Source organism: Actinomadura miaoliensis (assembly GCF_039536785.1).
Classification (GTDB): domain Bacteria; phylum Actinomycetota; class Actinomycetes; order Streptosporangiales; family Streptosporangiaceae; genus Spirillospora; species Spirillospora miaoliensis.
On record NZ_BAAAZG010000008.1, the window covers coordinates 21,985 to 79,655 of the forward strand.

49 protein-coding genes and 3 riboswitches are annotated in these 57,671 nt (G+C 73.9%); of the genes, 9 read left to right on the top strand and 40 right to left on the bottom strand.

Going from position 1 to position 57,671, the window contains the following annotated elements; genetic code table 11:
• Positions 1-120: 120 nt before the first annotated feature.
• On the top strand, positions 121-1,116 hold the full coding sequence (locus ABD811_RS09335) for a LacI family DNA-binding transcriptional regulator (protein ID WP_344943921.1): 996 nt from the start codon (positions 121-123) through the stop codon (positions 1,114-1,116).
• A gap of 16 nt (positions 1,117-1,132) precedes the next feature.
• On the opposite strand, the gene ABD811_RS09340 is transcribed toward ABD811_RS09335, so the two are convergent.
• The 18 genes from ABD811_RS09340 to gcvP form a co-directional block, all read right to left on the bottom strand.
• On the bottom strand, positions 1,133-1,891 hold the full coding sequence (locus ABD811_RS09340) for an HAD family hydrolase (RefSeq protein WP_344943924.1): 759 nt from the start codon (positions 1,889-1,891) through the stop codon (positions 1,133-1,135).
• Positions 1,888-2,820 (bottom strand): phosphotriesterase family protein, encoded by a 933-nt coding sequence (locus ABD811_RS09345; protein ID WP_344943927.1) that lies wholly within the window; start codon positions 2,818-2,820, stop codon positions 1,888-1,890. Before ABD811_RS09345 ends, ABD811_RS09340 begins: the two co-directional genes overlap by 4 nt.
• Positions 2,817-3,755 (bottom strand): shikimate dehydrogenase family protein, encoded by a 939-nt coding sequence (locus ABD811_RS09350; protein ID WP_344943930.1) that lies wholly within the window; start codon positions 3,753-3,755, stop codon positions 2,817-2,819. Before ABD811_RS09350 ends, ABD811_RS09345 begins: the two co-directional genes overlap by 4 nt.
• Complete coding sequence (locus ABD811_RS09355) at positions 3,752-4,381, bottom strand: bifunctional 4-hydroxy-2-oxoglutarate aldolase/2-dehydro-3-deoxy-phosphogluconate aldolase (protein ID WP_344943933.1); 630 nt, start codon at positions 4,379-4,381, stop codon at positions 3,752-3,754. Before ABD811_RS09355 ends, ABD811_RS09350 begins: the two co-directional genes overlap by 4 nt.
• Positions 4,382-4,420: 39 nt before the next feature.
• Positions 4,421-5,389, bottom strand: a complete 969-nt coding sequence (locus tag ABD811_RS09360; RefSeq protein WP_344943936.1) for an NAD(P)-dependent oxidoreductase — start codon at positions 5,387-5,389, stop codon at positions 4,421-4,423.
• Positions 5,386-6,876: a xylulokinase gene (xylB, locus tag ABD811_RS09365; RefSeq protein ID WP_344943938.1), complete on the bottom strand. Its 1,491-nt coding sequence runs from the start codon at positions 6,874-6,876 to the stop codon at positions 5,386-5,388. Before xylB ends, ABD811_RS09360 begins: the two co-directional genes overlap by 4 nt.
• A complete protein-coding gene (locus ABD811_RS09370; protein ID WP_344943941.1) occupies positions 6,873-7,994 on the bottom strand; it encodes an ABC transporter permease in 1,122 nt (373 codons plus the stop codon). The genes xylB and ABD811_RS09370 overlap by 4 nt, the downstream gene beginning before the upstream one ends.
• Entirely contained in the window at positions 7,991-9,592 is a 1,602-nt protein-coding gene (locus tag ABD811_RS09375) for a sugar ABC transporter ATP-binding protein (RefSeq protein ID WP_344943944.1), read from the bottom strand. Before ABD811_RS09375 ends, ABD811_RS09370 begins: the two co-directional genes overlap by 4 nt.
• Positions 9,589-10,629 carry an ABC transporter substrate-binding protein gene (locus ABD811_RS09380; RefSeq protein WP_344943946.1) on the bottom strand — a complete coding sequence of 347 codons (1,041 nt, stop codon included), beginning with the start codon at positions 10,627-10,629 and terminating at the stop codon, positions 9,589-9,591. The genes ABD811_RS09375 and ABD811_RS09380 overlap by 4 nt, the downstream gene beginning before the upstream one ends.
• A 98-nt stretch (positions 10,630-10,727) precedes the next feature.
• Entirely contained in the window at positions 10,728-11,285 is a 558-nt protein-coding gene (locus ABD811_RS09385) for a glucose-6-phosphate isomerase family protein (RefSeq protein WP_344943949.1), read from the bottom strand.
• Positions 11,286-11,387: 102 nt separating this feature from the next.
• A complete protein-coding gene (locus tag ABD811_RS09390) occupies positions 11,388-12,197 on the bottom strand; it encodes a GntR family transcriptional regulator (protein ID WP_344943952.1) in 810 nt (269 codons plus the stop codon).
• A gap of 137 nt (positions 12,198-12,334) precedes the next feature.
• Positions 12,335-13,018 carry an alpha/beta fold hydrolase gene (locus ABD811_RS09395; RefSeq protein ID WP_344943955.1) on the bottom strand — a complete coding sequence of 228 codons (684 nt, stop codon included), beginning with the start codon at positions 13,016-13,018 and terminating at the stop codon, positions 12,335-12,337.
• The gene (locus ABD811_RS09400) at positions 13,015-13,290 is read right to left on the bottom strand and encodes a zinc-binding dehydrogenase (protein WP_344943958.1); all 276 of its coding nucleotides are present in this window, start codon (positions 13,288-13,290) and stop codon (positions 13,015-13,017) included. The genes ABD811_RS09395 and ABD811_RS09400 overlap by 4 nt, the downstream gene beginning before the upstream one ends.
• Before the next feature lie 55 nt (positions 13,291-13,345).
• On the bottom strand, positions 13,346-13,975 hold the full coding sequence (locus ABD811_RS09405) for a TetR/AcrR family transcriptional regulator (protein WP_344943961.1): 630 nt from the start codon (positions 13,973-13,975) through the stop codon (positions 13,346-13,348).
• A 110-nt stretch (positions 13,976-14,085) separates the two neighbouring features.
• Entirely contained in the window at positions 14,086-15,540 is a 1,455-nt protein-coding gene (locus ABD811_RS09410; protein WP_344943964.1) for a M28 family peptidase, read from the bottom strand.
• Positions 15,541-15,943: 403 nt separating this feature from the next.
• On the bottom strand, positions 15,944-17,404 hold the full coding sequence (locus ABD811_RS09415) for an SMI1/KNR4 family protein (RefSeq protein WP_344943967.1): 1,461 nt from the start codon (positions 17,402-17,404) through the stop codon (positions 15,944-15,946).
• A 382-nt stretch (positions 17,405-17,786) separates the two neighbouring features.
• Complete coding sequence (locus ABD811_RS09420; RefSeq protein WP_344943970.1) at positions 17,787-18,947, bottom strand: tetratricopeptide repeat protein; 1,161 nt, start codon at positions 18,945-18,947, stop codon at positions 17,787-17,789.
• Between the two features lie 125 nt (positions 18,948-19,072).
• The gene (gene gcvP / locus ABD811_RS09425) at positions 19,073-21,952 is read right to left on the bottom strand and encodes an aminomethyl-transferring glycine dehydrogenase (RefSeq protein WP_344943972.1); all 2,880 of its coding nucleotides are present in this window, start codon (positions 21,950-21,952) and stop codon (positions 19,073-19,075) included.
• Positions 21,953-22,022: 70 nt separating this feature from the next.
• A riboswitch (glycine riboswitch) is annotated at positions 22,023-22,130 on the bottom strand.
• A riboswitch (glycine riboswitch) is annotated at positions 22,131-22,227 on the bottom strand. It abuts the riboswitch before it with no gap.
• 272 nt (positions 22,228-22,499) lie between these two features.
• Between gcvP and ABD811_RS09430 the strand changes: the two genes are divergently transcribed.
• Positions 22,500-24,992 (top strand): flippase-like domain-containing protein, encoded by a 2,493-nt coding sequence (locus ABD811_RS09430; RefSeq protein WP_344943975.1) that lies wholly within the window; start codon positions 22,500-22,502, stop codon positions 24,990-24,992.
• A 52-nt stretch (positions 24,993-25,044) separates the two neighbouring features.
• Here the strand turns inward: ABD811_RS09430 and ABD811_RS09435 are convergent, their stop codons facing one another.
• The 10 genes from ABD811_RS09435 to clsA form a co-directional block, all read right to left on the bottom strand.
• A complete protein-coding gene (locus ABD811_RS09435) occupies positions 25,045-25,644 on the bottom strand; it encodes a MerR family transcriptional regulator (RefSeq protein ID WP_344943977.1) in 600 nt (199 codons plus the stop codon).
• 1,460 nt (positions 25,645-27,104) lie between these two features.
• Entirely contained in the window at positions 27,105-27,575 is a 471-nt protein-coding gene (locus ABD811_RS09440; protein WP_285494683.1) for a bifunctional nuclease family protein, read from the bottom strand.
• A 142-nt stretch (positions 27,576-27,717) separates the two neighbouring features.
• Positions 27,718-28,440: a transcriptional regulator FtsR gene (gene ftsR / locus ABD811_RS09445; RefSeq protein ID WP_344943983.1), complete on the bottom strand. Its 723-nt coding sequence runs from the start codon at positions 28,438-28,440 to the stop codon at positions 27,718-27,720.
• Between the two features lie 121 nt (positions 28,441-28,561).
• Positions 28,562-29,101, bottom strand: a complete 540-nt coding sequence (locus ABD811_RS09450; RefSeq protein ID WP_344943986.1) for a double zinc ribbon and FHA domain-containing protein — start codon at positions 29,099-29,101, stop codon at positions 28,562-28,564.
• Positions 29,102-29,387: 286 nt separating this feature from the next.
• Positions 29,388-30,158 (bottom strand): DUF881 domain-containing protein, encoded by a 771-nt coding sequence (locus ABD811_RS09455; RefSeq protein ID WP_344943988.1) that lies wholly within the window; start codon positions 30,156-30,158, stop codon positions 29,388-29,390.
• Entirely contained in the window at positions 30,155-30,487 is a 333-nt protein-coding gene (locus ABD811_RS09460; protein WP_344943991.1) for a small basic family protein, read from the bottom strand. Before ABD811_RS09460 ends, ABD811_RS09455 begins: the two co-directional genes overlap by 4 nt.
• Positions 30,488-30,518: 31 nt before the next feature.
• A complete protein-coding gene (locus tag ABD811_RS09465; RefSeq protein ID WP_344943994.1) occupies positions 30,519-31,388 on the bottom strand; it encodes a DUF881 domain-containing protein in 870 nt (289 codons plus the stop codon).
• A 146-nt stretch (positions 31,389-31,534) separates the two neighbouring features.
• Entirely contained in the window at positions 31,535-32,185 is a 651-nt protein-coding gene (locus tag ABD811_RS09470) for a LysE family translocator (RefSeq protein WP_344943997.1), read from the bottom strand.
• Positions 32,186-32,295: 110 nt separating this feature from the next.
• Entirely contained in the window at positions 32,296-34,794 is a 2,499-nt protein-coding gene (locus ABD811_RS09475) for a sugar phosphate nucleotidyltransferase (RefSeq protein ID WP_344943999.1), read from the bottom strand.
• Positions 34,791-35,612, bottom strand: coding sequence for a cardiolipin synthase ClsA (gene clsA / locus ABD811_RS09480; RefSeq protein WP_344944078.1), 822 nt, complete (start codon positions 35,610-35,612; stop codon positions 34,791-34,793). The genes ABD811_RS09475 and clsA overlap by 4 nt, the downstream gene beginning before the upstream one ends.
• Before the next feature lie 208 nt (positions 35,613-35,820).
• Between clsA and ABD811_RS09485 the strand changes: the two genes are divergently transcribed.
• The 5 genes from ABD811_RS09485 to ABD811_RS09505 all read left to right on the top strand — a co-directional run bounded on the left by ABD811_RS09485 (position 35,821) and on the right by ABD811_RS09505 (position 41,201).
• A complete protein-coding gene (locus ABD811_RS09485) occupies positions 35,821-36,366 on the top strand; it encodes an NUDIX hydrolase (RefSeq protein WP_344944002.1) in 546 nt (181 codons plus the stop codon).
• Positions 36,367-36,373: 7 nt separating this feature from the next.
• A riboswitch (TPP riboswitch) is annotated at positions 36,374-36,485 on the top strand.
• A complete protein-coding gene (gene thiC / locus ABD811_RS09490; RefSeq protein ID WP_344944005.1) occupies positions 36,483-38,234 on the top strand; it encodes a phosphomethylpyrimidine synthase ThiC in 1,752 nt (583 codons plus the stop codon). It overlaps the preceding riboswitch by 3 nt.
• A gap of 143 nt (positions 38,235-38,377) precedes the next feature.
• Positions 38,378-39,484 (top strand): FUSC family protein, encoded by a 1,107-nt coding sequence (locus tag ABD811_RS09495; protein WP_344944008.1) that lies wholly within the window; start codon positions 38,378-38,380, stop codon positions 39,482-39,484.
• Between the two features lie 195 nt (positions 39,485-39,679).
• A complete protein-coding gene (locus ABD811_RS09500) occupies positions 39,680-40,666 on the top strand; it encodes an SDR family oxidoreductase (protein ID WP_344944011.1) in 987 nt (328 codons plus the stop codon).
• A gap of 16 nt (positions 40,667-40,682) precedes the next feature.
• On the top strand, positions 40,683-41,201 hold the full coding sequence (locus tag ABD811_RS09505; protein ID WP_344944014.1) for an inorganic diphosphatase: 519 nt from the start codon (positions 40,683-40,685) through the stop codon (positions 41,199-41,201).
• A gap of 174 nt (positions 41,202-41,375) precedes the next feature.
• Here the strand turns inward: ABD811_RS09505 and ABD811_RS09510 are convergent, their stop codons facing one another.
• The 5 genes from ABD811_RS09510 to nuoH form a co-directional block, all read right to left on the bottom strand.
• Positions 41,376-42,341, bottom strand: coding sequence for a PDR/VanB family oxidoreductase (locus ABD811_RS09510; RefSeq protein WP_344944017.1), 966 nt, complete (start codon positions 42,339-42,341; stop codon positions 41,376-41,378).
• 130 nt (positions 42,342-42,471) lie between these two features.
• On the bottom strand, positions 42,472-43,062 hold the full coding sequence (locus tag ABD811_RS09515; RefSeq protein WP_344944020.1) for a TIGR03086 family metal-binding protein: 591 nt from the start codon (positions 43,060-43,062) through the stop codon (positions 42,472-42,474).
• A gap of 114 nt (positions 43,063-43,176) precedes the next feature.
• Complete coding sequence (locus ABD811_RS09520; RefSeq protein ID WP_344944023.1) at positions 43,177-44,511, bottom strand: cation:proton antiporter; 1,335 nt, start codon at positions 44,509-44,511, stop codon at positions 43,177-43,179.
• 7 nt (positions 44,512-44,518) lie between these two features.
• A complete protein-coding gene (locus tag ABD811_RS09525) occupies positions 44,519-45,001 on the bottom strand; it encodes a cation:proton antiporter regulatory subunit (protein ID WP_344944026.1) in 483 nt (160 codons plus the stop codon).
• 201 nt (positions 45,002-45,202) lie between these two features.
• Entirely contained in the window at positions 45,203-46,474 is a 1,272-nt protein-coding gene (gene nuoH, locus ABD811_RS09530) for an NADH-quinone oxidoreductase subunit NuoH (protein WP_344944028.1), read from the bottom strand.
• Between the two features lie 126 nt (positions 46,475-46,600).
• Between nuoH and ABD811_RS09535 the strand changes: the two genes are divergently transcribed.
• Positions 46,601-49,408, top strand: a complete 2,808-nt coding sequence (locus ABD811_RS09535; RefSeq protein WP_344944031.1) for an AfsR/SARP family transcriptional regulator — start codon at positions 46,601-46,603, stop codon at positions 49,406-49,408.
• Here the strand turns inward: ABD811_RS09535 and ABD811_RS09540 are convergent.
• The 6 genes from ABD811_RS09540 to ABD811_RS09565 all read right to left on the bottom strand — a co-directional run bounded on the left by ABD811_RS09540 (position 49,384) and on the right by ABD811_RS09565 (position 55,251).
• On the bottom strand, positions 49,384-49,887 hold the full coding sequence (locus ABD811_RS09540; protein WP_344944034.1) for an anthrone oxygenase family protein: 504 nt from the start codon (positions 49,885-49,887) through the stop codon (positions 49,384-49,386). The two genes, ABD811_RS09535 and ABD811_RS09540, sit on opposite strands and share 25 nt — an antisense overlap.
• 130 nt (positions 49,888-50,017) lie before the next feature.
• A complete protein-coding gene (locus tag ABD811_RS09545) occupies positions 50,018-51,010 on the bottom strand; it encodes an ABC transporter substrate-binding protein (protein WP_344944036.1) in 993 nt (330 codons plus the stop codon).
• Positions 51,007-51,882: an ABC transporter permease gene (locus ABD811_RS09550; RefSeq protein WP_344944039.1), complete on the bottom strand. Its 876-nt coding sequence runs from the start codon at positions 51,880-51,882 to the stop codon at positions 51,007-51,009. Before ABD811_RS09550 ends, ABD811_RS09545 begins: the two co-directional genes overlap by 4 nt.
• Positions 51,866-52,678, bottom strand: coding sequence for an ABC transporter ATP-binding protein (locus ABD811_RS09555; protein WP_344944042.1), 813 nt, complete (start codon positions 52,676-52,678; stop codon positions 51,866-51,868). Before ABD811_RS09555 ends, ABD811_RS09550 begins: the two co-directional genes overlap by 17 nt.
• Before the next feature lie 102 nt (positions 52,679-52,780).
• On the bottom strand, positions 52,781-53,998 hold the full coding sequence (locus tag ABD811_RS09560; RefSeq protein WP_344944044.1) for a threonine synthase: 1,218 nt from the start codon (positions 53,996-53,998) through the stop codon (positions 52,781-52,783).
• Entirely contained in the window at positions 53,995-55,251 is a 1,257-nt protein-coding gene (locus ABD811_RS09565) for an amidohydrolase (RefSeq protein WP_344944047.1), read from the bottom strand. The genes ABD811_RS09560 and ABD811_RS09565 overlap by 4 nt, the downstream gene beginning before the upstream one ends.
• Before the next feature lie 142 nt (positions 55,252-55,393).
• Between ABD811_RS09565 and ABD811_RS09570 the strand changes: the two genes are divergently transcribed.
• Positions 55,394-56,335 carry an AraC family transcriptional regulator gene (locus tag ABD811_RS09570; RefSeq protein ID WP_344944050.1) on the top strand — a complete coding sequence of 314 codons (942 nt, stop codon included), beginning with the start codon at positions 55,394-55,396 and terminating at the stop codon, positions 56,333-56,335.
• Here ABD811_RS09570 and ABD811_RS09575 read toward each other — a convergent pair.
• Positions 56,320-57,642, bottom strand: coding sequence for a hypothetical protein (locus ABD811_RS09575; protein WP_344944053.1), 1,323 nt, complete (start codon positions 57,640-57,642; stop codon positions 56,320-56,322). The genes ABD811_RS09570 and ABD811_RS09575 overlap by 16 nt on opposite strands.
• Positions 57,643-57,671: the final 29 nt, after the last annotated feature.

A 57,671-nucleotide genomic window follows, 5' to 3' on the forward strand; every position in this document is an offset into this window, starting at 1 on the left:
GCCCCCCCGCCGACGGACGGGCGCGCACCCGGCCACTACGCTGGCGCCGTGGGGGCCGGTTCGGTGCGGGATGGGCCGCGTCCGTCCCCCCGGGGAGGGCGGCATGGGCGGGGGCACGGCATGAGACGGCCGACGCTTGAGGCGGTGGCGGCGCGGGCGGGCGTGTCCCGCGCCACGGTGTCGCGGGTGGTCAACGGGTCGGCCACGGTCACGCCGGAGATCCGCGCCGCCGTGCTGCGGGCGATCGACCAGCTCGGGTACGTGCCCAACCCCGCCGCGCGCAGCCTGGTGACGCGGCGGACCGGCTCGATCGGGCTGGTGGTCTCCGAACCGCCCGCGCGCGTGTTCTCCGACGACCCGTTCTTCGCGGTCGTCGCGCGGGCCGTCAGCCAGGAGCTGGAGGGCGCCGACAAGCAGGTCGTGCTGCTGCCCGCGTCCTCCCCCGCCGGGCACGCCCGCGTCGAGCGCTACGTCGCCGGCGGGCACGTCGACGGGGTGATCCTGCTGTCCATGCACGGCTCGGACCCGCTGCCCGCCGCGCTGGCGCGCACCGACGTGCCGGTGGTGTCGCACGGCCGTCCCATCGCCACGGTGCCGCTGCCGTACTGCGACTGCGACAACGTCGGCGGAGCGCGGTCGGCCGTGCTCCACCTGCTGGAGCGGGGGCGGCGCCGCATCGCCGCCATCACCGGTCCGCCCGACATGAGCGCCGCGCTGGACCGCATGACCGGCTACCGGGAGATCCTGTCGGGCACCGACCGCCGCTCGCTGGCCGCCATCGGCGACTTCACCCGCGAGTCCGGGGCGGCGGCCATGCGGCAGCTGCTGGAGGACGACCCGGGCCTGGACGCGGTGTTCGCCGCCAGCGACCTCATGGCGATCGGCGCCATGCACGCGCTGCGCCAGGCGGGCCGCCGCGTCCCCGACGACGTCGCCGTGGTCGGGTTCGACGACATCGAGGCGGCCCGCTTCACCGATCCGCCGCTGACGACCGTGCGTCAGCCGGTCGCCGAGGTCGCCAGGGCGGTGGTGCGCAGGCTGCTGGCGCCGGAGGACGAGCGCGACGCCGAGCCGCTGATCCTGCCCACCGAGCTGGTCGTCCGCGACTCCACCTGACCGGTCCGCGGGCGCGTCACCGCGGCGCCGGGGAGCCGAGCAGCCAGCGGCGCAGCGCCGGCAGGTCCGGCAGCACGCGGTCGGCGTCGGCCAGGTGCGGACGGCCGGGCGCGGCGATGCCGGTGACCGGGCAGCCCGCCGCGCGCGCGGCGGCCACGCCGGTCGGCGAGTCCTCCACGGCGAGCATCCGCGCGGGCGGGAGGCGGACGCGGCGCGCCACCTCCAGGTAGGAGTGGGGGGCGGGTTTGGGCTCGGCGACCTGGTCGGCGGCGACCGTCGTGCGCACCAGGTCCAGGACGCCGATGGACGCCAGCAGCGGGCGCAGCACCTCGGCGGGCGAGTTGGACACGACCGCGACCGGCCAGTGCCGCGCCAGTTCCGCGACCGTCTCGACGGCGCCGGGCAGGGCGGCGGGCGCGCGGGCGACGCGCGCCGCCGCCTCGCGCAGCAGCTCCTCGCGCAGGGCCGCGTGGTCGACGGGCCCGGGCATGACGGTGGCCAGCAGTTCCACGGTCGCGGCGAGGCCGAGGCCGTGGGTGGCGTCGCGCAGCGCGTCGGTCATGCGCCCGCCGTGGCGTTCGACGACGGCGCGTTCGGCGTCGGCCCACGGCTCGTCGGTGTCGGCGAGCACGCCGTCGCAGTCGAACGCGATCCCGGCGAACGCGTGCCCGTCCGGCCGCGGGCCCTTCGGCTCCCCGTCGTCCAGCCCGGAATCGTCCAGCCCGGAATCGTTCGGCCGGGGTTCGTCCAGCCCGGGGTCGTTCAGCGCGGTCATGGCGTCCACTCCAGGAGCCGGGCCGGGTTGTCCACCAGGACGCGCCGGACGAGGTCGGGCCCCGCGGCGCGTTCCAGGCGCGGCACGAAGCGGGCGGGCAGGTACTCCAGGCCGGGCATGCCGCCGTAGGCGAGGTAGCGGGTGCGGCGGGCGACGTCGCCGCCGAGCAGGAGCCGGTCGGCGCCGCCGAGTTCGGCCGTGCGCAGCAGGCAGTCCAGGATCGTCGAGTCGGGCCAGGACTTGTGCCGCGCCATGCCGTCGTAGCCGAGGTACGCGCCCGCGGCGGCGAGTTCGGCGTGCAGGCCGGGATCGGGGTTGCGGTCGACGTGGGCGAGGACGACGCGGTGCGCGGGCACCCCGCCGTCGCCGAGTTCGCCGAGCACCTCGAACGCCGCGCTGCCGTGCTCCAGGTGCACCATCACCGGGGCGCCGGTGGCGCGGTGCGCCTGCGCCACGCCGTCCAGCACACGCCGTTCGAACTCCCCGATCGACCAGTAGCCGATCCCGGCCTTGAGCAGCCCGGCCTTGGGCGCGTGCGGGCGTGGCGTCGTCAACGCGGCGTCGTCGCGGACGCCCTCGGTCAGTTCGGCGGTGAACAGCCGGCCGAGCGTCGCGGCGTCCATGCCCAGCAGCGGGTGGTCGTCGCGGTAGTGCGCGCGGCGGTGCGCGCCGGTGGTGAGCACGACGCGCAGCCCGGTCGAGCGGGAGATCCGCGCGACGGCCTCGGCGTCGCGGCCGAGGCCGGCCGGTGTCGCATCGACCATCGCGTCGATCCCGGCGGCGCGCAGCCGCGCCGCCTCCCGGCCGCTGCGCTCCTCGTCGTCGAGCTCGTCGCCCGGCAGCAGCGGGCTGATCTGGAACAGGTGCTCGTGGTAGTCGGTGCGGCCGAGGTCGGCGGCGGCGATGTCGCCCAGCGCGGTCCTGATCACCGCGCCTCCGCGGCGACGCGGGACAGCTCGTCCACCAGCGCCGGGGTCAGCGTCACGTCGAACACCTCGGCGACGACCTGCGACCAGCCGTGCACGAAGTACCGCCAGCCGTCCTCGACCCGCAGCCCGGCGCGTTCGCTCTGCTCGCGCGCGGCCCGCAGGAAGTCCAGCTCGCCGCGGTAGTTCAGCTCCCACACCACGGCCCCGCGGGGGAAGGCGGCGTCCGGGCCGAGCGGCGAGCCGGGCCGGTCCTTGCCCAGGCCGGTGGCGTTGACGACCAGGCTGCCCGGCGGCATGGCGGCCAGCAGGTCGTCGGCGGGGCCCTCGGCGCGGCGGGTCACCAGGCGGGAGCCGCCGCCGGCGGACACGACGTCGCGCAGCGCGTCCAGCCGCCCGGCGTCCACGTCGGTGCAGACGATCTCGGCGGGGGCGTCGGCGCGGTGCGCCAGGTACCAGGCGATGGCGGTGCCCGCCCCGCCCGCGCCGAGCAGCAGCACGTGGCCGCCCGTCCGCGCGAAGTGGTCCGGCGCCAGGAACTCCTCCAGGGCGAGCCCGGCGGTGATCGGGTCCTTGGCGTGACCGATCAGCCGCCCGTCGCGCTTGGAGATCGAGGAGATCTCGCCGCACAGCGCGGCGAACTCGTCGACCTCGTCGAACAGGTCGGCGGCGGCCCGGTACAAGGCGATCTTGTGGGTGGTGACCAGGGCGCCGCGGCGGCGCGGGTCGTCGCGGATGGCGGTGACGGCCTCCCGGTAGCGGGCGGGGTCGTCGTCCAGCGCGATGTCCCGGCCGACCAGGCGCGCGCCGTCCAGGCCGAGCACCCGCGCCCACGCCGGGAACACCCGCATGATCGACGACTGGCCGGTGCTGACGCCGACGAACTCCATGACGGGCCCGTCCGCGCGGGCCGGCGCGTCCTCGCTCGGCGCGGTCATGCCCGGGCCTCCCGGAGGGCGGCGGCGAACGCGCGCGCCCGCTTGGTGATCTCGGCCCGGTCGCCGGAGGCGATCGCGGACGAGGGGGCCAGCTCTCCCCCGGCGCCCACGGCCAGCGCGCCGGCGGCGAGCCAGTCGGCCACGTTGCCGGCGGCGACGCCGCCGGTCGGCATGAGCGGCACGTCCGGGAACGGCCCGCGCAGCGCCCTGAGGTAGCCGGGGCCGCCCAGCGAGGCCGGGAAGATCTTCACCGCGTGGGCGCCGAGCGCGACGGCGCGCATCAGCTCGCTGGGCGTGAGGGCGCCGAGCAGGGTCGTCAGGCCGGTGTCGAGCATGGCGCGGGCGAGCTCGTCGTCCGTGCCGGGGCTGACGAGGAACCGCGCGCCGGCGTCGGCGGCCGCGCGGGCCTGCTCGGCGGTGCGGACCGTCCCGGCGCCGACGAGCGCCTCGGGGTGGGCGCGCCGCGCCTTGTCGATCACCGCGGCCGCGTCCGGCGTGCTGTAGGTGATCTCGATGCCGGTGATGCCGCCCTCCACCAGCGCCGACACGCATTCCAGCGCCGAGTCGGGGGTGGGCGCGCGCAGCACGGCGATCACACCGGTCGCGCGGAGATCGTCGATGGACATGCTTTCCTTTCCGGGATGACGGAGGTTGGGTACGGGGGGTCAGGCGGGGACGGGCACCACGTGGGCGGGGGTGCGTCCGGCGAGCGCGTCGAGGACGGCGTCGGTGGCGCCCTGGCCCATGCGGTCGACGGCCTCGACGGTCTGGGCGCCGATGTGCGGGGTGACGACCACGCGGTCGGCCAGGTCGGGCGCCAGCAGCGGGCCGCCCGCCCGGGAGTCGCCGTGCCGTCCCTCGCCCGCCAGCGTGTCGGCGGCGTAGGCGGCCAGGCGCCCGTCGCGCAGGGCCTCGGCGACCGCGGCCTCGTCCACCAGGTCGGCGCGGGCGGTGTTCACCAGCACCGCGCCGGGGCGGACCCGCGCCAGCCACGCGGCGTCGACGAGCGTGGTCCCGCCGGGCGCGTGCAGGGACACCGCGTCGCATCGTTCGGCCAGCTCGGCGACGCTTCCGGCCGGGCGCACGCCGTCCGCTCCGTCCGGGGACACGAACGGGTCGTAGGCCAGGACATCGGCGCCGAAACCGTGCACGCGCCGGGCGACGCCGCGTCCGATGCGGCCGAGCCCGACCACGCCGACGGTCAGCGCGCCCAGTTCCCGGCCGCGCCGCGTGCGCCAGTCGCCGCCGCGCACGTCCCGGTCGCCGGCGACGACGCCGCGCAGCGCCGCCAGCAGCAGCGCCACGGCCAGGTCGGCGACGGCCTCGCTGTTGGCGCCCGGCGTGTTGGTGACGGTGACGCCGCGGGCGGCGGCGGCCCGCAGGTCCACGTTGTCGACGCCGACGCCGTAGCGGGCGACGACGCGCAGCCCGGGGGCCGCCGCCAGGTGCTCGTCGGTGATCGGCGCGGTCCCGGCGATCCAGGCGGCCGCGTCCGCCAGGACGGGACGCAGCGCGTCCAGGTCGTGCTCCGTGGAGCCGCGCACCACGCGCAGGCCGGCGGCGGCCAGCCGCCGCTCGCAGTCCGCCCGTCCCCGGCCGAAGGACCGGGACGTGACCAGGACGGTGCCGTTCATCCGTTCTCCCGTTCGAACCACGATTCGAGCCGCTGGTAGGCGTCGAGGAAGGAGGCGTGGCGGCGCTGGTACTCGGCGTGCCGCGCCGGGTCGGGCGTGAACTCGGCGGTGATCTCCGACAGGTCCCGCGCCACCTCGAAGCCGGGCACCAGCCCGACGCCGACCGCCGCGGTGACGGCGGCGCCCAGGCTGTTGGCCTCCTCGCCGATGCGGCGCCGCCGCACGGTGGCGCCCCAGGTGTCGGCGAGGACCTGCAGCCACAGGTCGCTGGACGCGCCGCCGCCGATGGCGTCAACCCGGTCCACCGGGTGGCCGGCCTCGCGGAACGCCTGCACGCACGTGTGGAGGTTGAACGCCACGCCCTCCAGCACGGCCCGCGTCATCTCCGCCTGGCCGTGGTGGCGGGCCAGGCCGAGGAACACGCCCCGGGCCGAGGCGTTCCAGTACGGCGAACGCTCCCCGAGCAGGTGCGGCAGGAAGTACAGCCCGGTGGTGTCGGCGTCGGCGGCGGCGCGGGTCAGGTCGTCGAACCTGCCCTCGCCGCGGTCCGGGCGCAGCAGGTCGGCGACCCACTCCAGCGAGGCGCCGCCGGTCTGCATGGTGGCGGTCGGCACGTACCGGCCGGGCACCACGTGGTCGAACGTCATCGTCCGCATCGCCGGGTCGAGCAGCGGCTCGGCCGCCGACAGCGACACCCACGACGACGACCCGAGGTAGGTGTAGGCGCCGTCCTCGGGGCCGATGACGCCCGCGCCGAGCGCCGCCAGCGGCCCGTCGCCGCCGCCGAGCACCACCGGGGTGCCGGGCCGCAGTCCGACCGCCTCGGCGGACGCGGCCGACAGCTCTCCCACCACGGTCGTCGCCGGGACGATCTCCGGGAACAGCGCGGGGTCGAGCCCGGCGGCGCCCAGCATCCGCTCCGACCAGCGGCCCGCCCGCTGGTCGTAGGCGTTGGTGCTGGACGCGTCGGACGGGTCGGTGACCAGCCGTCCGGTCAGCCGCTGGACGACGTAGTCCTTGGCCAGGCACACGTGCGCGACCCGGGCGAACGTCTCCGGCTCGTGCTCGCGCACCCACAGGATCTTCGTCAGCGAGTAGGTGGGGTGGATCTGGTGGCCCAGCAGCCGGTAGGCGGTCTCGGCGCCGATCTCGGCGGCCAGCCGCGCCGCCTGGGCGGAGCTGCGGTGGTCGGCCCAGATCAGCGCGGGGCGCACCGGGCGGTACGCCGCGTCCAGCAGCACCGCGCCCATCATCTGGCCGCTGAACGACACGGCGCGCACCGCGGCCGGGTCGGTGCCGGTGTCGGCCAGCAGCCGGCGGGTGGCGGTGGCGACCGCCCGTTCCCAGTCGGCCGGGTCCTGCTCGGCCACGCCGCCCGCGGCGAACCGGGTGCCGTACCGGACGGTGGCGGCGGCCACGAGGCGGCCGTCGTCGTGGTGCAGCGACGCCTTGTCGCCGGTGGTGCCGAGGTCGTGCGCGATGATCATGTCTGCCTCCCCGCGCCCGCGGCCTCCCGGTCGCCGTCCTCGGCGGGCTCCCGCGCCGCGTCGCCGGTCCCGGAGGCGCCGGCGTCGCGCGAGCGGGGGCCGCGCAGGTTGCGCAGGTGCTCGGCGGCGACGGCGGCCAGGATCAGCACGCCGGTCAGGATCTGCAGCCAGAACGGGTCGATGCCGAGCAACGTGCCGCCGTTGTCCAGCAGGCCGACAACCAGCGCGCCGACCAGCGCGCCCAGCGCCGTGCCGCGCGCCCCGAACAGGCTGGCCCCGCCGATGACGCAGGCCGCGATGGCCTGCAGTTCGTACCCGGTGCCGGCGGTCGGCACGCCGTTGCCCAGCCGGGACGCCAGCAGCAGCCCGGCCAGCGCCGCCAGCGTGCCGCACAGCGTGTAGGCGGTGATCTGCACGGCGCGCACCGGCACGCCGGTGAGCCGGGCGGACTCGGCGTTGGACCCGATCGCGTACACGTACCGGCCCCAGACGGTGCGGCGCAGGAACAGCCCCACGATCACCGTGATGATCAGCATCAGCCAGGTCAGGTTGGCGATCCCGAACACGGTGCCGCCGGCGAGCTCGGAGAAGCCGTCCGGCAGCGGCTGGACGGTGCGTCCGCCGGTGAGCAGCAGGGTCGCGCCGCGCGCGATGCCCATCATGCCGAGCGTGACGATGAACGGGGGCAGCCGCACCACCGCCACCAGCACACCGTTGATCATTCCGGCGAGCGCGCCGACGGCCAGGGCCAGCAGCACGGCCCACAGCACGTGCGCGCCGCCGGTGGTGTCGAACACCGCCTTGGCGGCCACCACGCCGGACAGGCCGACCACCGACCCGACCGACAGGTCGATGCCCGCGGTGAGGATGACCAGCAGCTGCGCCACGGCGAGGATGGCGTAGATGGACACCTGGCGGCCGAGGTTGTCCATGTTGGTCCCGGTGAGGAACACGTCGGTGGACAGGCTCAGCGCGAAGCCCAGGACCAGCAGCATCCCGATGCCGCCGAACCCCTTGTTGAACAGCTGCCCCAGCCGCAGGATCTCGCTGTCGTCGGGCTCGCGGCGGGCGGCGCCGCGGCCGCGTCCCTGCCGGGGCGCCGTGGTGACATCGCTCATGAGGACTCCACAGTTCTGACGTCGTGCCGCTGCCGTGCCGCGGCGGATGGGGCGGACGGCGGAGCCGCGACGCGGTCGGCTCCGCGCGGGCTGGCCAGCGCCAGCACCTTCTCCTCGGTGGCCTCGGCGGCGGGCAGGTCGGCGACCAGGCGGCGTTCGCGGACGACCACCACGCGGTCGCACAGGCCCAGCAGCTCGGGCAGGTAGGACGAGACGACCACGATGGCCAGGCCGGCGGCGGCCAGGTCGGCGACGATGCGGTAGATGTCGGCCTTGGCGCCGACGTCCACGCCCTTGGTGGGCTCGTCCAGCAGCAGGACCCTGGCGCCCAGCGCCCGCCAGCGGGCGATCAGCACCTTCTGCTGGTTGCCGCCCGACAGCGAGGACACCGGGTCGCCCCAGTCGCCGAACCGCAGCCGCAGCCCGTCGACGGCCTGCTCGACGTGCCGCCGCACGCGCGGCCCGTGCACCAGGCCGCGCACCCCGGCGGTGCGCCAGCTGGCGATCGCGATGTTCTCCTCGATGCTCAGCTCGGGCAGCAGCCCGGACTCCTTGCGGTCCTCGGTGAGCAGGCCGATGCCGCGCCGGGCCGCCTTGCGCGTGGACCCGCGGGGCACGGGACGGCCGTCCAGCAGCACCCGCCCCTCGGTGACCGGGTCGGCGCCGAACACCGCGCGCAGCAGCTCGCTGCGGCCCGAGCCGAGCAGCCCGGCCAGGCCGACGATCTCGCCCGCGCGCACCGACAGGTCCACCGGCTCGGGGAAGTCCACGGGACGCAGCCCGCGCACCTCCAGCCGGGCCTCCCCCTCGCGCCGGGCGTCCTCGCGCGGCCCCGGGTACAGGTTGGTGATCGTGCGGCCGACCATCGCCGCGATCAGCGAGTCCTCGTCGAAGTCGGACATCGGCCGGGTGACCACGTGGGTGCCGTCGCGCAGCACCGTCACGGTGTCGCCGATGGCGAACATCTCCTCCATGCGGTGCGTGACGTACAGGACGGCGACGCCCTCGTCCCGCAGCGCCTTGACCCGTTCCAGCAGCGCGTGCCCCTCCTCGGCGGACAGCGCGGTGGTGGGCTCGTCGAAGATGACGACCTTGGCGTCCCGCGACAGCACCCGCGCGATCTCCACGAGCTGGCGGGTGGCGGTGGGCAGCTCCCCGACCGTCCGGGACAGGTCGAGGTCGGCCAGGCCGACGCGCTCCAGCATGGCCCGGGCGGCGTCGCGCTGGCGGCGCCGGTCGACGAACCCGGCGCGCGACGGGAACGTCCCCATGCACAGGTTGTCGGCGACCGTGAGGTCGTTGAGCAGGCTCAGTTCCTGGTAGACGACGCCAACGCCGGCGGTGCGCGCCTCGGCGGGGGTGATGCCGCGGCGCATGTCGCGGCCCTGGATGACGTAGTCGCCCGCGTCCCGCTGCACCGCACCGGTGAGGATCTTGATGAGCGTGGACTTGCCGGCGCCGTTCTCCCCGGCCAGGCAGTGCACGGTGCCGGGGTGCAGGTCCAGGTGCACGCCGGACAGCGCGCGGACGGGCCCGTAGCTCTTGCTCACCCCGCGCAGGCTCAGCACCGGCGCGGTGCCGCCGCCGGGCTCGCTCACTGCCCGTCCCCCTTGGCCTTCGGCGGGTTGAGCAGCTGGGCGAACTCGGGCTTGTCGACCATGGACTTGTCGATGAGCACGGCGCCCGGGTCGAGGTTGACCGGCGGGGTGCTGCCGCGCACCGCCATCCCGGCCTCGACGACGCCCTGGTAGCCGAAGAAGAACGGGTTCTGCACGACGATCGCGCTGAGGGTGCCCGCGCGCACGCCGTCCACCTCGGCCGGGTCGGAGTCGAACGCGACCGACACCACGCGGCCCGCGGCGTTCTTCTCCTTGATGGCGCGGGCGGCGCCGGTGCCGGAGGTGTTGTTGTCGGCGAACACGCCGACCACGTCCGGGCGGCTGGTCAGCACGTTGCCGACCTGCCCGACGGCCTTGTTGAGGTCGTTGTCGTTGACGAGGGTCTGCACGACCTCGGCCTTGGGGCAGTCCTTGGCCAGCCCCTCCTTGAAGCCGGTGAACCGGTCGACCAGCACCTGCTGCCCCGACACCGAGCTCTCGTGCACGATCTTGCCGTCGGGCGCGCCCTTCTGCTTGATCAGCTCGCACATGCGCTCGCCGGCCTGCTGCCCGGCCTTGATGTTGTCGGTGCCGATGAACCCGTCGTTGGCGGCGGTGATCGCGTTGTCCACGGTGATCACCTTGATGCCCTGCTTGCGGGCCCGCTCCACCACGCCGTTCAGCGCGGTGGAGGAGTTGGAGGCCAGGACGATCGCGTCGGCGCCGCGGGAGATGGAGTTCTCCACCAGCTTGACCTGGCCGTCGATGTCGGTCTCGGACGTCGGCCCGAACAGGCCGAGCCGGATGCCGTGGTCCTGCCCGGCCTTCTTGGCTCCGGCCAGCATCGACTGCCAGAACTCCGAGTCGGTCGCCTTGGTGATGACGTCGATCTTGGTTCCGGCCACGGCGCTGGTCCCGGAACCCGGCCCGGCGTCCTCGCCGCCGAAGGCGACCTTCCCCGTGGTGACGCCCGCGCCGATCGCGACGACGGCGATCGCGGCGGCGACACCGGGGGACACATAGCGGATGCGCGCCATTTACGCTCCTCAGGGGTGGGATGGGGACGGGGCCGGGCGACGCGTGGCCCGGCCCGGACGGCGGGGGGCTGTGTTCGCGGGGCCCCGGATGGATCAGGTCAGAACGGGCGCAGGTCCGGGCCGTCGGCTCCGCCCAGCACGCGGTAGCCCATGCCGTTGCGCAGCACCCACTCGTAGTCGTGGCCCGCGTCACCGGGGTAGACGGCCAGGAAGCGGTACGGCTCGTCGCCGGTGTTGACGCTGCGGTGCGCCCAGCCCGGGGGGATGTAGCCGATGGAACCCGGCTCCATCGGGATCCACTCCGGCTTGTCGCCGTCGAACAGCAGCAGCCCGCCGACGCCGGAGAGCCCGAGGTAGATCTCGCCGCGCGGCCGCGGGTGGATGTGCCCCTTGGTCATGTGGAACTCGCCGCCGACCTTCCCTGGGTGGATCGTGGTGATCGACTGCGGCAGCTCGCCCTCGGCCTCGGGCACCGGCGACGAGGCGACCTCGTACACCACCGGGTCCTCGGCCAGGCTCGCCTCCCAGGCGGCGGTGTCGGCGAACAGCCCGCGCAGGTCCGACATGCGGCGGGTCAGCACCGGGCCGGACGGCTCCATCCGGGCGTCGAAGGTGATCCGCATCGGGGGGACGGGCGGGGTGACGAACGACGACAAGGACGACCTCCTTCGAATCGGTAGGGGATACTGTCGTCCTGTAATGACAGGATGTCAAGCGAAAGGCCCAGGTGAGACCCTGGGCGGGGTCTCGGAGAGGGGTCAGCGATCGTCGTGCACGAGCATGTTGGGCACGGCGCCCTGCCGCTCGCGGTGCCGCCGCAGGCTCACCTGGAACCGGCTGCGGTCGCCGCGGTGGTAGGCGACGAAGAACTCCACGGGGCGTCCCGTCACGTCCCACGCGGTGCTGTGCAGGAGCAGGACGGGATCGCGAGGGCGCAGCCCCAGCGCCTCGGCGACGGCCGAAGACGCGGGCACGGCCTCGACGAACCGCCGCCCGTGGTCCAGCTCCACGCCGTACCGGCCCTCCAGTACGCCGTACAGCGACTGCTCGGTGAAGTCCTCCTCGAGCAGGCCCGGGGCGATGTCGGCGGGGAGGTAGGTGCGGGTCAGCACCCACGGCTCCCCGCCGACGTACCGCAGCCGCTCCAGGTGGATCACCGGGTCGCCCTCGTCCAGTTCCAGCGCGGCGGCGACCTCGGCGGGCGCGGGGATCGGGGCGAACGCCAGCACCCGGCTGCGCAGCACCTCACCGCGCGCCTGGACGTCCTCGTACAGCCCGGTCAACGACTGGAACAGCGCCTCGTCGGTCTTGCGGGCGGCGGCGAACGTCCCCTGCCCCTTGCGGCGGACGATCCGTCCGTCGGCCTCCAGCTCGTCCAGGGCCTGCCGGACCACCGTCCGGGACACGCCGTACTCCTCGCACAGCGTCATCTCGCCCGGGAGCCTGCTCCCCGGCTCGATCTCGGTTTCCAGCCGCTCGACCAGCAACTGCTTGAGCTGCGCGTAGTACGGCAACGGCGAACGGCGATCGATGCGGCCCCCTAGCATGGCGCCCAGTATCGCACGCATGTCATGTCAGGATGACAGGCGGTCACCTCGCGGATCGGAGCCGGGCGACCCGCCGTGGCGTCGCCGGGGCGCCGCCGGCGATGCGGTCGACGGTGGCGACGGCGTGCGCGCTCTGCAGGGGATGCCGAGGCCGGCCTTCACGCGTCCTCCAGGAGGACGTCGGCCAGTTCCTTCGGAGCGGTCACCATGGCGTCGTGCCCGACGTCCAGTTCGGTGGCGTCCCAACCGAATTCCCGGGGCAGCTGCGGGAAGGGCATCGGGCCGGCGGGGGTGCACACCACCGCGCGGCACGCGATCGCGTCGACCGCTCCCGTCAGGCGGGTCTTGTCGGAGAACGTCCGCCGGGGCTGGGGGGTCAGCCGCGGTTCCACCCACGCGACCTGGGCGGGATCGGTGACACCGGCGGTCGACGCGGACGTGAGGGGCACCAGTCCGTTCACGGTCACCGAGTCGACCCAGTCGCGGAAGAACCGGGGCGCGCGGTCGTCCAGCGACTCGCCGTCGCGGGCCGCCCACGCGTCCACCATGACGAGCCGCCGCACGCGTTCCGGCATCCGGTCGGCCGCCTCCCGGACGACCAGTCCGGCATAGCTGTGCCCGACGAGCACCACGTCCCGCACGTCCTCGTACCAGAGGGTCTTGAGGACGTCCTCCACATGCGTCTGCAGCCCGATCTCGGGGCTGCACAGATGGGCGCGCTCCCCGAGCCCGGTCAGCGTCGGCGTGAACACCTCGTGGCCCGCCGCCCGCAACCGCGCCGCCACGTCCCGCCAGCACCAGCCGCCATGCCAGGCACCGTGCACCAGTACGTACGTCGTCATCGCAGCTCCTCCTCGACCGTCAGCACGACCTTGCCCGTCGTGCGCCCTCGGGCGACCAGACGATGCGCCTCCGCCGCGTCCTCCAGCGGGAACGTCCGGTCGACGTGCACTTTCAGGGATCCCGCGCGCACCAGACCGGCCAGCGCCTCCAGGCCCGCCAGGTGCCCCACTCCCCCGGCCGCCCCCACGACGACGACCCGTTGCCCCATGTCGCCGTCCCACTCCGCCTGCCGTATCGCCAGCATCGTCGTCACGATCAGGAACACAAACATACATACAGCATGTATGTCAATGACCTGAGGCGGCCCAGGGCCGGGCCTCGGCGTGTCAGTCTCGGTGCAGGCACCCGTCGACGCGGCCCGCCACCCCGGCCAACATGAGCCTGAGCTGGCGCAACGTGTCGTCGGCCATGGCCTTCTGGTCGTCCGCGCGCGCGATGTCGAGGGCGGCCTCGCAGATGCCGCCGTACAGCAGCGACGTCAGCGCCTCCAGCGGCCGCTCGGGAATGCACCCGGCCTCGACCGCGATGCCCAGCCCCCTCCGCAACTGCTCCTTGCACCCGGCCTGGATGTCGCGCATGTCCGTCCAGCCCAGCGCCGCGGGCGCCTCCACCAGCGTGATCCGCCGCACCCCGGGTTCGAGGGTGGCCTCCAGCATGGCCGCGCAGCCCGCCAGGATCCCCTCCCACGCATCGGCCTCGGCGGAGAACGCCCGCCGCACCACGACCGCCAGCCGGCGCTGCTCCTCCGCGTACACCTCGCGGAAGATCTGCTCCTTGTTGCTGAAGTGGTGGTAGAACGCGCCCCGGGTCACCCCGGCCCGCTCGCAGATGGCTCCGAGCGACGTCGCCGCGAACCCCCCGTCCACGAACAGCTCCCGGGCGGCGGCCACCAGGGCCGCCGTCGTGGCCCTGGTCCGCTCCTCCTGAGTCCGCCGCACACCGGCCCTGGCGCCCACAATCCCTCCCCGAACTGGACCTCGCAAGCGACCCTACCGACCACTCCCCTCAAGCGCCCGAGCACGACCGCCGCTCGTCTCGCGAACAGCCGCGCCGTTCGCGTCGGGGGTCAGGAGGAGCCGTCGCGCTCGGCGAGCACGTCGTCGACGTCGACGGCGAACCGCCCGATCGCCCACGCCATGGCGCGCGTGTTGCGGTCGAGTTCGGCGCGGTGAACGTTCCGCACCGTGTCGCAGGGCTGGTGGTAGCAGGGATCGAACATGTCGCCGGCTCGCCCTCCGAACAGGGCGGCCTGCTCGGCGGTCTTGGTCTGGTACGTGCCGCCGTCCAGGCCGCCGATGGGAATGCCCACGTCCCGGAACGACAGGTGGTCCGAGCCGATGCCGGCGATGTCCTGGGGCTGGAAGGCGAGCCCGCGGCTGCTGTAGTACCCGGTGAGCACCCGTTCGACGGCCCCGGAACCGGCCGGCCCCGGCCCGCTGCCCGTGTTCGGGTTGTCGCTGTCGTCCCCGTCGATGATGAACCGGCCGAAGTTGGGTCCGGCGATCAGCTCGTAGTTCAGGTACAGCGCGATGGCGCGCCGCTGCTCGGCGGTGAGGTTTGCAACGTAGTGCTCGGACCCGACGTCCAGCAGTTCTTCGGCGCCCCACCAGGCGAACCGGACCTTGTTGCGGACGGCGTGCTGCTTGGGCGCGAGCCGCAGCGCCGTCTCCAGCAGGGCGGCCGCGGCGGTGGCGTTGTCGTTGATGCCGGCCGTCTCGCGCACGCTGTCGAGGTGGGCGCCCGCCATGACGACCCGGTCGTCCCGCCCGCCGCCCGTCTCGGCCAGGATGTTCTCGGTCACGCCGGCGATCCGGTGGCCGCGCAGGTCGAGCCGGATTCGGACCGGCGAGCGGCGGGTGCGCTCCGCGACCGTCTCCGCCCATCGCTGCGTCACCGAGGCGATCGGCAGGGGCACCGAGGCGGGGTCGAACACGTGGTTCCGGTAGATGTTGTCCGGCCGCGCGGTCGGCATGTACATCAGCACGGCGCGGGCCCCGGCCTCCGCGGCGACACGCACCTGCGTCACGAAGCCGCACGACGAGCGGGGCATCACGACCACCGCTCCGTCCGCCGGAGTCGCGTCGTAGTCCTCGCGTTCGCATCCCACGCTGGAGTCGACGGGCGGCGCGACGAGCGGAGCGTCGATCCCGCCGGGCGGCGTCGACGGCGACCAGCGCCACATCAGCACCCGTACCGCCGCGTCGTCCGGGGACGTCACGGCGCGTTCGGCGTCCACGCGATGGTCCTGGTACGGCACCGGTTGGCGGACGACCCGGTACCCGGCACCCCGCAGACGCTCGACCAGGTACCGGGCGGACGCGTCGAAGCCGGGGCTGCCGGTCGCCCGCGTGCCGCCGCCGATGTCGGCGGCGTGCTGCCAGGCCCGCAGGTGGACGAAGGCCGCTTCGCCCGAGACGGAGCGTTCCAGCTGTTCCGCCAGCCGGGACGAATGGCCGACCGGCGCCACGGCACCGACCCCGGCGACCACCGCGCAGAGCAGTGCGGGAAAGGCCGCGGTCATCGGATCACCTGCCGTCTCGACTGGTGACGGCCGCGATGCGCCGGTCGGCGATCACGCCCCTGCGCCGGTGCGGAACCTGCGGATCGAAGTCCATCGACGTCTCCCTAGCGCGGTGAATTTTCCCCGGAGGTGTCATCCGCCCCGACAGATCGCAACCTCGTCCGCTTTGTACCGCTTTCCCCATGGCCACGCAAGAGCGGAACAGCCTCCGGCTTCCGCGTCGCCACAGAAGGCATGACGCCTATCGAGCACCAGAAGAAATCCGCCGGGGCGGAGCCCGGCCGGCCATTTCGTGAACTGGCGGGCGAGGTACCTGTGGGCGCGCCGCGTGGGATTCGGTGCCGAGTGTTCGCGGCGTGTGTTGTGCACGTTGCCGGGATCGCGCTGGCAGGACGCCGATTCGTCAGGTCGTGATGGACCTTCCGCTGCGGCGCCAGGCCGTGCTGACGTCGAGGCCGAGGCGGGCCGCCCAGTCGATCGCCTCGGCGAGCGAGGCCTCCCCTGCGAGACGGGCCGCGGCGAGCGCGGGCGGAAGGGTGCCGTCGCGGAACATGGCGTCCCACTGGCCGGGGCCTAGCGACAGGAAGCGGAGCTGGCCCATTCCGGCCAGGACGCCCGGGTCGGCGATCTCCGTACGGGACAGGTCCAAGCCGTACAGGCGCGGCAGGGTGCGCAATGCGGCGATGTGGACGGGGCCGCCGCCGGTGACCGACAGCGTCCGCAGGGTGGGGTGCGCGGCCAGCGCGCCGAGGTCGCCACCCTCGTCGAGGCCGAGCGCGGCATCCTCCAGCGGCAGGTCGCGCAGCGGCCCCAGGTCGGCGGCCGTCACACGGTTCAACGCCAGTGCGCGCAGCCGTGGGGTGGCGCGCAGGACGGCCAGGTCGGTTCGGCGCGCGTCGTTGACGGTGAGTTCCTGCCACGAGGGTTCCAATGCCGTCGCATCCGGCAGGCTCTCCAGGACGCCGGAGGTCGGCGGTTCGGGGGCGCGCTCGACCCCCAGCTCCAGCCAGCCGTCCTCGTCGTCGACGTCGTACTCTCCTTCGTCGAGCAGGCGCAGGTAGCGGCCCAGCAGCGCGGTCACCGAATCGGCCTCGTAGGCGGGGCCGCGCTCGTAGTCGCGGCCGATCCGGATCACCTGGCCCGCACGGCCCTTCGGCGCCGGGCTCATGTCCACCGCGAGATAGTGGCCGCCTCCGTCGTGCGCGAACGGAATCCACCCGTCATGCCCGCTGCACCGCCGGACGGTCTCGACCGGATGGGCGTCCAGGACGACGGCGTCCCAGCCCAGCTCCCACCCGCCCCAGGCACGCTCGCGCTGCCGCGCGTGCTCCCGGACGACCTCGTCCAGCGGCAGCCACTCATAACCGTCGAACAGGCCCGCGAGCCCGCGTTCCCCGTCGGCGATCTCGTACAGGGCGCGCAGGTCGCAGGGCAGCGGGCGGCCCAACCGGCGTTCGGCCTCGCCAATGTCGGCCGCCGGGTCGCCCAGCTCGTCCCTCACCCCGAGTTCCGCACGGCGGCGCAAGTACTCGCGGAACCGCCCGGCCGCCGTCTCCGGGTCCCCCGCCGGGGCGGTGTCCAGCGGCCCTTCCTGAAGGTGGCCCGGTTCGGCGGGCAGGTAGCCGGGGTCGAGCACGGCACAGTACTCCTTGCCGAATCCCCGCCACACGCGCTCGTTGAAGGCGGTCAGCGAGTAGGCGCCGGACGGCTCGCACACCAGCTCCAGCGTCAGCAGCTCCCACCCCTGCGCCTGCTCGGCGGACGCCCACAGTTCGTCGAGCACTCCCTCGGCCACGCCGAACGCCTTCGCCGACCGGGTCTGCCCCCCGGACATGTCGTAGGTGAGGCTGCAGCTGCTGCTCAATCGGCCCGCCCACCCTGAGAACGTCGCCCGTGCCCAGCCTTCCGGCGCCGAGTCCGCCACCCGCCGAACGACCCGCTCCACCACCGGTACGTCCTCGTCGCGCATTCCCGCCCCTTCCGTCGAGTCCGTCCCCGAACCTAGAACGGCCCGCCGACAAACCGCTCCGCCGAAGCCGATCGACGGCCGGCGGTGCCGGTGGCCGCCGCTCGTCGGGGACGGATCGCCACGATCACGAGATGTCCTGCCCGCGCCGGGAGCCGTTGCCGTCAACGGCGCCGCACCGGAGGCGTACCGCTTGTGCCGCGGCGTCTTGGCGTTCCGGCCGTCCCAGGTCAGCCGTCGGGGAGACCGGTGTCCCACACCCCCGCTGCTTGGGCCGGGGTCATACGGTGGCGTCGGGCCAGCCTGGGGGGAGCAGGGAGGCGGGGGTGCCCATGGCCAGGCGGAGGCGTTCGGCGAAGCTCTCGTGCAGCAGCGGGCCCCAGGCGTAGTCGCTGGGCACACGGACGGCCTTGCCGATCAGCTCGTGGGTCTCGCCGGGCCGCTGCTCGGCCGGCTCGTCGGCGTACCGGACGGCCAGCAGCGCGTACATGTGGTCGAGGGCGCCGAACGCCTCACCGGCCACGGCGGGCAGCGTGCCGTCCGAGACCGCCTGTTCCAGCACCGGTTCCCACCACAGGTTCTCGGGGTCGGCGTCCTCGTCGTCGCCGCCGAAGTCGCGGCGCAGCCGGGCCCGGACCTGCGCGGCGACGCCCGGGTCGGCCAGGCCGCGCCGCCACACCTCCCGGCTCTCGGCCCCGCGTCCGCGCAGCGGCAGGGTACGGGCGAGCAGCTCGATCGCCAGCGGCCCGGCCTCGGCGTCGACGGTGGCGTCCTCGCCGTCGCCGAGGGCGGCGGTGAACGCCCCGATGGCCTGGTCGAGGTAGGCGATGCCGAGCGCCACCGCCAGCCGTGCGTAGGCGTGCGGCGCGGTGTCGCGGTCGACCAGGCGCAGGCCCGCGGTCAGGACGCGCTGGGCGCGGGCGGGCTCGCCGCGTTCCAGCAGCCGCTGCGCCAGGTCGTGGGCGGCCAGCGGGCCGTACTCGGCGTCGCCGGTGGCGATGGCCCGCTCCCAGCGTTCGCGGGCGGTGTCGAAGTCGCCCGCGTCGTCGGCCAGCCGCGCCAGCGCCACGTGCGCCGGGGGCAGGTAGGCCGGGTTGCCGAAGTCGACGACGACCTGCCAGGCGGGCCCGGCCAGCTCGTACTCCCCGGCGCGTTCGTGGGTGAGCGCCAGGTGGTAGGCGGCGCGCGGCCCGTACTCGGGGTCGCCGGTGGCGATGGCGGCACGGTCGGCCTCGCGGGCGCCGGCCACGTCTCCGGCGTCGTCGAGCACGACGGCCAGGCCGAGCGCGGCACGGGCGCGGACGGGGGTGTCGCCGAGCGCCAGGACCTGCTCGAACAGGTCGGCGGCGCGGTCGAGCTCGCCGTCCTCGGCGAGCCGCCGGGCCTCCTCGCACAGGTGCTCCGGGGTGTCACCGGGGGGCGGGGCCGAGGTGTCGCTCATAGGGTGCTCAGCCTATCGAGCCGCCGCCCGCCGGAGACGGGACGACACGAAAACCGACGGGCTTGATCATCGGTGTCCGTGCCGTCCCGCGGCGCGTGCCCCGCGCGGTTCTCGGGCGGTGCGGGTCAGTCCTCGAACGCCTCCGGCGGCGGGCAGGAGCACACCAGGTTGCGGTCGCCGTACGCCTGGTCGATGCGGCGCACCGGCGGCCAGTACTTGCCCTCGCGCAGCGACGGCACCGGGTAGGCGGCCTCCTCACGCGAGTAGGAGTGCTTCCAGTCCTCGGTGATCAGGCAGGCGGCGGTGTGCGGGGCGTTCTTGAGCGGGTTGTCGTCGCGGTCGTAGGCGCCGTCGGCGACCCGCTGGATCTCCCGGCGGATCTCGATCATCGCGTCGCAGAACCGGTCCAGCTCGGCCAGGTCCTCGCTCTCGGTGGGCTCGATCATCAGCGTGCCGGCCACCGGGAACGCCAGGGTCGGGGCGTGGAACCCGTAGTCGATCAGGCGCTTGGCCACGTCCTCGGCGGTGATCCCGGTCTCCTTGGTGATCTTGCGGAGGTCGGCGATGCACTCGTGCGCGACCAGCCCGTTGCGGCCGGTGTACAGGATCGGGTAGTGCGGGGCCAGCCGCCTGGCCAGGTAGTTGGCGGCGATGATGGCGCCCTCGGTGGCGGCGCGCAGCCCGTCGGGGCCCATCATCGCGATGTAGGCCCAGGAGATCGGCAGGATGCCCGCCGAGCCCCACGGCGCCGCCGAGATCGGCCCCACGCCGGTGCCGGCGGGGCCCGCCTCGGGACGCAGCGGGTGGTTGGGCAGGAACGGCACCAGGTGCTCGCGCACGCCGACCGGGCCGACGCCCGGCCCGCCGCCGCCGTGCGGGATGCAGAACGTCTTGTGCAGGTTCAGGTGCGACACGTCGGAGCCGAACTCGCCGGGACGGGCCAGCCCGACCAGCGCGTTGAGGTTGGCGCCGTCGACGTACACCTGGCCGCCCGCCTCGTGCACGGCCGCGCAGACGTCGGTGATGGTCTCCTCGAACACCCCGTGGGTGGACGGGTAGGTCACCATGATCGCGGCCAGCTCGGCGCGGTGCTTGGCGATCTTGGCGTGCAGGTCGTCGAGGTCGATGTTGCCGTGGTCGTCGCACTTGACGACGACCACCCGCATCCCGGCCATGACGGCGCTGGCGGCGTTGGTGCCGTGGGCCGACGACGGGATCAGGCACACGGTGCGGTGCTCCTCGCCGCGGGAGGCGTGGTAGCCGCGGATGGCCAGCAGCCCGGCCAGCTCGCCCTGGGACCCGGCGTTGGGCTGCACCGACACCTTGGCGTACCCGGTGATCTCGGCGAGCCGGTCCTCCAGCTCGGCGATCAGCTCCAGGTAGCCGGCGGCCTGGTCGACCGGCGCGAACGGGTGGATGTTCGCGAACTCCGGCCAGGTGATCGGCTCCATCTCGGTGGTCGCGTTCAGCTTCATCGTGCAGGAGCCGAGCGGGATCATCGACCGGTCCAGCGCGATGTCCTTGTCCTGCAGGCGGCGCAGGTAGCGCAGCATCGCCGTCTCGGAGCGGTGCGCGTGGAACACCGGGTGGGTCAGGTACGGGCTCTCGCGGCGCAGCTCGCCGGGGAACGCCTCGGCCGGGTCCTCGTCGTGCGCCGGGTCCACGCCGAAGGCGTCCAGGACGGCGGCGACGTGCTCGGGCAGCGTGGTCTCGTCGCAGGCGATCGCGACGTGGTCGGCGTCGGCGCGGCGCAGGTTGATCCCCCGGTCGCGGGCGGCGGTCACGACCTGGTCGGCGCGGCCGGGGACACGGGCCAGCACGGTGTCGAAGAACGCCTCGTGCACCACCTCGACGCCGCCGCGCCGCAGCCCGGCGGCGAGCTCGGCGGCGCGGCGGTGCACGCGCTGGGCGATCGCCGCCAGCCCCTCGGGCCCGTGGTACACCGCGTACATGCTGGCCATCACGGCCAGCAGCACCTGGGCGGTGCAGATGTTGCTGGTGGCCTTCTCGCGGCGGATGTGCTGCTCGCGGGTCTGCAGGGCCAGCCGGTAGGCGGTGGCGCCGTCGGCGTCCACCGACACCCCCACCAGGCGGCCGGGCAGCTGCCGCTGGAGCCCCTCGCGCACGGCCAGGTATCCGGCGTGCGGGCCGCCGAACCCGTACGGCACGCCGAACCGCTGCGCCGAGCCGACCGCGATGTCGGCGCCGGACTCGCCGGGCGGCCGCAGCAGCGTCAGGGCGAGCAGATCGGCGGCCACCACCACCTGGGCGCCGCGCTCGTGGGCCTGCTCGGTGATCGGCGCCAGGTCCCGCACGGCGCCCGACGCGCCCGGGTACTGCAGCAGGACGCCGAAGAAGTCGCCGTCGGGCAGCCCGCCGGACAGGTCGGCGGTGACCACCTCGATGCCCAGCGGGATCGCGCGGGTGCGGATCACCTCGATGGTCTGCGGCAGCGCGTCGGCGTCCACCAGGAAGGTGCCGGGCTCCTTGCGCTTGGACGCGCGGTGCGCCAGGGCCATGGCCTCGGCGGCGGCGGTGCCCTCGTCCAGCATGGAGGCGTTCGCGACCGGCAGCCCCGTCAGGTCGGCGACCACCGTCTGGAAGTTCAGCAGCGCCTCCAGCCGGCCCTGGGAGATCTCCGGCTGGTAGGGCGTGTAGGCGGTGTACCAGCCGGGGTTCTCCAGCACGTTCCGCATGATCACGCCGGGGGTGACCGTGCCGTGGTAGCCCAGGCCGATCATGGAGGTGAGCACGGTGTTGCGGCTCGCCAGCTCGCGCAGCCGGGCCAGCGCCGCGGTCTCGCTGAGGGCGGGCGGCAGGTCCAGCGGGCGGGCGGTGCGGATCGCGGCGGGCACCGCGTCGTCGACCAGGGCCTCGGCCCCGGAGTAGCCGATGGCCGCCAGCATCCGGGCGTGCTCGTCGGGGGACGGCCCGATGTGCCGGTCGGCGAACCGGGTCGGGGGATGCTGCGGCGACGCCACCGGGGCGAAGAACTGGGCGGTCATTGGGGATCCTCCTGGGCTGCTGCGGTCGCTCAGGGCGGCCGCCCGCCGCGCTGGCGCGGTCCGGCGACCTGTCTCCCCCTCTGTCTCGGCACCTGAGAGCTTCACCCGCGGAACGGGGTTTCCCCTTCGGTGAGACGCCCCCGCCCATCGGAAGGCGGCGCCTGCTTTCCAGAGGTGCCTCGCCCGAGCGGTCCTTTTGCCTGAGAGGTTCCGGGGAGGGTTTGCCCCTTCGGCGCCCCACGCTGGCGGCGTGGGGTCTCTCCCGCACAGGGTCGACGGCGTCCTATATGGGAACTCTATCCAACAGATCCGTGACGATCGTCCGCCGGGGGACGGCCGTGGCGACGCCGACTGCGCGGAATCCGCGCGCTCGCGGCGTCCCGCGCGGCCGCCCCGGCACGTCGCCAGTACGATAACCACAGCTCACGGACGGGATGATCGCCGCGGGCGCAGGGCGACAACTGTTCCCGGCCGGGGGCGGACGGGGGCGCGGCACGGTGCACGCGCCTCTCGACGCGACGCCGCCGGTTCTGGAACGCTCATCACGATGACAGGTCCGGACGGCGGTGCGGCGGTGACGCAGACCCAGGAGGAGACGGCGCCTCCCGGCGTGGCGGCGACGGTCGGCGTGCCGGTGGAGGAGCCGGCCCGGCCCGACCGGATCCGGCGGCCCTCGGACGCCATCCGGTTCGCCGCCTCGGTGGCCGGGCTGGTCGGGATCATGCTGCTGGTGTCGTTCGCCCAGCAGACCACCCACGGCCTGCAGACCGACATCGCCGAGGGCACCGCGCACGCCCCCCGCTTCCTGCTCACCCTGGCCACGCTGGTGTCCAGCTTCGGGGTGCTGGCGGTGCCGGTGGCCTTCGCGGTCGAGCGGCTGTTCCACAAGGACGGGGTGCGGGTCGCGATCGCGCTGCTCGCCGCGGTGATCGCGTTCGTGCTCACCATCCTGCTGGACGACCTGGTCGTCCCGGCCGCGCCCGGCGGGGTGCTGGACTCGCTGATCTGGGGCGGCACCGACACCGCGCCCGTGCACACCGACATCACGCCGGTCATCGCGTTCGTCACCGCCGTCGGCATGGCGGGCCGAAGCCGCTGGCAGGCCGTCACCTGGACGATGATCGGGCTGGCCGCGCTGACCGGCCTGACCGCCGCGACCGCGTCGGTGGCGGCGCTGGCCGCCACCTACTGCCTCGGCAGCGCCATCGGCCACGGCACCCTGTACGCGGTCGGCACCCCCAACCCGCGGCCGCCGGGCACGGCCGTGCTGGCCGCGCTGGAACGGCTGGGGCTGCGTCCCACCCGCGGGCGGCAGGTGCCCGGCGCCGCCGACGATCCGCGCCACTACACCGTGGCGACCGCGCACTCCCCCGGCGACGCTCCCGCCGACGCCACCGGGCGGCCCCTGCCGGGCGGCGACTGGCAGCTGCGGGTCACCGTCCTGGACCGCGACCAGCAGACCGCCGGGCTGCTGTACCGGGTGTGGCGGCTGGTGCGGCTGCGCGGCGGCTCCACCCGGCGGGCGCTGCGCTCGCTGCGCCGCTCGCTGGAGCAGGAGTCGCTCATGGCCTACGCCATGGAGTCGGCGGGGGTGCGCACGCCGCGGCTGGTCGCCACCTGCGAGGTCGGCACCGAGGCCGCGCTGCTGGCCTACGAGCACGTGCCCGGGCGGCCGCTGGACGCCGTGCGCGACGCCGAGATCACCGACGAGCTGCTCGAGGACGTGTGGCAGCAGCTGCGGCGGCTGCAGGCCGCCCGGCTGGCGCACCGCCGCCTGGAGGGCGACGCGATCCTCGTCGGCGACGACGGCCGCGTCCGCGTCGTCGACCCCCGCTCGGGCGAGATCGCCGCGGGCGACGTGGCGCTGCGGATCGACCTGGCACAGCTGCTCACCACGGTGGCGCTGCGGGTCGGGCCGGAACGCGCCGTCCGCTCCGCGGCGCGCGTCCTCGGCGACGGGCCGCTGGCCGGGGCGGTGCCGCTGCTGCAGCGGGTGGCGCTGTCGCGGTCCACCCGCGCGGCCGTCCGGCAGGACAGGGAGCTGCTGCCCCGCATCCGCGAGCAGATCCTGCGGCTCAAGCCGGAGACCGAGGCCGCACCGGTGCGGCTGGAGCGGTTCCGGCCGCGCACCATCCTGTCGATCATCGCGCTGACCGTCGCCGCCTACATCGTGGTGCCGCAGCTGTCGAGCGTGAACCTGCCCACCCTGATCTCGCAGGCCGAGTGGTGGTGGGCGGCGGTCGGGCTGGCCGCCTCGGCGGTCACCTACCTGGCGGCGGCGCTGATGCTGATGGGCTTCGTGCCCGAGCGGCTGCCGCTGGGCCGCACCGTGCTGGTGCAGCTCGCCGCGTCGTTCGTCAAGCTGGTCGCGCCCGCCGCGGTCACCGGCGTGGCGCTCAACACCCGGTACCTGCAGCGCTCGGGCGTGCGGCCCGGGCCCGCGGTCGCCAGCGTCGGCGCGTCCCAGCTGATGGGCATGGTGGCGCACATCCTGCTGCTGATCGTGTTCGGGTTCATCACCGGGTCGACCCACAACGCCACCAAGGACCTGGCCCCGTCGCGGACCGTGGTGATCGTGCTGCTGGGGCTGGCGGTGCTGGCCGGGATCGCGCTGACCATCCCGAAGGTGCGGCGGTTCGTGGCGGCCCGGCTGCGCGGCATGTTCTCCGGGGTGGTGCCGCGGCTGGTGGACGTCCTGCAGTCACCCAGCAAGATCGTCCAGGGGGCCGGCGGCACGCTGCTGCTGACCGTGGGGTTCATCGTGTGCCTGGACGCCTGCATCCGCGCGTTCGGCGGGTCGCTGCCGTGGACGGCCGTGGCGGTGGTGTTCCTCACCGGCAACGCCCTGGGCTCGGCCGCCCCCACGCCCGGCGGCCTGGGCGCCGTGGAAGGCGCCCTGACGCTGGCACTGACGATCTCGGGGCTCACCGCCGACACCGCCACCTCGGCGGTGCTGCTGTTCCGTCTGCTGACCTTCTGGCTGCCGGTCCTGCCGGGCTGGGCCGCCTTCACCTACCTGCAACGCAAGGAAGCGATCTAGCCCGTACCCCGCCGGGGCCGCGGCGGCGGCCTCGTCCGGGCCGCCGCGGGCGTCAGCCCGTCCGCCGGGCGCGGCGGCGGTGCGCCAGCTCGTCGTGGGGATGCTGGGCGGGACCGTCGGCGGCGGCTCTCTCTCCGGGCAGCTCGGCGAGGCTGCCCTCGACCTCCTGCCACACCCGGCCCAGCGCGATCCCGAACACGCCCTGCCCGCCCTGCAGCAGGTCGACCACCTCGTCGGCCGAGGTGCACTCGTAGACGCTGACCCCGTCGCTCATCAAAGTGATCTGCGCCAGGTCCTGGACGCCGCGGTCGCGCAGGTGCGCCACGGCGGTACGGATCTGCTGCAGCGACACCCCCGTGTCCAGCAGCCGCTTGACCACTTTGAGCACCAGGATGTCGCGGAAGCTGTACAGGCGCTGGCTGCCCGACCCGTGCGCGGCCCGCACGCTGGGCTCCACCAGGCCGGTGCGCGCCCAGTAGTCGAGCTGACGGTAGGTGATCCCCGCGGCCGCACACGCCGTCGGGCCGCGGTAGCCGACATCCTCAGGCGGCGCCGACACCTCGGTGTCGAACAGCAGTCCCTGCTCTCCGGCACGCTGGGACGCCATCTGCCTGTCGGGGGTCGCCTTGCCCTCGCCGCTGCTCACCGCCACGCGGACCTCCGGCTTCTATCAGCCCGCGGCGTTCCGTCAAGGGGGTTTGACGAATGACGCCACGAGTGTTCCACCAGCACGGTAGGTGCCGGTCAGAGTGTGGTCAACGTTCGTCGTCGGCGCGTCGCATGCCCGGATGAACCGCCTTCACGTGGGCAAACTGCACACCTTCGCACTCATTCTCTCCTACCCCGCCGCCTCCGGAGCCGAACGACCGGCCGCCCGCGCCGCAAGTTCACACAGATCAGAGCATGATCTTGCATCCGCGGCGCACCCGCTCCCGGGACGCCGACCCCCCGGCGCCCCGTCCTCGCACTCCTGTGCCGCACGTCACACGCCATACTCCCCCAGGAATCGGCGACCGCACATCCTCACGGGCCCAATGCCCTTACCCGGCGGCCACCTAACCGATACCGGCCACACTTTTTCTGGAGACCCGGCTCCACCGGCACGTTGGTGGGTCGAAGGCTGGCACGGCGGCACCTATGGCCGGGCCCCGCGTAGGAGACCAGGCGACCGCTCAGTCCGGACTGTGGTACCGGTTCCAGTCCGGCGGCCGTCGCGCCGCATCGATCTGTGCGCGCACTTCCTCCTTGCGCGCCTCCGAACGTTCCCGCAGTTCTCGGTCGGCCTCAGCACTCACGCGCTTCAACCACCGCCGATACCTGTGCCGCAGAGAGTCCCCACCTCGACGCCCCATGCGCCCAATGTGCTCCCGATCCGACCGATCAACAAGCGAGACCGCAAATCAGCCGAAAGACTCCCAGCCAGGCAGCCCGGGAAGGCAACAACCCGAACAGGCCCCCAGGCATCACTCTCTGAACATCCCGAGGACCCAAGCTCATCGAGCGGCAGCCCCACCTCGAGAGCGAAGCTCACACGCCAGGGGACGCACCTCAGACGGGGTTCCAAAGAGTCGCCCCCGGGAGAAACAGCGGGCCGGACCTACAGCGAAGGCAAGCGCAGCCCACAGACCAGGCGGACACACCTCGGACAGGAGTTCCAGGGGGTCGCCCCCCGGGAAAAACAGGCGAGCCGGGCCCTCGGCGAAGGGAAGCACAACCCACAAGGCAGGAGACGCACCTCAGACGGGGCTCCAAGGGGACGCCCCGGGAGAGACAGCGGGCCGGGCCTTCAACGAAGAAAAGCACAGCCCACAAGGCAGGGGACGAACTTCAGGCGGGGGCTCCAAGGGAACGCCCCCCTGGGCGAAACAGTGCGCCAGGCCCCCGACGAAAGTGAGCGCAGCCCACAAAGCAGGGGACGCACCTCAGACGAGGTTCCAAGGGGACGCGCCCGGGAGAGGCAGCAGGCCGGGCCCTCGGCGAAGGGAAGCACAGCTCACTAGGCAGGGGACGCGCCTCGGGCGGGGGTTCCAGGGGGTCGTCCCCCTGGGAGAGACAGGCGGGCCGGGCTTCGGCGAAGGTGAGCGAAGCTCACCGAGCATGCTTCGCCCCCGGTCAGCCAGCGCGGCCGAAGTCCTCGGGGGTGATGGTGTCGAGGAACTCCCGGAACTTCTCGACCTCGTCCTCCTGCTCGTCGGGGATGGCGACGCCGGCCTCCTCGAGCACGTCCTCGCTGGCGAAGATGGTCGCGCCGGTGCGCAGTGCCAGCGCGATCGAGTCGGACGGGCGGGCGCTGACCTCCACGCCGTTGGAGAAGACCAGGTCGGCGAAGAAGATGCCCTCGCGCAGGGCGGTGATGTTCACGGTGCGCAACTGGACGCTCAGCGCGTCCAGCACGTCGCGGAAAAGGTCGTGGGTCAGCGGACGGGCCGGCAGCACCCCCTGCTGGGCGAAGGCGATCGCGGTCGCCTCGACCGCCCCGATCCAGATGGGCAGGTACCGGTCGCCGTCGCTCTCCTTCAACAGGACGATCGGCTGATTGGAGGGCATCTCGACCCGGACGCCGACGACCTCCATCTGCTTCACTGCGGCTCCCTGCTGGTCCTCGCTGTTTCGATCACCACGTGCCCGGATCGATGTCTGACCGAACCCTAAGGCCCAACGTACACCCAGCATCGGACGGTGGCCCCCGCCGACCGCGCGGCAATAACCTCCGTGCGGCCCATGATCAGGGGTCAAGGGTTTCGCGCAGCCCCGTGGAGACCAGCGCCTCGTGCAGCCGCACCCACAGCTCGGCGATCTCGCGGGCGGCCTCGGCGGCCTGCTCGTGGGCGCCCGGGCTGCGGCGGCGCAGCTGCGGGGCGACCACCTGCTCGATCAGCCCGACCTGCCGGTCGGCGGCGGCCTTGGCCGTGCGCAGGTGCCGCACCTGCACGCCGAACCGGCCGAGGGCGGCCGCGGTGCGGGCCACCGTCAGCGCCTCGGCGTCGTAGTACGCGCCGGTCCGGCGGACCAGGCCGTACTCCTCCAGTTCGGCCAGCAGGTCGTCGTCGATGCCCGCGCCGTCGAGCAGCTGGCGGCGGGTGAGCCGGACCGCCGGGACGGGCGCGGTGGCGTCGGCGGCGACCAGGGTGCGGGGGCGGCGCGCGGCGCCGTCGGCGCGGCGGGAGCCGAGCGCCGGGGCGGGCTCGCCGCGGTCCATGGCGTCCAGGTGCTGGCGGATCACCCGCAGCGGCAGGTAGTGGTCGCGCTGGGCGCTCAGGATGAACCGCAGCCGCTCCACGTCGGCCGGGCTGAACTTGCGGTAGCCGGCCGGGCTGCGCGCGGGTTCGATCAGGCCCTCCGCCTCCAGGAAACGGATCTTGGAGATGGTGACGTCGGGGAAGTCCGGCCGCAGCAGCGCCAGGACGTCCCCGATCGTCATCAGGGTCCGGGCCGGTTGCGCGGTCATGGTGCCTCTCCTCCCGGCCGTGTGCCCGTGCCGTGCCCCCTCGCCGTCATGGTCGTCGTCGTGGTCGCCGCTGTGGTCGCCGTCATGGTGTCGTCCGCCCGCGCGCCGGATCGCCGCCCGGTCAGCCGTGCTGCGGGTTGGTCAGGAACACCAGCCGGAACTTGCCGATCTGGACCTCGTCGCCGCCCGACAGCCCCGCCTGGTCGATCCGCTGCCGGTTGACGTAGGTGCCGTTGAGGCTGCCCACGTCGCGCACCCAGAAGGCGCCGCCCTCGCGGGCGAACTCGGCGTGCCGGCGCGAGACGGTGACGTCGTCGAGGAAGATGTCGCTCTCGGGGTGGCGGCCGGCGGACGTGCGGTCCTTGTCCAGCAGGAAGCGGCTGCCCGCGTTGGGGCCCCGCTTGACCACCAGCAGCGCGGTGCCCGGCGGCAGCGCCTCCACCGTGACCTGGTCGGCGCCGAACGGCTCGGCCGCCTGGTCGGTGTCGTCGGCGAGCGCCTCGATCCCCGCGATCGAGATCGTCGAGGTGGACTCGCCCGGCGACTCTCGGGGAGGCAGGGGCGAGCCCGCGCCCCGCGTCAGCGGGGTGCCGCAATTGGAGCAGAAGCGGGCATCATCCGGGTTGGCGTGACCGCACTGCGTGCAGTAGACGCTCGGCATCGATCGGCTCGGCCTCCTACCATCGGCGTGCCGCACGCGAACGGCCCGCTGCCGCGGGTGCCGCCTGCGCCACGCGCATCCCTACTACCAACCCCACACCGGGGACCCGCCCGGCCACGGTCCAGCCCGCCGCCCGTTCAGGCGACGGTTGCCGCAACTTACGCGGGTGGGGCCCGAGGGGTCAACCGGAACGGCGAGCCGGCTGGCCCCCCAAGCTACCTTTCACAATGATCGCAGGTCTATGCCGCCGCGCGGGACGCGAATCGATCACCGTTTGCGGATACCCCTAACCAGACCGTATCGCGCTGACCGCCAGCCGTGCGCGCGAGGTGATCGTGACGGTGGCGCCGAGGCCGCGCAGGGTCCGCACGACGCCGCCGGGGATGTTGAGCGCGGTGGTCATGGTGTGGGCGTCGCCGATGGCCAGGAAGCGGTACGGGACGCTCAGCCGCCGTCCGTCGGCGAGCACGCCGCCGCCCGGGGCGTCCAGGAAGTAGGTGTCGGCCCCGGCCCGCACGTCGCCGACCTGGATGACCTCGGCGCCGGCGTCGCGCAGCTCCTGCAGGGCGTCCAGCAGGTTGAGGGCGCGCACGGCGCCGCGCGGGTCGTCGATGACCAGCTCGATGCCGGGCCCCTCGGCGGGCAGGGTGCCCGCCAGCAGGCCGTAGGTGCGGGCGCGTTCGCGGGCCTCGCGCAGTGCGGTCTCGCCCTGCGCGTCGCGTTCCAGCCCGGCCTTGGTGTCCTCCAGCTCCCGGATGTCGGCGCGCAGCCGCTCGGACCGCTGTGACAGATCCGACAGGATGCCCACGAGCTCGTCCTGGCGGGCCGTGGCGAACGCGCCGTCGTGCTTGGTGGCGCGCACCTGCGCCACGACGGCGAAGCCGAGCACCAGGCACAGCAGGCCGCCCAGGAACTGCCCGCGGGTGGAGCGCGGGCGCAGCAGGTCCAGCAGGAGCCGCGCGCCCCCGGGCCGCTCGCCGGACGCGCCGGTCGTGTCGCCGGACTCGCCGGACGTACCGACGGGCGCGGCGGTCGTGTCGTCGGGTGCGCCGCTCATGCGCCGAACAGCTTGCGGCGGATGGCGGCCGCGTTGGAGAAGATGCGGATGCCTAGCACGACCACCACGCCGGTGGACAGCTGCGAGCCCACCCCGAGCTGGTCGCCCAGGAAGACGATCAGCGCCGCGATCACGGTGTTGCTGACGAACGAGACGACGAACACCTTCTCGTCGAAGACGCCCTCCAGCCGGGCCCGCACGCCGCCGGACAGGGCGTCCAGCGCCGCCACGATCGCGATCGGCAGGTAGGGCTGCAGCCACAGCGGGACGGCCGGGTCCAGCAGCAGGCCGAGCGCCACCCCGATCACCAGGCCGATGAGCGCGATCACGACCGGGTCTCCTGTTCCACTGTCCTCCCCCTCACGAGCCGGCCGCGCGGGCGTGCCGCAGCCGCAGGACGCCCGCGGCGGGCAGCCGCAGCCCCTCGACGCGGCGGACCCGGTAGCGGATGCCGAAGCGGTCCTCCAGCGCGCGCAGCCGGCGGTCGGCGGCCGAGCCGCCGAAGGCGTCGAGCATCCGGCCGGGGTCGCCGACGGCGGTCACCCGGTAGGGGCCGCTGAGCGGACGGTAGTCCACCAGCACGGCCTCCCCCGCCGAGCGGATCGCGGTGGTCGGGGTGAGCCGCTGGCCGTTGACGGCGATGGCGACGGCCCCGGCCGCCCACAGCCCGTTGACCAGCACCTGAAGGTCCTGATCATAGACCCGGCCCTCGTCGCCGCGCCGGTCGCCCTGCTCGGCCCGGTCCGCATCGTCGACGGTGACGACCAGGCCGTCCCCGGAGATGGGGGTGGCCGCGGCGGCCGCCGCGGCCGTGGACAGCTCGCCGCGCACGCGGCGTCCCTCGGCGCTGCGGGCCAGCGCCATGGCGCGGGCGCGCTCGGTCTCGTCGCGGGCCTGTTCCAGCCGCCGCTGCAGGGCGTCGTTGTCGCCGGTGCGTGCGCGGATCTGCGCGACGAGCCGGGAGCGCTGCTCGGCGGCGACCGGCTGGCTGCGCCGCACCTCCGCGGACGCGGCGGCCAGCAGCACGCCGACCAGCACCAGGACCAGCAGCACGCCGGTGCCGCGCAGGCGCCCGCGCGGGGCGGGGTCGCCGGAGGCGGCGCGGCGGGCGGCGGCGTCGGCGTAGCCGGGGTCGAGCAGCCTGCCGGCGAACAGGTCGGCCAGCAGCGACATGGTGGCGTCCGGACGTTCCCGGCCGCTGCCGGGGGCGTCGGGTCTTCGGCTGATCACCGCCCCATCATGGCAAGGCCGCGGGGGACGACGCGCAGGTCAGCCGCTGTGACCTCCATCGCGGGAGGCGGACGTGCCGCCGCGCGGGCGCGGCGAGCGCACGTGGAGGACGGCGCCGCCGCCGGGCCGGCCGTCACGCCCGCGCGTCAGGGCGTCACGGCGGCGGCGCGGGAGCGGTCGAGGCCCAGGTGCACCGCGAGGCCGGCCAGGACCGAGCCCATCACGTACCGCTGGACGCGCTGCCAGGCCGGGCGGCGGGCCAGGAACCGGGCGATCGAGCCCGCGCCCAGCACGATCAGGCCGTTGACGGTGATCGCGATGGCGATCTGGGTCAGGCCGAGCAGCAGGCTCTGCACGGCGACGTGACCGCGCGCGGGGTCGACGAACTGCGGCAGCAGCGACACGTACAGGATGGCGATCTTCGGGTTGAGCAGGTTGGTGACCAGGCCCATGACGAACAGGCGGCGCGGCGGGTCGGCGGGCAGGTCGCGCGGCGCGAACACCGCCGTTCCGCCGGGGCGCAGGGCCTGCCAGGCCAGCCACAGCAGGTAGGCGGCACCGGCCAGTTTGATCGCGGTGTAGACGGCGGGGACCAGCGTGAACACCGCGGTCAGACCGACGGTGGCGGCGACGACGTAGACGACGAAGCCGGTCGCCACCCCGCCCAGCGAGATGAGCCCGGCCCGGCGGCCCTGAATGATCGACCTGGACACCAGGTAGATCATGTTCGGGCCGGGCGTCAGCACCAGGCCGAGCGCCACCGCCGCGATGCCGAGAAACGCACCGAAGGAAATCATCGAACCCCCCTGCCGGAAATGTCCCTCGATGCTAGCGGTTGCCGTGATCTTGGGGCCAGGTGCCGACGCAGTCTGGCGGGCAAGGTGCCGACGGGCTAGGTGCCGGCGGGCTAAGTGCCGGCGCGTTCGACGACGGCGGCCCACTCCTCCAGCAGGGCCTGTGTGGAGTCGGCGTCGGGGCCCTCGGCCCACAGGCGGGTGACGGGTTGGGCGGGGTCGGGCAGCACCAGGACCCAGCGGCCGTCGTCCTCGACGACGCGCACGCCGTCGGTGGTGTCGATCGTGCGGTCGCCCGCCGCCTCCACCACATGCCGCATCACGCCGCCCTTGGCCGCCCACGGGGTGGGCACCGAGCGGCTGAGCAGGTGCGCCTCGGGGATGCGCCGGTCGATCTGCGACAGCGTCAGCCGGGTCCGCGCGACCAGCCCGACCAGGCGGACGAACGCGGCGATGCCGTCCACCGTGGTGCTGAACTCCGGCATGATGAAGCCGCCGCGGCCGTCCCCGGCGAAGATCACCCCCGGCTGGGCGGCGGCGCGGGTGAGCACGTCCTGGGCGGTGGAGGTCCACTCGACCTGCACGCCGTGGAAGCGGCAGACCTGCTCGGCGACGCGGGTGGTGGTGACCGGCAGCGCGACCCGTCCGCCGCGCCGTTCGGCGGCCACCAGGTCCAGCATGACCAGCAGGGCCCGGCCGTCGCCGATCAGCTCGCCGTTCTCGTCGACCAGCGAGATCCGCTCCCCCACCGGGTCGAACCGCACGCCGAACGCCGCGCGCGCCGAGGACACCAGCTCGCCCAGGCGCTGCAGGTCGCGCATGCGCTCGGCGAGCGTCTCGGTGGGGTTGGCCTCGTCCAGGGCGTTGTTGCGGGTCAGCACCTCCACCCCGACCCTGCCCAGCAGCGTCGGCAGCACCAGCGAGGTGGTGCCGCCCGCGCAGTCCAGCACGATCTTCAGCCCGGCCTCGCGCACCCCGGACATGTCGACGTCGCGCAGCAGCTCGTGGGTGTAGGTGCCGACGGTGCGGGCCGGATAGGTCAGCTCGGCGATCTCGCCGGGGAAGGCGCGCCGGTACTCCTGGCGGCCGAACACCCGCTCCAGCTTGCGCTGGGCGGCCTGGGACAGGTCGGCGCCGTCGGCGTCCATGAACAGCATGTCCACGCCCTGCGGGTCGCCGGGGGTGGTGCGGATGTAGATGCCGCCCGCGCACTCCTCGCGCGCGGTCTCGTGGCGGGCCATCGGCAGCGGGCACGCCTCCAGGTCGCGGACGTTGATGGCGCTGGAGGTCAGCGCGCTGATCACGGCGCGCTTGAGGGTGGTGGCGGCGCGGGAGGCGTCGCGGCCGGTGGTGACGGTGCTGCCCTTGGTGAGCGTGGTGGCGTAGGCGCTGGCCAGCCGCACCGCCAGCTCGGGGGTGATCTCCACGTTGACCAGGCCGGACACCCCGCGCGGGCCGAAGAGGGTGCGCTGCCCGCGCGACTCCCAGATCACGCTGGTGTTGACCACCGCGCCGGCCTCGACGGTCTTGAACGGGTACACCTTGACCTGGTTGGACAGGTACGCCTCGGCCTCGATGACGCACTCGTCGCCGACCACCACGCCCTCCTCGACGCGGGCGCCGGCCATGATGTCGGTGTTCTTGCCGATCACGCAGCCGCGCAGGGTGGCCGAGGGGCCGACGAACACGTTGTCGTGCACGATCGCGCGGTGCAGGAACGCGCCCTCCTTGACCACCACGTTGCTGCCGAGGACGGTGAACTCGCGCAGCTCCACCCCGGCCTCGACCTTGGCGTAGTCGCCGACGTACAGCGGGCCCTTCAGCACCGCCTCGGCGTCGACCTCGGCGCCCTCGGCCACGCGCACCCCGGGTGACAGCTCGAACCCGCCCAGATCGACGTCGACGAGCCCGGACAGCATGTCGGCCTGCGCCTTGAGGTAGCTGTCGTGGGTGCCGACGTCCTCCCAGTAGCAGTCGGCGATGTACCCGTAGATCGGCGCGCCGCGCGCGACGAGCTCGGGGAACACGTCGCCGGACCAGTCGACCGGCTCGCCGGCGGCGACGTGGTCGAGCACCTCCGGCTCCATGACGTAGATGCCGGTGTTGACGGTGTCGGAGAACACCTGGCCCCAGGTGGGCTTCTCCAGGAACCGCTGGACGCGGCCCTCGTCGTCCACGATGATGATGCCGAACTCCAGCGGGTCGGGCACCCGCTTGAGCCCGATGGTGACCAGGGCGCCGTTGCGCTCGTGCGCGCGGACCATGTCGGTCAGGTCGATGTCGGTGAGCGCGTCCCCGGAGATCACCAGGAAGCGGTCGTCGCGCAGCGCCTCCTGGGCGTTCTTGACGCTGCCGGCGGTGCCCAGCGGCACGTCCTCGGTGGCGTAGCTGAGCGCCATGCCCAGCTCCTCACCGTCGCCGAAGTAGTTGCGGATCAGCGCGGCCAGGAACTGCACGGTCACCACGGTCTCGGTGAACCCGTGCCGTTTGAGCAGCCGCAGCACGTGTTCCATGATCGGCCGGTTGACGAGCGGGAGCAGGGGCTTGGGCTGGTTGGCGGTCATCGGGCGCAGCCGCGTCCCCTCACCGCCCGCCATCACGACGGCCTTCATCGGGGTGTATCCGCTCCCTCCTGTTCACCGGACGGGGGGCTCCCGTCCGCCGGAGGCGGCGCGCCGGACGCGTCGCCGTGCTGGTGCCGCCCGGGCGGTTCACCCGTGGGCGCCTCCCCCGTGGGTTCTTCCCCGTCCCGGCCGGTTCGTTCCCCGCCGGTTGGTTCTCCCCCGGTTCGTTCCCCACCGGTTCGTTCCGCGGCGGGGACGTCCCCGGCGGGCCCGGCCAGCATGAGCTGCCGCGTCTGCCACCAGTACAGGGCCGCGGCCCACCAGTACAGGCCCGTCCCCCAGATCGCGAAGCACCAGCCGACGATCTTGGCGGTGGTGGCCACGGCGCCGTCGTGGTCGCCCAGCAGCAGCAGCGGGAAGGCGTACAGCAGGCACAGCGTGGCGGCCTTGCCCACGAAGTGCACCGGCAGCGTCCCGCCGTATCCCAGGCGCCGCATCAGCGGCATGATCGGCGTGATCGCGACCTCCCGGGCGACCAGCAGGATCACCAGCCACAGCGGGATCACGTCGCGGACGGTCAGGCCGATCAGGGTGACCAGGATGTAGAGCCGGTCGGCGGCCGGGTCCAGCACCATGCCGAGCTTGCTGGTCTGGTTGAGGGCGCGCGCCAGGCGGCCGTCCAGCCAGTCCGACAGGCCCGCGAACACCAGCACGCCCAGCGCCCACCAGTCGGCGCCGACCAGTACCAGCCACAGGAACAGCGGCACGCCGAGCAGGCGCGCGAAGCTCAGGATGTTCGGTATCGTCCAGATCCGGCCGGACGCCGTCGCGAAGTCGTCCCTCTCGGGAGGCGGCTGCTCGCGCAGCGGCCCCCCGGCCCCCGGTGCACCGGGTGGCGACGCTCCACGTCCGGCTCGGGGCGTCACGCCCCCCGTCCCCCCGCCAACGACTGCCATCACTGACGCGCTCGCTCTCCTCGGTCCGGGCCCACCGGCCAGGCAGGACACGCATCTCTGTCCCCTAGATCCTGACCCTACCGGTCAGCTTGCGAAAGCCCCCGATAGCGTCCGGCCCATGCGATGGACCCTGCACGGCGAGCGGACCGTCTATGACAGCCCCTTCATGTCCGTCCGGCTGGCCGACGTGGAGCTGCCCGACGGGCGGCGCTTCGACCACCATCTGCTGCGGGTGCGTCCGGCCGCCGGCGTCGCCGCGCTGGACGGACACGGCCGTGTGCTGCTGATCTGGCGGCACCGGTTCATCACCGACCGGTGGGGCTGGGAGATCCCCGGCGGGCGGGTCGAGCCGGGTGAGGACCCCGCCGACGCCGCCGCCCGCGAGCTGGTCGAGGAGACCGGGTGGCGCCCGGGCCCGCTGCGGCATCTGCTGGACGTCCACCCGTCGCCGGGCGTGCACGATGGCGTTCATCACATCTTCACCGCCGACGGCGCCGAGCGCGCGGGCGATCCGAGCGACGTGGAGGCCGAGCGGATCGAGTGGGTCCCGCTGGCATCCGCGCCGGAGCTGGCGGCCCGGGGCGAGATCGGCTCGGGGTCGACGGCGGCGGCGCTGCTTTACCTCATGTCCCGGGGTTGCGGCAACGGGGGTGCGGCGGGTTAGCGTCGGCGCGACAGATCGCGGGGGCCCGGCGAACCGGGCTGAGATCGCGGCTGAGACGGCCGCCGACCGCTGGAACCTGACCGGGTAATGCCGGCGTAGGGAGAGATCACGTCATCATGACCGACAGCGTGTCCACACCTGTCCACGACGCCCGTCCCGCCCGCAAGACGTATCTCGTCGGGTCGCGTCCCGACGTGCGCGTCCCCATGCGGGAGGTGGCGCTGACCAACGGCGCGACGGTGGTGCTGTACGACACCTCCGGGCCGTACACCGATCCGGGCCACGTCGTCGACGTGCGGCGCGGCCTGCCCGCCCTGCGGGCCGGGTGGATCGCCGAACGCGGCGACACCGCCGAGTACGAGGGGCGGCCCGTCCGTCTGGAGGACGATGGCCGCCGGTCCGCCGATCCGCTGCGTGACCAGGGGGCCTTCCCGCCGCGCCGGCCGCGCCGGGCCACCGGCGGGGCGGTGACGCAGCGGGCGTACGCGCGGCGCGGGGAGATCACACCGGAGATGGAGTTCGCGGCGCTGCGCGAGGGGGTGGCGCCCGAGGTGGTCCGCGCGGAACTGGCGGCGGGACGGGCGGTGCTGCCCGCCAACGTCAACCATCCCGAGTCCGAGCCGATGGTGATCGGCTCGCGCTTCCTCTGCAAGGTCAACGCGAACATCGGCAATTCCGCGGTGACCTCCTCCATCGAGGAGGAGGTGGAGAAGATGACCTGGGCGACGCGGTGGGGCGCCGACACGGTCATGGACCTGTCCACCGGACGCGACATCCACACCACGCGCGAGTGGATCCTGCGCAACTCGCCCGTCCCGGTGGGGACGGTGCCGCTGTACCAGGCGCTGGAGAAGGTCGGCGGCGACCCGGCCGAGCTGACCTACGAGATCTTCCGCGACACCGTCATCGAGCAGGCCGAGCAGGGCGTGGACTACATGACCGTGCACGCCGGGGTGCTGCTGCGGTACGTCCCGCTGACCGCGCGCCGCAAGACCGGCATCGTGTCGCGCGGCGGGTCGATCATGGCGGCGTGGTGCCTGGCGCACCACGAGGAGAACTTCCTCTACACCAACTTCCGCGAGCTGTGCGAGATCTTCGCCGCCTACGACATCACCTGGTCGCTGGGCGACGGGCTGCGCCCCGGGTCGATCGCCGACGCCAACGACGAGGCGCAGTTCGCCGAGCTGCGCACGCAGGGCGAGCTCACCCGGATCGCCGCCGAGTACGACAACCAGGTGATGAACGAGGGTCCGGGGCACGTCCCCATGCACAAGATCAAGGAGAACGTCGACCTGCAGCGGGAGCTGTGCGACGGGGCGCCGTTCTACACGCTGGGCCCGCTGACCACCGACATCGCGCCCGGCTACGACCACATCACCTCCGCGATCGGCGCGGCGATGATCGGCTGGTACGGCACCGCGATGCTGTGCTACGTCACGCCCAAGGAGCACCTGGGCCTGCCGGACCGCGACGACGTCAAGGCGGGCGTGATCGCCTACAAGATCGCCGCGCACGCCGCGGACCTGGCCAAGGGCCATCCGGGCGCGCAGGCGTGGGACGACGCGCTGTCGGACGCGCGGTTCGAGTTCCGCTGGGAGGACCAGTTCAACCTCTCCCTTGACCCCGACACCGCCCGCGCCTTCCACGACGAGACGCTCCCGGCCGAGCCCGCCAAGACGGCGCACTTCTGCTCGATGTGCGGGCCGCACTTCTGTGCGATGAAGATCACACAGGACGTGCGCCGGTACGCCGAGGAGCGGGCGCTGCCCGAGTCCGAGGCGCTGGCGGCGGGGATGCGTGAGAAGGCCGCCGAGTTCACCGCGTCCGGCGGCCGCGTCTACCTGCCGATCACCCCGTCGGACGCCTGACCCGCCGCCCGTCCGTCCCGTCCGTCCCGTCCGTCCCGGGCGTCGCCGCGTCCGGGACGGACGGGACGCTCCGGATCACACTTCGTGCCCGGATAGGCGCGTTCCGGCCGGGTAATGGGCCTCGCGTGCTTGGAGCGGATCGTGTGACGGGTCGAGTGGACGAGGTGGTCCGGCGGGCGGCGGCGACGCCCGGCCGGTGGCACTACTGGCGGGGACGGCTGCACATCGTGGTCAAGGCCGTGCTGGCGTCCGTGCTGGCGTGGCTGGCGGCCCGGTACCTGATGGGGCATCGGCAGCCGTACTTCGCGCCGCTGGCGGCGTTGCTCGGCGTGTACCCAACGGTGGCGCGCTCGTTGCGCGAGAGCCTGGCGTACGCGGCCGGGTTCCTCGTCGGCGCGCTGCTGGCGATCCCGGTCGGGATGACGGTCGGGCCGAACCCGGCCGGCATCGCGGTGGTGGTGGCCGTCGCGCTGCTGGTGTCGAGCTGGCACGGGTTCGGGGACCAGGCGCCGCAGGTGCCGTTCACGGCGTTGTTCGCGCTGCTCGTCGGCGGGCACGAGGTCATGTCGTACGTGGTGCCGCGGCTGGGCGACGTGGGGGTGGGCCTGGCCGTGGGGCTGGCGGTCAACACGCTGGTCTTCCCGCCCCTGCACATCGGACGCGCCGACGCCGCCGTCCGGGACCTCAAGGAGCAGCTGGCGTGCGCGCTGGAGGAGCTGGCGTCCCTGACCCGGCCGCCCGGCGCCGGCGACGCGGAGGACGGGTGGACCCGGTGGGGGGAACGCGAACGGCGGCTGCGCCACAGCCACGACGGCGCGTACCGGGCGTGCGAGCAGGGCCGCGACAGCCTGCGCGCCAATCCCCGCGTCAAGCTGCGCCGGCGGCGGGCCGACGGGCCCGGCGCCTGGCGGTCGCTGCGGCTGATGGACACCCTCGACCACACCGCGACGTACGTGCGCTCGATCGCCGACGCGCTGCGGGAGGCGTCGCGGACCGATCCGGGCGGCGCGCTCCTCGACGCGGGTTTCCGGGACGGCTACGCCCGGCAGCTGGACATGCTGGCCGGGCTGGTGCGGAGCCTGCCCGACGGGTCGGGGGACGACGCGGCCGAGGCGCGCGGGCTGCAGCAGTGGCTGGAGCAGCCGTACCGCGGGGCGGGCACCGACGCGCCCGGTCTGTGGGACCCCCGCAAGGAGCTGCTGCGGCTGAGCGGCCTGCTGCTGGACAACGTCTGCACGCCTCCGACGTGACCCCGCGGCCGCGCCGGGTGATCGCTCCGGACGGTCGGGCGCCGGACGGCCAAATCACCATTGTTCGGACAACGCGCCGGGTACCCCGCGCGTGTCCGCATGTCACGCGCGGCCTCGGGTATGTGGCCGCACGGTCGGCCCCGGCCGGACCGGCACGGCCGGACCGGCCGGTGCGCCAGTGCGAAGGAGGTCCGTGTGAGAGCCAAGAACGCCGTCGTCGTGATCACCGGCGCGTCCAGCGGCATCGGCCGCGCCACCGCGCTGGCCTTCGCGGACAAGGGCGCGTCGGTGGTGCTGGCGGCCCGCCGCGGGCACGCGCTGGAGGAGGTCGCGGTCGAGTGCCGCCGGCGGGGCGGGCAGGCGCTGGCCGCGCCGGCCGACGTCACCGACCACCGGTCGGTCGAGGAGCTGGCGCGGCGGGCCGCCGGCCGCTTCGGCCGCGTCGACATGTGGGTGAACGCGGCGGCGGTGTCGCTGTTCGGGCCGTTCGAGGACGTGCCGCTGGAGGACTTCCGCCGCGTCCTGGACGTCAACGTGATGGGCTACGTGCACGGTGCGCGGGCGGCGCTGCCGTACCTGCGCCGCGCCAGGCGGGGCGTGCTGGTGAACGTGTCGTCGGTGGCGGCGGTCGCGCCGCAGCCGTACTCGACCGCGTACACGATGTCCAAGGCCGCGGTGTCCGCGCTGAGCGCCAGCATCCGCCAGGAGCTGCGGGTGCGGGGCGAGCACAAGGTGAAGGTGTGCACGGTGCTGCCCGCCACGATCGACACGCCGCTGTTCCAGCACGCGGCCAACTACACCGGCCGCCGGGTCGTGGCGATGCCGCCGGTGTACGCGCCCGAGAGTGTGGCGCGGGCGATCGTGGGGCTGCTGCGCTCGCCGGTCCCGGAGGTGGTGGTCGGCCGCGCCGGTCGCCTGGTGCGGCTGCAGGCCCGGCTGAACCGGCGGATGCTGGAGCGCGGCATGGCCCGGCAGGTGGACCGTCACCACCTGTCGCGCAAGGACCTGGCCCCGGCCACGTCGGGGATCGTGCACACGCCCACGGTCGACACCGGCTCGGTGCACGGCGGCTGGGACGGCGGCGGGCACGCGCTGCGCCGGGCCGCGGCCGTGACCGCCGTGGGCGCGGCCGCCGTGGCGGTGGCGGGACGGCTCGGGCAGGAGCGCGCGGGCACGCGGTAGAACCGAGGAGGCGGGGGTGGAGTTCGACATCGTCGTGGAGATCCCGAAGGGGTCGCGCAACAAGTACGAGATGGACCACGGGCTGGGGCGCATCCGGCTCGACCGGCTGCTGTTCACCGCGACGCAGTATCCGGTCGACTACGGTTTCATCCCCGGCACGCGTGCCGAGGACGGGGACGCGCTGGACGCCATGGCGCTGCTGGAGGAGCCGACGTTCCCCGGCTGCCTGGTCTCGGTCCGGCCGCTCGGGGTGTTCTGGATGCTGGACGAGCAGGGACCGGACGCCAAGATCCTCACCGTGCCCGCGCGCGACCCCCGGTACGCGGAGCTGCGGGAGCTGGCCGACGTGCCCGCGCACGTGCTGGCCGAGATCGGCCACTTCTTCGACATCTACAAGGAGCTGGAGCCCTGCAAGGAGTCCGACGTGCGCGGCTGGCAGGACCGCGCGGCGGCCGAGCGGGAGGTCTCCGCGTCGTTCGACCGGGCGCACGCGCGGGACGGCCTGCGCGGCCGCACCGCCTCCGCGTCGTCGTGAGCGGCACGTCGGCGTGAGGGGCGTGTGGTCCTGAGGGGCGGGTCGTCCTGAGGCGCGGGTCGTCCTGAGGCGCGGGTCGTCCTGAGGCGCGGGTCGTCCTGAGGCGCGGGTCGTCCTGAGGCGCGGGTCGTCCTGAGGCGCGGGTCGTCGTAGTGAGAAGGCGGGAGCGGGGGCTCACAGGTCGAGGGTGAGGCGGTCGCCGCGGGCGCGGGAGACGCAGATCATCATGATCTCGCCGGAGCGGCGTTCCTCGTCGGTGAGCACCGAGTCGCGGTGGTCCGGCTCGCCGTCGAGCACCTCGGTCTCGCAGGTGCCGCACGTGCCCTCCCGGCAGGACGACAGCACCTGGAGGCCCGCCTCCTCCACCACCTGCAGGATGGACTTGCCGGGCGGCACGGTCAGCGTCCTGCCGGAGCGCGCCAGCTCCACCTCGAACGACTCGCGCGGGCCGGTGTCGTCCTTGGGGGTGAAGCGTTCGACGTGCAGGGCGCCGGGAGGCCAGGCTTCGCAGCGCTCCTCCACGGCGGCCAGCAGCGGCTCGGGGCCGCAGCAGTACACCTTGGTGCGGTCGTCGGGCACGCCGAGCAGGGCGTCGAGGTCGAGCAGGCCCGTCTCGTCCTGGGGGCGGACGCTGACGCGGTCGCCGTACGCGCGTTCCAGGTCGGCGCGGAAGGCCATGGTCGCGCGCGTGCGGCCCCCGTACACGAGCCTCCAGTCGGCGCGGGACGCCTGGGCGGCGGCCAGCATCGGCACGATCGGCGTGATGCCGATGCCGCCCGCGATGAACAGGTAGCGGTCCGCCGCGACCAGCGGGAAGTGGTTGCGGGGGCCGCGGACCACCAGCCGGTCGCCTTCGGCCAGCCGTGCGTGCACGTGCTCGGAGCCGCCTCGGCCGTCCCGTTCCCGCAGCACCGCGATCCGCAGCACCGACCGGTCGGCGGGGTCGCCGCACAGCGAGTACTGGCGGACCAGGCAGGGGGCGAGCAGCAGATCGACGTGCGCGCCGGGTTCCCAGGAAGGGAACGGCTCGCCGTCCGGGCGGCGCAGCGTCAGCAGCACCACGTCGTCGGCGAGGGGCCGCCTGCTCTCCAGGACGACGTCCAGGTCAACCTCGGTACGGGGAAGATCCTGCACGGGCATGCTCTGCTCTCCTTCGGCGCCGCCGGGGGCCGGGGGGACGGTCACCCGGAAGCTTCGGGCACGGCCCCCGGCGCGCAGAAGGCGCCTTTCCGGCGAACGGAAAGACACCGGATGAGCATGCGGCCCGCGGTCAGGCGGCCGAGGGCGTCCAGGCGGGGTCGCGTCCGGTGAGGCCGACGAGCCGGTCGAGCGGCGGGGCGTCGTCGGGCACGCGGACCGGCGGCCCGAAGGGGCTCTCGCCGTCGATCTGCCCGGCCATGCCGGCCAGCAGCGCCAGACAGGCCTCCACCTCGGCCGCCGCGGGCTCGTAGGGGCGGCCGATGGCGCGGGCCAGATCCCAGCCGTGCACGACCAGCTCGTCCAGCGCGAACATGCCCGCCACCTCGCCGGGCAGCTTGACGCCCCCCGCCTGCGTCATGCCGGTCCAGGCGGCCGGGTCGCGCCAGGCGTCGGCGAGCGCGCCCAGCCGTTGGGGGATCTCGGTGCGCCAGGCTTCGCCGAGGCGGGAGGCGTCGCCGGACGGGCGGCCGTCGGTGCCCTCGCCGGCGCTCTTGGTCGCCGCGTAGGTGAATCCCAGCGCCAGCCCGCCGATGTGGTCGATCAGGTCGCCCACGGTGTACTCCGCGCAGGGCGTCGGGGCGGCGAGCCGGTCGTCGGGGGCGCCGGCGACCAGGTCGCCCAGGCGGCGGGCGGCCGGTCCGAGGTCGGGTGCGGCGTTCATGGGGATCGCTCCTCTGTTCGTTGCGGCGTCCGGGGCCGCCGTGACGCGCACGGCGCCCCCGGACCTCATCCTCACCGGAACAGACCTGGTGCGTCCCCGGAATTCATCGGCCGGTCAGCCGAGGGTGCGCGCGGCCGGGCTGGGATCGTCGTCGTCGGCGTCGGAGCGCCCGGCGGAGCCTCCGTCGGAGCGCCCGTCGGAGCCTCCGTCGGAGCGCCCGTCGGAGCCTCCGTCGGAGCGTCCATCGGAGCGTCCGAGGATGGGCGCGTCGTCGTCGATCGCCTTCTCGGGCCGGTGCTTGTGGCGCAGCTTGCGGGCCAGCGGCTCGGCGCCGCGGGCCAGCAGCGGCCCGGCGATCGCCAGGATCAGCACGTACGCGGCGGCCAGCGGCCCGAGCCGCGGGTTGATCCCGGCGGAGACGGCCAGCCCGGCGATGACGATGTTGAACTCGCCGCGCGGCACCAGCGCGGCCCCGGCGCGCAGCCGGCCGGTGGCGGCCACGCCCGCCTGGCGCGCGGCCAGCCAGCCGGTGGCCAGCTTGGTCGCGATCCCGGCCACGGCGAGCAGCGCGGCCACGCCGAGGACGGGCGGCAGCTCGGCCGGGTCGGTGTGCAGGCCGAAGAAGACGAAGAACACCGCGGCGAACAGGTCCCGCAGCGGCGTGAGCACCTCGCGCGCCGAGTGCGCCAGCGGCCCCGACAGCGCGATGCCCACCAGGAACGCGCCGACCGCCGCCGACACCTGCAGCTGCTGGGCCAGCCCGGCGACCAGCAGCGTCAGGCCGAGCACCTTCAGCAGCAGCACCTCGTCGGTGGGGCTGGCGACGAACCGCTCCACCAGGCGTCCCCAGCGCAGCGCCACGACCAGGATCACGGTGATGGTGGCGGCGGCGATCGCGAGGGTGGTGGCCCCGGCCACCAGCCCGGCCCCGGCCAGCAGCGTGGTGAGGATGGGCAGGTAGGCGGCCATCGCCAGGTCCTCGAAGACCAGCACCGACAGCACCCTGGGGGTCTCCCGGTTGCCCAGCCAGCCCAGGTCGCCCATCACCTTGGCGGTGATGCCGGAGGAGGTGACGTAGGTGACGCCGCCCATGACGACGGCCGCGACCGGGCCCCAGCCGAGCAGCAGCGCCGCCACCACTCCGGGCGCGGCGTTCAGCACCAGGTCGGCCAGCCCGACCGGCGCCGAGGTGCGCAGCGTGCCGACCAGCTCGCCGGCGGTGTACTCCAGGCCGAGGGTGAACAGCAGCAGGATCACCCCGACCTCGGCGCCGATGGAGACGAACTCCTCGCTGGTCGTCAGCGGCAGCACGCCGCCGGAGCCGAACGCCAGCCCGGCCACCAGGTACAGCGGGATCGCCGAGATCGAGAACCGCACGGCCACGGCGCCCAGCAGGCCGAGGGCCAGGATGATCGCACCGAGTTCGATGAGCTGAACGGCAGAGTGCATCCCCGCCTCACCCGCTCGCCAGGATCTCGGCGACGGCGGCGGTGCCCTCCGCGGTGCCGACCACGACGACGGTGTCGCCCTCGTGGAAGACGAAGTGGGGGCGGGGGCTGGCGTGCACGCGGCCCTCGCGCACCACGGCGACGATGGACGCGCCGGTGCGGGTGCGCGCCTGGGTGTCGGCGAGCGGGCGCCCGTCGAACGGCGAGCCCGCGGCGATCGGGAACTGCTCGGTGACCAGGCCCTCCACCTCGCGGTGCAGCTCGGCCAGGCGCTCCACGACCCGGCCCGAGCCGAGCAGCTCGGCCAGCGCGTTGGCCTCCTCGCCGGTCAGCGCGACCGACACCACGCAGGTGTCCGGGTCCTCCTTGTCGTAGATGACCAGGTCACGTCGGTCGGTGCGGTGCGTCACCACCCCGATCTGGCGGCCGCGGCTGGTGGTGAGCACGTGCCGCAACCCGATCCCCGGCAGTGTCGTCCGTTCGACGTCCATGACCTCTCCCTCTGCGCCCGTCCGCTCGGCCCCCGTCACGGGCCCGGACCTGCGGACATGTGCCCGCAATATGATCGTTTGACCCCTGCGCATGGTAGTGCACCATGCGCACGGTCTGTAACGATCCGCCACCCCAGGGGGCGTTGAGACGCTCTAGAGGGATTGGTGTGCTCTAGGGGAGAAAGTCCGCTCTCGTCGTGCTCACCCGCGGCCGTGGTAGTGCGGCGCGTCCAGCGGCGGCACGGGGAAGCCGGCCGCGGCGGGCGGGACGAGTTCGGCGCCGGCGCGCGCCGGCGGCTCCTTGCGGCCTCGCAGCACCTCCCACACGAACGTGACGACCAGCACGGCTCCCGCGGCGAACGCCGTGATCAGCATGATCCGCCCGGTGTCGTAGCCCTCGTTGCGGAACGCCCGGATGGTCGCGACCACGAGGATCCACCCCAGGGAGAACGGCATCAGCACCTTCCAGCCGAGCTTCATCAGCTGGTCGTAGCGGACCCGCGGCAGGGTGCCGCGCAGCCAGATGAAGAAGAAGATGAACCCCCACACCTTGACCAGGAACCACAGCAGCGGCCACCAGCCCTGGTTGGCGCCCTCCCAGAGGGTGGAGATCGGCGCGGGCGCGCGCCAGCCGCCCAGGAACAGCGTGGTGCACAGCGCCGACAGCGTGGTCAGGTTGACGTACTCGGCGAGGAAGAACATCGCGAACTTCAGCGACGAGTACTCGGTGTGGACGCCGCCGACGATCTCCCCCTCGCCCTCGGGCAGGTCGAAGGGAATGCGTCCCGACTCGCCCATCATCGTGATCACGTAGACGGCGAACGAGGGGAACAGCAGCACCACGTACCAGGTGCCCGACTGCGCCGCCACGATCTCGGACGTGGACATCGTCCCGGCGAACAGGAACACCGCCACGAACGACAGCGCCATCGCGATCTCGTAGGAGATGACCTGTGCGGTGCTGCGCAGCCCGCCCAGCAGCGCGTACGGCGACATCGACGACCAGCCCATCAGCACCCCGCCGTACACGCCCAGCGAGGCGGTGGCCAGCACCAGCAGCACCGCCACCGGCAGGTCGGTGAGCTGCAGCGGCGTGCGGTGGCCGAAGACCGACACCATCGGCCCCAGCGGGATGACGGAGAACGCCACGAACGCCGGCGCCGTCACGATGACCGGCGCCAGCACGAACACCACCCGGTCGACGCGGCGCGGAACGATGTCCTCCTTGAGCGCCAGCTTCAACGCGTCGGCCAGGCCCTGCAGCAGGCCGAACGGCCCGGCGCGGTTCGGCCCGACGCGCAGCTGCATCCGGCCGATGACGCGCCGCTCGACCCACATCGTCAGCAGCACCGTCAGCAGGAGCAGCGCGAAGACGGCCACGGCCTTGCCGCCGACCAGCCACCACGGGTCCTTGCCGAAGTCGTTCAGTGTGGGGTCGGCCGCCAGTGCCGCCCCGCCGGTCAGTTCCCCCATATGTGCGCTCCCCCTGGGCTTCCGCTCGACGATGACGGCGGGTCAGTAGACCCGCGGGCGCCTACTCGCCGCCTACGGGTCGCCTAAGGGCTGCTTTCGCGGCGGATCTGGCGTAGAAAGAACCGCATGGAGTTCCGGGTGCTGGGGCCCCTGCAGGTCGTGCGCGACGGCCGGGAGATCCCGCTGACCTCGGGACGGCAGCGCACCGTGCTGGCCTGCCTGCTGCTGCGCGCCGGGCGGCTCGTCCCCGTCACGACGCTCATCGACCGGCTGTGGGGCGACGACCCGCCGTCGGACGCGCGCGGCACCCTGCAGGTGCACGTGCTGCGGCTGCGTCGCGCGCTGGACGACCCCACGGTCATCGGCACCCGGCCCGACGGCTACCTCATCACCGCCGGGCCGGACGACCTGCGGCGTTTCGACGAGCTGACCGCGCGGGCCGAGCGGGCGCGACGCGACGGCGATCCGGCGGCCGCACTGAAGGCGCTGCGGGACGCGACGTCGCTGTGGCGCGGCCCGATCCTGGCGGACGTGGCGTCGGCGTCCCTGCACACCGAGGACGTCCCGCAGCTCACCGAGCGTTGCATGAAGGCGGTCGAACGGCGCTACGAGCTGGAACTGCTGCTGGGCCATCACGAGACGGCGGTCGCCGGGCTGCGGACGCTGACGGCGGCCAACCCCCATCGCGAACCGCTGCACGTGCTGCTGATGCGGGCGCTGTACCGGTCGGGACGCCAAGCCGAGGCGCTCGCGGTGTACGACCGCGCGGCGGCCGTCCTGCGCGACGACCTGGGCCTGGACCCCGGTGACGAACTCCAACGGGCACGGCAGGCGATCCTCACCCGCACCGACACGCCCGCACGCACCGACACGCCCGCACGCACCGACACCGCGGCGCCGCCCGCCGGCGCGTGGCGGCGACTGTGCCAGCTGCCCTCCCCCGCCGGTGACTTCGTGGGACGCGAGGGAGAGCTGGCCCGGCTGGGCGACCTGCTGGACGGCGACGGGCCCGGCGTGCCGGTGGTGACCGTGACGGGGCAGAGCGGCGTCGGCAAGTCCGCCCTGGCCGTGCACGCCGCGCACCGGCTGCGGGACCGCTTCCCCGACGCCCAGCTCTACGCCTCGCTGACCGGCCGCGACGCCGCCGAGGCGGCCAGCGACCTCCTTCGCGTGCTGGGCGTCCCGGCCGCGGAAATGCCCGGCGGGCTGCAGGCGCGGGCGGCGATGCTGCGGGGCCGGCTCGCCGACCGGCGCGTCCTGCTGGTTCTGGACGACGTCGCCGCCGCCGCGCAGGTGGAGGCGCTGCTGCCGGGTACGCGCGGGTCGGCGGTCCTGGTGACCAGCAGGCGCCTGCTGACCGGCCTGCCGGGCAACCGGATCGTGCGGCTCGGCCCGTTCACGGGGGACGAGGCGGACGCGCTGCTGCGCCGCCTGATCGGGGACGCCCGGGTGGCGGCCGAACCGCGGGCGGCCCGCCGCGTCGCCGCGGCCTGCGGGCATCTGCCGCTGGCGCTGCGGATCGCGGGTGCCCGCCTGGCGGTCCTGCCCTCGACGCGGCTGGACGCGTTCGCCCGCCGCCTGGAGGACCACCGCCGGCGCCTGGACGAGCTGGCCCTGGGCGGCCTGGAGGTGCGGGCCGGGCTGCGCGCCGGGCACGGCGCGCTCGACGCCCCGGCCCGCCGGGCGTTCGAGCGGCTCGGGCTGCTCGCGAACGCGGACGTCCCCGGATGGCTGTTGCGGCTGCTGGTCGGCGGCGACGAGCCGCGCGCCCTGGAGTCACTGGTCGACGCGAACCTGCTGCACGCCGGCGGAGCGGACCCGGTCGGCGAGCCCCGTTACCGCCTGCCCGCCCTGACCGCCGACTTCGCCGCCGAGCTGGCCGGGTCCCCGCGCGCGCCCGGCAACCGCGCCGCGCTCGCCAGGGTCGTGCGCGCCCTGGCGGGCACGGCGGCCGCCGCGCGCGACACGCGGGCGCGCTCCTCCAACGACCTTCCCGTCGACGACCCCGTGCCTCTCCCCCGTCGCGAGGCACCGATGACCGGCGACCCGATCGTGTGGCTGGCCGCGCACCGCGCGCTGCTGGGGCAGGTGGTGGAGCAGGCGTGCGCGGCCGGGCTGCTGGAGGAGGCGGCGCGGCTGGTGGACCTGGTGGTGCCGCTGCTGCACCGGCAGGTCGCCGCCGCGTCCCTGCGGCGGCTGCGCGAGGCGGTGCGCGACGCCGCCCGCGCCGCGGGCCACGAACCGATCATGTGGCGGGAGGAGTACGGGCTGGGCATCCTCAGCCTGTACGCCGCGCCGCACGCGACGACGGCCGGGACGTGGGCCGCGTGCGCCGAGGCATTCGAACGGCTCGGCATGACCCGCGAGCTCACCTACGCGCTCAGCACGTTCACCTTCGTGCGCGTCACCGCCCCCGCGCCGGGCGACGCGACGGCGCCCGAGCCGTCCGCCCTGGCCGCGCGGGCGCTGCGGCTGGCACGCGCGAGCGACGACCGGCACGCCGAGATCATCGCGCTCGCCGCCCGCGCCGACGCGCTGGCCGCGTCGGGACGCGACCGGGACGGGCTCACCACCGCCCGCACCGCGCTGCGGGTCGCGCGCACGCTGCGCGAACCTCATTTCGAGGCGACCGCGCTCACCCGCGTGTCCCGGTGCTCGCTGACGCTCGGCGACGTGGACGGCGCGGCCGAGGCGTGCACGCGGGCCATGCGGCTGCTGGACGACCTGCACGACCGGCGCAGCGCGGCGTGGCTGCTCAGGGAGTCGGCGTGCATCGCGCAGGCGCGGGGACGGCGCGGCGAGGCGATCGGGCTGGCCGAGCGCGCGGCGGCGCAGTTTCTGGCCCTCGGCGACCGGCACGGCCACGCCGCCGCGTCCGCCACGCTGGCCGACCTGTCGTCGCGGCGCGGTCAGCGGTTCGCGCCCCACGCGTAGCAGCCCAGCGCCATCAGCAGGACACCGGCGCCGCTGAACACGGTGCGGACGGTGTTCCAGGTCGTCCAGCGCCCGGAGTAGTCCGCCCAGACCCGGGCGGCCTCGGCCGGGTCGGAGGGGATCGCCGTGACGTCCAGGGCGTTGTTCATCGGCACGTTGACGACCACCGTCGGCAGCAGCGCGCCCAGCACGTAGACGGCGGCGGCCGCCAGGAACAGCAGGCCGGCCGAGCGCTGTCCGGCGGTCAGCAGCAGCACGCCCGCCGCCGCGGCCGCGACCGGCGCGAGCAGGAACGCCGCCAGGAACACCGGGTTCTGGATGCGCTGGTTGACGCCCTGCATCGCGTCGATCGCCGCGGACGCGCGCGCGGCGTCCAGCCCGGGCATCACCCCGACCGAGAAGCCGAAGAAGGTCCCGGCCGTCCCGGCGGTCATCAGGATCGACAGGGCCGCCGACACGGCCGCCAGGGTGGTCTTCACGATCTCGCTCCCCTCTGGCCGGCGGCCCCGCGCCGCCGTGCGTCACCGAGTCAACCGGCGCGGCGGGCGCGGCGACATCGCCGAGACGCTCGACGGCATACGCGCGCGTCCACGCGTGCCGGGACCGGCCTCAGGAGCCGTTCTCCTTCCTGACGGTGTCGAAGGCGAGATCACGCCAGTCGGCCGGGACCTTCTTGATGACGCCGATCTCCTTCATGAACGCGGCTATCTTCACCAGGCCGTGCGGGGTGGTGGTGAACTCGATGCCCTCGTGCGTCAGGTACTTCTCGTACCGGTCGGCGGTGATCCTGCCCTTCTCGGCGTCGGCGAGGATCTTCGCGGCCTCGGCGGGCTGCTCGGCGATGAAGGCGTTGGCGCGGGCGATGGTCTTGTGCACCGCGGCGAGGACGTCCGGGTTCTTCTCGGCGTACTCCTCCGTCGCGGCCATCACGTTGAAGCCGTGCGCACCGAAGAGGTCGTAGCTGTCCACCAGTTTGCGGGCCCCCTGTTCCACGGCCTGGAACTGGAACGGCGGCGAGGTGTAGGCGGCGGCGATCTGACCGCCGAGCAGCGCCTCGAGCGCCTCGGGATGGGCCATGGTGGCGATGTTCTTGTCCAGCGCGTGCGGGTCGCCGAGCTGCTGCTGGGCGGCCTTCTGCAACATGACCGACTGGATGGACCCCGGCTGCACGGCGGCGATCTGGTCGCCCTGCCGGAAGTCGCGCAGGCTCCTGAACCGGGGGTTCTTGGCCACCAGCCAGAGCGGCATGTCGTTCAGGGAGGAGACGATCTTCCAGGGGACGCCCGCGTCCCAGCCGATGAGCAGCGGGCCGAGACCGGTCGAGCCGAGCTGGAGCTTGCCCGACAGCAGCGCGTCGCGGGTGGTCCCGCCCCCGGCGATGACCTTCCAGCTGATCGTGCGGCCGGGGAGTTCCTGTTCGAGCCACCGCTTGGCCTGGATGACGGTGAACGCGGCGTAGCTGATCCCGTTGCCGATCGCGATGCCGATCTCCTTGCCGGATCCGCCCGACCCGCCGCCGCACGCGGCCGACAGCGCCGCGGCGCCCGCGCCGAGGGCGCCGAGACGCAGGGCCTGGCGGCGGCTGTAGATGTTCGAGGTCATATCGCTGCGCCTTCCTTCATGCCCCAGCGGGTCACCGTGCGCCGCTCGATCCAGCCGAAGACCAGGTCGAAGGCGATGCCGATGACGGCGATCGTCACCAGTCCGGCGAACACGTCCGGGATTCGTGCGAAGTAACGGGAGTTGTTGATGAAGAAACCGAGACCGCCGTGCGCGCCCGCGACGCCGAACACCAGCTCGGCGGCGATGATCGTGCGCCAGCCGAACGCCCAGCCGGTCTTCAGTCCGGCGATGGCGTGCGGCAGGGCGGCCGGCATCAGGACGTCGCGAGTGAGCCGCCAGCCGCGCAGGCCCAGGTTGCGGCCGACCATCGTGACCGTGGCGGGGACCGTGCGGAACCCCATGCTGACGTTGACGGTCATGGGCCACAGCACGGCGTTCGCCGTGACGAAGACCAGCGCCGAGTCCGTCAGCCCGAACCACAGGATCGCCAGCGGCAGGATCGCCACCGACGGCAGCGGGTTGATCATGGAGGTCAGCAGGGTCAGGACGTCGTCGCCGACCCTGGTGGTCGTCGCCAGCACGGTGAGGACGACGGTGAGCGCGATGCCGATGCCCATGCCGGTCAGCAGCAGCCGCATGGTCGTCGCGGTGGCCACGGCGAGGTCGCCGCTCGCCCAGCCGCGTGCGAACGCCTCCGCCACGTCCGCGGGACCGGCGAACACGAACCGGCTGACTCCCGACAGGGACGCGTAGGCCTGCCAGATCGCGACCAGTACCGCGAACAGGACGGCGCGCCGTGACCAGGTCGGCAGGCGCGACCAGGGGCCGCTGCCGCGGTCGGGGCCGGCGGGCCGCGCGCCGGCCGGCGTGTCGGTCGATGCGCCGGCCGATGTGTCAGTCGATGAAGGCACGGTCGAGGTCCTCTCCCTCCTCGGCGAGCAACGCGCGCAGGGTGCGCCGGGCGTCGGCGAAGCCGGGGGTGTCCGGCCGGTCCAGGTCGCCGACGTCGACGATGCGCTCGACGTGCGACGGGCGGCCCGCGAGCACGACCACGCGGTCGCCGAGCAGGATCGCCTCGTCGATGCTGTGGGTGACGAACAGCAGGGTCACCCGGGTGCGCGCCGCGATGTCGGCCAGCTCGCGCTGCAGACGTCCCCGGGTCTGGGCGTCCAGCGCGCCGAACGGCTCGTCCATGAGCAGCATCAGCGGATCGATGGCGAGCGCCCGGGCGATGGCCACCCGTTGCTTCATCCCGCCGGAGAGCTGGTGCGGGTAGCTGTCGAGCACCGCCTGCAGTCCCATGAGCTCCAGGTACTCGACGGCCTTGCGCCTGGCGCGGTCGCGGTCGACGCCCGTCACCCGCAACGGGTAGGCGACGTTGCCGAGGACGGTGCGCCAGGGGAACAACTGGTCGAACTCCTGGAACACGACGGCGCGGTCGGGACCCGGTTCCGGTGCCTCCCGGCCGTCGACGACGATGCGGCCCGCCGACGGACGCAGGAATCCGGCGATCGCCTTGAGGATCGTGGACTTCCCGCAGCCGGAGGGGCCGAGCAGCATCACCTTCTCGCCGCGCCGGACCTCGAAGCTCGCCTCCCCCACCGCGGGCAGGTACCGCCCCTGCCGCCGATAGCCGATCGCGACCCGGTCGACGAGCAGCAAGGCCGTGTCGTCGCGGACGCCGGCGGCTGTCGCGTCATCGCCCACCGCACTCCTCCCCATAAAAGCAACTAATCTCACTGGGAAAATAGGAAATCATCATGCCGCCTCCATGGCCCTCTGCATGCCGGCTGGCTCCCGATCGCCCGGTCAGGCCGGTTCCGGGGACGGCGGAAGGACCTCGGCGTCCACCGGCACCGTCTGCGGATACTTCAGCCCCGCGCCGGTGTTCAGCACGACGACCTGGTCGTCCTCGGCGAGCCAGCCCGACTCGCGCAGCTTGCGGGCGGCCGTGAAGGCGGCCGCCCCCTCCGGGCACACGAAGGCGCCCTCCAGAGCCGCGACCGTGCGCAGATCGGCCAGCAGTTCGTCGTCGGTGACACTGATCGCCGTCCCCGAGGTCTCGGCCAGCGCGTCCAGGATGAGGAAGTCCCCCAGCGGCCGGGGCACGTTGATGCCGAACGCGACCGTGCGCGCACCGGACCAGAACTCGCTCTCCCGTTCGCCGCGCTCGAACGCGCGCACGATCGGCGCGCACCCGGCGGCCTGGACCGCGACCAGGCGAGGCGGCGCGCCGGTGATCCACCCCAGCTCCGCCAGCTCGGACAGCGCCTTGTGGATGCCGATCAGGCCCACGCCGCCGCCGGTCGGATAGATGATCACATCGGGCGGCCGCCAGCCGAGCTGCTCGACGATCTCCAGGCCCATGGTCTTCTTGCCCTCGATGCGGTACGGCTCCTTGAGGGTCGAGGCGTCGAAGACCTCCCCGTGCTCGCGCGCCACCAGCTCGCCGACCATCCGCCCGGCGTCGCTGATCAGGCCGTCCACCACGTGCAGGTCCGCCCCCGCGGCCACGCATTCGCGCCGGGTGATCCGCGGTGCGTCGGCCGGCATGACGACGGTGGTGGTCAGGCCGGCCCGGGCCCCGTACACCGACCAGGCGGCGCCGGCGTTGCCGTTGGTGGGCATCGCCAGCCGCTTGATGCCGAGCTCGGCCGCGCGCGAGACACCGACGGCGGCGCCCCTGGCCTTGAACGAACCGGTGGGGACCAGTCCCTCGTCCTTCATCAGCAGACCCGGCAGGCCGATGCGCTCGCCGTAGCGGGGCATCGGCAGCAAGGGCGTCATGCCCTCGCCGAGCGTCACCACCGCGTCGGCGCGGCCGACGGGCAGCAGCTCGTGGTACCGCCACAGGTCGGGCGGCCGGCGGGCGAGATCGGCGGGACGCACCGCCGCCCGGACCGCGGCCAGGTCGTACCGGGCGAGCAACGGCGATCCGCACGTCCGGCACAGGTTCTGCGGCCGGTCGGCGGCGTGGTCCGCGCCGCACCGCCCGCACTCCAGATGGGACAGGTGACTGAAGCTCACGGGCTCTCCTTCTCCGGCGCGCGGATGGCACGCTCCAATGTGTCGGCGGCGATGCCGAGGCACGCCTCGTCGATGTCGAAGGCGGGGCTGTGGTGCGGCGCGGGACTGGAGGCCCCGGCCACCAGGAACGTCGCGCGGCCGCCCTGTTCCTGGACCGCCCGCATCAAGAACGTGGCGTCGTCGCTGGCACCGAACCGGTGATCGGTGTGGACGCGCGTGACCGCGGGCAGCGAACGGGCCGCCGCGGCGATCGCGCGCACCGCGGCCGGGTCGCAGGCCGCCGTCGTGGCGGCGCCGATCCGCTCGATCCGCACACCGACCTCGTGAGCGGCACCCGCGGCCGTCAGCACGGCGCGGGCTCGGCGTGCCAGCTCGTCGCAGACGTCCCCGGCGGTGGCCCGCAGTTCCAGCAGCAGTTCGGCGTCGGCCGCGACGATGTTGGGGGCCGTCCCGGCGCGCAGCATCCCGACGTTCACCCGCGTGTCGGCGGCGGCGAACCGGGGCAGCGCGTGCAGGCCCAATGCCGCCTGGGCGGCGGCGAGCAGGGCGTTGCGCCCCTCCTCGGGAGCGTGCGCGGCGTGGGCCTGACGTCCGGCGAAGGCCACCCGCAGCTTGGCGTTGGCGAAGAAGCCGGAGGTGCCCGCGGCGACCTCGCCGGCCGGCAGCCCGAGTCCGAGGTGCAACGCGTACAGGCGGTCGACTCCCGCGACGGCGCCCGCGCCGAGCATCGCGCGGGCTCCCCGCCCGCCCTCCTCGGCGGGCTGGAACAGCAACCGGACCCGCCCGGGGAAACCGCCCGTCGCCAACCGCCGCGCCAGTTCGAGGCCCACCGCGATGTGCCCGTCGTGGCCGCAGGCGTGCATGACCTCGGGGTCGCGTGAGGCGAACCCCTCCCGTGCCGGCGCGTGGCCGGGCTCGGCGGACTCCGCCAAGGGCAGCGCGTCGATGTCGACCCGTACGGCGGTCACCGGCCCGGGGACACCGCCGTCGAGCTCGGCGACCACCGCAGTGTGCCCCTCGCGCACGACCCGCAGCTCATCGTCGTCCGCTCCCCACGCCCGCGCCCGCTCCACCGCACGCGCGAGCTCCCGCGGGCCGGGCAACGCCGGGACGCCGGACAGGTCGATGGCGTCCGCGCCGGTGAGCACCCGGTATCCCAGCCGGCGGAGCTCCGCCGCGATCGTGACCGACGTCCAGAACTCGGTGAACGCGGTCTCCGGATGCGCGTGGAAGAGGCGCCGCAGACCGACCACGTCCCGCCCCCCGACTGCTATCCCACCATTCATACCGGAAAAGCATATGATCTCTCCGGTGCCGTTCGCATCGGCGGCCCCCGCGGGCGACGAGTTCTTCGCCTGGCCGAGACCTTGTTCTCCGGCGTCTACGCTTGCCCGCATGGACGCGCTCACCGACCTGCTCGACGGCCCCCGGGCCAAGGGGGCCTTCATGCTGCGGGCCGTGCTGGACCCGCCGTGGTCGATGCGCGTCGAGGACCGGGCGCCGCTGTGCGCGGTGGCGGTGGTGCGGGGCGAGGCGTGGATCGCGTCCGACGGCGGGCGGCCCCTGCGGGCCGGCCCCGGCGACGTGGTGATCGCCCGCGGCCCGGACCCGTACGTGGTGGCCGACGATCCCGCCACCCCGCCGCAGGTGATCATCCATCCCGGCGGGCGGTGCACGACCCTGTACGGGGAGCCTCTGCGCGAGACGATGGCGCTGGGCGTGCGCACGTGGGGCAACAGCGCGGACGGCGCAACGTCCATGCTGATCGGCACGTACCAGATGCGCGGCGAGATCACCGGGCGGCTGCTGGCCGCGCTGCCGCCGCTGCTGGTGTGGCCCGAGGGCGGCGCGCTGGTGCCGCTGCTCGGCGAGGAGATCGCCAGGGACGCGCCGGGCCAGGAGGTCGTTCTGGACCGGCTGCTGGACCTGCTGGTCATCGCGGTGCTGCGCGGCTGGTTCGCCCGTCCCGGCGCCGAGGCGCCGGGCTGGTACCGGGCGCACGGCGACCCCGTGGTGGGGCCCGCGCTGCGGCTGCTGCACGACGACCCCGCGCACCCGTGGACGGTGGCCGCGCTGGCCGCGAAGGTGGGGGTGTCGCGGGCGGCGCTGGCGGGACGGTTCACCCGGCTGGTCGGCGAGCCGCCCATGGCGTACCTGACCGGGCTGCGGCTGGCCGGCGCCGCCGACCTGCTGCGCGACACCGACGCGACGGTCGAGGCGATCGCCCGCCGCGTCGGCTACGGCACCGCGTTCGCGCTGAGCGCCGCGTTCAAGCGCGAACGCGGCGTCAGCCCGCAGGAGTTCCGCGCCCGCTCAGCCGATCACCTGGGGACGTAGAGGCGGACGTCGTCGACCTGCGCGCTGCCCTCGTAGAAGTTCATGTGCGGGTCGCCGATGATGAAGTGGTCGGGGTAGGCCGACCCGGCGGGCCAGGTGTCGCGGTCGACGTGCGTGCCGCCCGGGCCGGGCCAGGTCCATTCGCCGTTGAACCGGCCGTCGTACTCCTCGGGCCGCTGGTTGTAGTGCCAGATCGGCTCGCCGTCCTGCACGAACGCGCGCGTGTAGCGGAACGTGGCCCGGCCGACGCGGGCGAACACGCCCGACATCTCCATGGTGTACGCGCCGTCGCGCCGTTCGATGGCGAAGCGGTAGCTCTCGTCCGGCAGCAGTTCGGGCCGCAGGTCCACCTGGGAGACGATGGCGCCGCCCTTGGCGAACCCGCACTCACTGTGCATGAGGTACTCGGTGCCGGGCTGGTTGGTGTAGCGGCGGTCGTCGGTCATGAAGATGGCATTGACGCCGTTGCCGGTGCCCGCCGGGTACGGCTCGTACTGGCCCGTGGCGGGGTTGCAGTAGCGCAGCCCAGACCCGGTGTACTTGTAGCGGTTGTAGGAGTCCATCGCCACCTTGCGGTGGACGTGGATGAAGATGTTGTTGTGCGGCGCCGGGCGGTCGTAGTCCATGATGCCCAGGTAGTAGAAACCGTTGGCGTCGCTGCGCACGTCCAGCCACGAGCATTCGGGCCGGGAGAAGTCGCCGCCCGACGCCCAGGGGAAGTTCGTCTTGCAGCCGTCGGGCGAGTACCCGTTGATGCGGCCGTCGGGGTAGTCCCAGGAGCCGCCGCGCTGCCCGCCGAAGTCCAGGCCGCGCAGCGTCATCTCCACCCGGTACTCGGCGGGCAGGGCGCGGGACGAGCGGATGATGACGCCGCCCTTGTGGTTGGGCTCGCCCATGTGCGCCACGCCGTCGCGCGCGCTGAGGGTGGGGGCGCCGTCGGGGCGTCCGTCGCCGTCGTCGTCGCGGCCCGCCAGTTCGGCGGTGAGCCAGCCGCGCGTGCCGAACGCGAACGACTTGCGGTAGGTGCGGACCTTGGCCAGCTGCTCGCGGAACGCGGGGCCGCCCACGGCGTCGAAGAACGCGCCGTCGTTGTCGTACTCGTCGACGTCGTAGGGGCTGCCGGGGCCGTCGTCGTCGCGGAACCAGGCCGCTTTCCGGTCGTCGAGGGGACGGTTGAACCCCTCGGCCGCGACCAGCCGCCACCCGTCCCGCGCCACCGGCCCCTCAGCGGTCGCCGGTTGCGCCATCGTCGCCGTCACCACCAGCGGCAGCGTGATCGCCGCCGTCCTCCGCAGGACCGCCTTCATCGCCGTCCCCTCCCGCCCGTCCGGCCACT

Excerpts from the sequence above, each read along its gene's own strand:
- ABD811_RS09545 (WP_344944036.1), bottom strand. The coding sequence starts at position 51,010 with ATGACCTCGAACATCTACAGCCGCCGCCAGGCCCTGCGTCTCGGCGCC.
- ABD811_RS09420 (WP_344943970.1), bottom strand. The coding sequence starts at position 18,947 with ATGAGCGACACCTCGGCCCCGCCCCCCGGTGACACCCCGGAGCACCTG.
- ABD811_RS09470 (WP_344943997.1), bottom strand. The coding sequence starts at position 32,185 with ATGATTTCCTTCGGTGCGTTTCTCGGCATCGCGGCGGTGGCGCTCGGC.
- ABD811_RS09475 (WP_344943999.1), bottom strand. The coding sequence starts at position 34,794 with ATGAAGGCCGTCGTGATGGCGGGCGGTGAGGGGACGCGGCTGCGCCCG.
- ABD811_RS09520 (WP_344944023.1), bottom strand. The coding sequence starts at position 44,511 with ATGCACTCTGCCGTTCAGCTCATCGAACTCGGTGCGATCATCCTGGCC.
- ABD811_RS09485 (WP_344944002.1), top strand. The coding sequence starts at position 35,821 with ATGCGATGGACCCTGCACGGCGAGCGGACCGTCTATGACAGCCCCTTC.
- ABD811_RS09450 (WP_344943986.1), bottom strand. The coding sequence starts at position 29,101 with ATGCCGAGCGTCTACTGCACGCAGTGCGGTCACGCCAACCCGGATGAT.
- ABD811_RS09400 (WP_344943958.1), bottom strand. The coding sequence starts at position 13,290 with ATGTTTGTGTTCCTGATCGTGACGACGATGCTGGCGATACGGCAGGCG.
- ftsR (WP_344943983.1), bottom strand. The coding sequence starts at position 28,440 with ATGACCGCGCAACCGGCCCGGACCCTGATGACGATCGGGGACGTCCTG.
- ABD811_RS09350 (WP_344943930.1), bottom strand. The coding sequence starts at position 3,755 with ATGACCGCGCCGAGCGAGGACGCGCCGGCCCGCGCGGACGGGCCCGTC.
- ABD811_RS09380 (WP_344943946.1), bottom strand. The coding sequence starts at position 10,629 with ATGGCGCGCATCCGCTATGTGTCCCCCGGTGTCGCCGCCGCGATCGCC.
- ABD811_RS09360 (WP_344943936.1), bottom strand. The coding sequence starts at position 5,389 with ATGAACGGCACCGTCCTGGTCACGTCCCGGTCCTTCGGCCGGGGACGG.
- xylB (WP_344943938.1), bottom strand. The coding sequence starts at position 6,876 with ATGATCATCGCGCACGACCTCGGCACCACCGGCGACAAGGCGTCGCTG.
- ABD811_RS09515 (WP_344944020.1), bottom strand. The coding sequence starts at position 43,062 with ATGAACGCCGCACCCGACCTCGGACCGGCCGCCCGCCGCCTGGGCGAC.
- ABD811_RS09455 (WP_344943988.1), bottom strand. The coding sequence starts at position 30,158 with ATGAGCGGCGCACCCGACGACACGACCGCCGCGCCCGTCGGTACGTCC.
- ABD811_RS09535 (WP_344944031.1), top strand. The coding sequence starts at position 46,601 with ATGGAGTTCCGGGTGCTGGGGCCCCTGCAGGTCGTGCGCGACGGCCGG.
- ABD811_RS09430 (WP_344943975.1), top strand. The coding sequence starts at position 22,500 with ATGACAGGTCCGGACGGCGGTGCGGCGGTGACGCAGACCCAGGAGGAG.
- ABD811_RS09570 (WP_344944050.1), top strand. The coding sequence starts at position 55,394 with ATGGACGCGCTCACCGACCTGCTCGACGGCCCCCGGGCCAAGGGGGCC.
- ABD811_RS09370 (WP_344943941.1), bottom strand. The coding sequence starts at position 7,994 with ATGAGCGATGTCACCACGGCGCCCCGGCAGGGACGCGGCCGCGGCGCC.
- ABD811_RS09575 (WP_344944053.1), bottom strand. The coding sequence starts at position 57,642 with ATGAAGGCGGTCCTGCGGAGGACGGCGGCGATCACGCTGCCGCTGGTG.
- nuoH (WP_344944028.1), bottom strand. The coding sequence starts at position 46,474 with ATGGGGGAACTGACCGGCGGGGCGGCACTGGCGGCCGACCCCACACTG.
- ABD811_RS09525 (WP_344944026.1), bottom strand. The coding sequence starts at position 45,001 with ATGGACGTCGAACGGACGACACTGCCGGGGATCGGGTTGCGGCACGTG.
- gcvP (WP_344943972.1), bottom strand. The coding sequence starts at position 21,952 with ATGACCGCCCAGTTCTTCGCCCCGGTGGCGTCGCCGCAGCATCCCCCG.
- ABD811_RS09395 (WP_344943955.1), bottom strand. The coding sequence starts at position 13,018 with ATGACGACGTACGTACTGGTGCACGGTGCCTGGCATGGCGGCTGGTGC.
- ABD811_RS09340 (WP_344943924.1), bottom strand. The coding sequence starts at position 1,891 with ATGACCGCGCTGAACGACCCCGGGCTGGACGAACCCCGGCCGAACGAT.
- ABD811_RS09510 (WP_344944017.1), bottom strand. The coding sequence starts at position 42,341 with ATGCCCGTGCAGGATCTTCCCCGTACCGAGGTTGACCTGGACGTCGTC.
- ABD811_RS09410 (WP_344943964.1), bottom strand. The coding sequence starts at position 15,540 with ATGACCGCGGCCTTTCCCGCACTGCTCTGCGCGGTGGTCGCCGGGGTC.
- ABD811_RS09355 (WP_344943933.1), bottom strand. The coding sequence starts at position 4,381 with ATGTCCATCGACGATCTCCGCGCGACCGGTGTGATCGCCGTGCTGCGC.
- ABD811_RS09335 (WP_344943921.1), top strand. The coding sequence starts at position 121 with ATGAGACGGCCGACGCTTGAGGCGGTGGCGGCGCGGGCGGGCGTGTCC.
- thiC (WP_344944005.1), top strand. The coding sequence starts at position 36,483 with ATGACCGACAGCGTGTCCACACCTGTCCACGACGCCCGTCCCGCCCGC.
- ABD811_RS09390 (WP_344943952.1), bottom strand. The coding sequence starts at position 12,197 with ATGCGTGCGATACTGGGCGCCATGCTAGGGGGCCGCATCGATCGCCGT.